The following is a 57543-nucleotide window of genomic DNA, read 5'->3' as shown; positions in this document are numbered from 1 at the left end:
ATTTTCATTTCCTTTTATTTTTTTAAAACTCTTGCGAGTAATTGTCCTTAATATAACTTTCTACTTTGTCCTTGGCGTAGTGATAATTCGTTTTACAGGTTCCGACTGACATATCCAGAATCTTCGAAATCTCCTCATAAGGCAAATCATCATAATACCTCATATTGAACACCAATTTCTGTTTCTCTGGCAATGTCTGAATCGCCTTTTGCAAAAAAACCTGAATCTCCTCAGCATCTTGTCCCGCATTATCCGCTACAAGATTCTGCATATGATATTCCGCATCTTCATCTGTCTTTTTCATTCGGTTCATTTTGTTGAGCGCTTGCAAAGCCTCATTGGTAGCAATTCTGTACAACCAAGTGTACAATTTGCTATCACTTTTGAACTGATGAATATTCTGATACGCCTTGATAAATGCATCCTGCAAAACATCCTGAGCACCGTCGTGGTCGACAATCAACCTACGGATATGCCAATAGAGACGACTCTGATAAGCATCCATCATCGCACGCAAACCTTTCTCTACCGTTTGAGGTGCAGTTAGCAGGTTTACAATTTCCTCATCTTTGAGCTTCATTCAGATGTTTCGTAGTTTTGATTAAAAAATAAGACCAAAGTTAAATTATTTTTTCAATTTCTTTGGATATAGCTAAATCTAAAATCGAGCCTCAAATATTATTGATCAAATCCAAATCTTCAAATCCTTATCTTTGTTCTTATGAAGACAGTAATCATCGGCTCGGGAAATGTGGCCTATCATTTGGCAAAAGCTTTCACTCAGAATAATATTAAGGTTCATCAAATCTATGGACGAAACGAAATTGAACTTTCGAAAATTTCAAATGAGTTTAATATTCCTTATTCGAATGAAAATCTTGAGGATGCGGAACTTTACATCATCGCTGTTTCGGATTCCGCGGTTGAAAATATTTCTGAATTAATTGAAAATGAAAATGCGCTCGTTGCTCATACTTCGGGTTCTCTGCCTAAAGAAATTTTGAAAGGCCATTACCGAAAGGCAAGTTTCTATCCTTTGCAGACTTTCTCAAAAACCAAAGATCTGGATTATTCCAAAATCCCGTTTTTCATTGAAGCTGATAATCAAATTGATGAAAAATCTCTGTTTGAATTGGCTTCCATCATTTCTGATAATGTGGAAGTTTCAACTTACGAAAAGCGAAAATACATTCATCTGACCGCCGTTTTCGCTTGCAACTTTGTGAATCATCTGTTTGCAAGAGCTAAGGAAATTTCGGATTCTCAGGATTTAGATTTTAATTATTTCATTCCTTTAATTAATGAAACCGTTGAAAAGATTCATCATCTCGACCCAAAATTTGCGCAAACCGGACCGGCTGTGAGAGGCGACGAAAGAGTTTTGAAACTCCACGAAGAATTGATTAAAAACGACGAGCAACTCCATATTTATAAAACGCTGAATGAATCGATTAAAAAAATGTATCAATAGTTCTGTAACATTTTAAAAAATCCTGCACTAATTATTCAGAAACAAAAAATATAAAATATGAAATCTCTCAAAAAATTGTTCATCATTCCAATACTTTTATTTGGATTTATAGCTTCGGCACAGCAAACTGCGAATCGCTTTTTTTATGAATTAAGTTTCAAACCAAAAAAAGATTCTGCGAAAATTGATAAAGTGATGACGACGCTTGATATCGTTAAAGATAAATCGATCTACCAAGACTTTACTTTTCCAGCCCAGGATTCTATCATAAAAGTAGCCGTGGAAGAAATGGAAAAAACGAAAACTTGGAAAGACATTTCCAAAATGATCAAAATGCCAAAATTCTCGTACAAGATCACCAAAGCTTATCCTTCCATGCTTGAGACTTACAGCGATAGAATCAGCAGAAATCTTTTTGGATATGAAGAAAACATTAAGTTTGATTGGAAAATCACAACAGACAAAGAAAAAATCGGAGAATACAATACTCAGAAAGCAACTACGGAATTTGGAGGCAGAAAATGGACCGCTTGGTTCGCAACGGAAATTCCTTTCCAAGATGGACCATATAAATTCTACGGATTGCCAGGACTTATCGTAAAAGTGGAGGACGAAGGTAAAAATTACTCTTGGTTGCTATCTGGAAACAAATCGATAAAAGACTGGAAAGAATTGACCTATGCCGAAGAACTGAATGCAAAATTCGGAATGAGCAATGAATTGAAGATCATTCCAAAAGATAAATTCGAGAAGTCCTATGCAGCTTTCAAACAAGATCCGATGGCAGAAGCAAGAACTCAGGTTCCACAAAATATGCTTAGTATGAAAATGCCGGGCAGCGATGTCACCATTGGTGAAGCTTTGAAAACACAGGAAAAGATGTTGAAAGATTTCTTCAACAGCAACGACAATCCAATAGAGGTTCAAACCACGACAGACAAAAAGAAAAAATAAAATCACAAACCGGGAAATTAACTTCCCGGTTTTTTTATGATTAATATCCTTATTTAGATTTATTTAAAACAAGCTATATTTGCAGTTCTAAAATCGATAAGTTTTGCAAAACAAACATCCTGATAAATTGTGCTGCTTCCCCAAAAACAAATTGGGAAAGATCACAGGCTACGACAATGATGACCTGCAGATGCCTACAAAAATAATGGAAATGGGACTTCTGCCGGAAACCTCATTTCAAATTCTCTATCAAGCGCCATTCAACGGTCCGCTTTATATCGAATATGGCTCTGAGAAAACAAGAGTTGCACTGAGAGAACAGGAAGCAAAATTCATCAAAGTAGAAGTGTTGGGATAATGCAGAATCAGAAAAACAAGAAACAAATTCTATTGGTCGGAAACCCGAATGTGGGGAAATCCACACTTTTCAATAGTCTTTGCAACAGAAAACAAAAAACCGGAAACTACGCTGGCGTTACCGTTGCGAGCCTTTCCGGAAACTACACTTACAAAAATGAGGAAGTAGAAATCACCGACCTTCCCGGCTCTTACAGCATCTACCCGACTTCCGAGGATGAAGCGATATTTTCCAGATATTTGATTCAGGAGCAGGAGAATTATGCTGGCGTTTTGTACATCGCAGATGCCATCAATATGAAGCGAAGTTTGCTTTTGTTTCAGCAGATTCAGGATTTGGGAATTCCAATCTTGATGGTCGTGAATCAAATTGATGAAGCGGAAAAACGTGGTATTAAAATCAACACTGGTGCGCTTTCCAAGAAACTGAATGTCGATATTCTAAGAACGAATGCGAAAGAACATTTGGGGATTGAAGAAGTGCGTGAGGCTATTTTTAATAATCAATTCAAAAAATCTTCCCAAAGCACTTTTGAAATTCCGATTGAACAAAGAGGCTTGGTGCACAAGATTGCTGAAAATACAAAAGACCACAATCTTTACAAAATCTGGACACTTCTCGCGGCCGACACTTATCTCGGAAAGATTGAAAGAATCAACGAAATCATCAGCCAAGAAGATGCAAAATGTAATGTTCCAAAACGTCTTCAAATTCAGGAAACGGTTCGACGTTATCAGAATATCGACAAAATAATCTCTGAAACTACAGAAAAAACACCTCAGAAAAAACAATTGCTGACGGAGAAACTCGACCGGATTTTGGTTCATCCAATTTGGGGTTATTTGGTTTTTCTTTTGATTTTATTAATCATATTTCAAAGTGTTTTCTTTTTGGCAGAATATCCGATGAATTGGATAGAAGGCGCGTTCAGTTGGCTTTCCGATTTCTCTGGAGAGAATCTTCCCGAAGGTCCAATCAATTCATTGATTTCAAATGGAATTGTGCCAGGAATCGGAGGCATCGTGATTTTTGCGCCACAGATTGGGATTTTGCTTTATTTCCTTTATCTCCTCGAAGATTCCGGCTATATGGCGAGAGTTATCTTTCTAATGGACAGATTCTTAAGACCTTTTGGACTTAATGGAAAAAGTATTGTTCCATTGGTTTCCGGAACAGCTTGTGCCATTCCGGCAATTATGTCCACGAGAAACATCGAAAATATCAAGGAAAGATTGATTACCATTCTCGTAACGCCTTTTATGACTTGCTCTGCGCGGTTGCCTGTTTACAGCATCATTATTGGATTGATTATTCCTGACGAGAATTTTTATGGGATAAAATACAGAGCTTTGGCACTTTTGGCAATGTATCTTCTAGGTTTCGGAATGTCATTATTTTCTTCATTGATTCTTAAAAATTTAATCAAAACCAAAGTCAAAAGTTTCCTGGTAATGGATTTACCGACTTACAAAATGCCTTTGTTTGGCTATGATTTCAAATTGGTTTTAGGTAAAGTTTGGGAATTCATCACAGGTGCGGGAAAAGTGATTTTTGCAGTCAGCATTATTTTGTGGACTTTGAGTTATTTTGGACCATCAGAAAAGACAAATCAAACGATTGCTTCTGATGTGAAGTTGGAACAATCTTATCTGGGAAAAATCGGTCGCTCTATGGAACCAGCGATTGCACCTTTGGGCTACGATTGGAAAATGGGCATCTCAATTTTGACAAGCTTCGCGGCGCGGGAAGTTTTCGTAGGAACTTTGTCAACGCTCTACAGTTTGGACGAGGAAGCGCCGGAAGGCCGATTGATTGAGAAAATGCGATTGGACGTTCATCCAAATGGTGAGAAGGTTTTCAGCTTTGCGACAGGCGTTTCGATTTTGCTTTTCTATGCTTTTGCAATGCAATGTATTTCCACAATAGCGGTAGTTTACAAAGAAACCAGAAGTTTGAAATGGACAATGTTGCAGACTTTTGCAATGACAATTTTGGCATACTTTTCGGCACTTGTTGCCTATCAGATTCTGAAATAATTTTCAAGAAAAATCATTAAGGAAAATTTAAAAAATGGAAAACTCAATCATCATACAGTACGCAATCATCGGATTATTGGTTTTGGGAGCATTGTATTTCATTTTTAAGAAATTTGCCAAGACATTTTCCAAGAAAGACAGCAAAAACTGTGGTCCTGATTGTGGGTGTTCTTAATTGAAAAAAGCTTAATTTTAGCTTCAAGAATTAAGGCTGTTGAAACAATCTTTCACTTTTATCCTGCTCACTTTCTGCATTTTCACATCTGCACAAAACGACAGCATCAATAGTCAAGTGATTTCCTATGACGACAAGATTATGCTTCGATTGAATATCGATACGAATACGAACGAACTCGTCATTTCCTCCCGAGACCTTCTCGTAGAACCAAGATTGGCGCTCAACAATCAGATTAATACGACCTTTGGGATTGATTATAAATTTATCAGTGCGAGTATCTCTTTTGCCCCAAAATTTATTCCCGGTAACAACAACGATTTAAAGGGAAAAAGCAGTTTTACGAGTTACAATTTTAGATTTTTCCCGAAAAATTTCATTCAGACGCTTTCCTATAAAAACAGCAAAGGTTACTATCTAAAAAACACCCACGACTACGTTGCCGATTGGAGAAAAAACAAAGACCCGTATTTGACTTTTCCGAATTTGAGGTTTCAAAGTTTCGGTGGTTCCACGTCTTATATCATTAATAAAGATTTTTCGCTCCAGGGAATTTACTATCAAAAAGAATGGCAAACGACGAGTAGTGGCAGTTTTGTTCCGGCTTTCAATTATGAGTACGTGATATTTTCCGACATTCAGGATGGAACAAAATCCCGTGAGAGACGCTTGGATTTGAGTCTCGACCTTGGTTATCATTACAATTATCTTCTTACCAAAAATATTAACGTTGCCCCTTTTATCTACGGCGGATTGGGGAAAAGATGGAGCAATTATAAAAATGATGTGAGTTTAAATGAAAGAGACAAGGACAATTATTTCACTCAAAACTTTGGTGCGGGATTGCATTTGGGTTACAATTCTGAGAAGTTTTTTTTCGGTTCTAAGTTCAATTATTCCGGAAATCATTACAAAGACAACGACTCAAATGTGACCGAAAATGATTTTTACGTTCTCTTTTTCATTGGTTATCGACTAAATGCGCCGGCAAAAGTGAAGAAGATTTATGATAAAATTCAAGACAAAATTCCTGCGTTGTAATCTTTGGTTAAATTTAAAATCACTTCTTTTTAATACATTTGCACTCAAAATACAAAAACCTTAAAATCAAAAAATGTCATTAATAAAATCAATCTCCGGAATCCGGGGAACCATCGGCGGAAAAGTAAACGATAACCTGACGCCTCTTGACGTGGTGAAATTTGCTTCTGCCTTCGGAACTTGGCTTCAGAACAATAAAAATAAAAAAGATTTAACGCTTGTCATCGGTCGCGACGCGAGAATTTCCGGTCAAATGGTTTCTTCGCTTGTTGCATCGACTTTGCAAGGTTTGGGAATCAATGTGGTGGATTTGGGACTTTCCACAACGCCAACCGTGGAAATTATGGTTCCTGAATTGAAAGCTGACGGCGGAATCATCCTGACCGCTTCTCACAATCCAAAACAATGGAACGCTCTGAAATTGCTTAATGAGAAAGGCGAATTCATCAGTGGTGAAAATGGTGCAGAAGTTTTGGCTTTGGCGGAAAACGAAGATTTCAATTATGCGGAAGTGGATGATTTGGGAAAATATGAAACCAGAGACGACGCTTTCGATATTCACATCAAACAAATTTTAGATTTACCAACAGTTGATGTTGAGGCGATAAAAGCTAAGAAATTCAAAGTTGTGCTTGACGCTGTTAATTCTACCGGAGGAATTTCTATTCCACCACTTTTAGAGAAATTGGGCGTTGAAGTTATCAAGCTTTATTGTGAACCAAACGGACAATTTCCCCACAATCCAGAACCTTTGAAAGAGCATCTTGGCGACATCTGCGAATTGGTCATCAAGGAAAAAGCGGATATGGGAATCGTGGTTGACCCAGACGTTGACAGACTGGCTTTGGTGGACGAAAAAGGAGAAATGTTCGGCGAAGAATACACGTTGGTTGCCGTGGCAGATTACCTTTTGAAAGATAAAAAAGGCGTGGCAATTTCCAACCTTTCTTCCAGCCGAGCATTGAGAGATGTGGCGAAAGGACTTGATTCAGAATATTTTGCGAGTGCTGTTGGCGAGGTGAATGTGGTGACCTTAATGAAAGAAAAAAATGCTATCATCGGTGGTGAAGGAAACGGTGGAATCATCTATCCAGAGCTTCATTACGGAAGAGATTCTTTGGTTGGTGTTGCTTTATTTTTGACTCATTTAGCGAAAGAAAACAAAACGGTTTCTGAATTGAGAGCAACTTACCCAAGTTATTTTATGGGTAAAAAGAAAATCGAATTGACGCCGGATATCGACGTTGATGCTTTATTAATCAAAGTTCAGGAAGAATATAAAAACGAAGAAATCTCAACCGTTGACGGTGTAAAAATCGATTTCCCTGAAAACTGGGTTCACCTCAGAAAGTCAAATACAGAACCGATTATCAGAATTTACACTGAGGCGTTTTCTCAGGAAGAAGCGGATAAATTGGGCGATGATATGATTGCGAAAATTAGAAGTTTGATATAAAATTAAAGGAAGCAAAATTTGCTTCCTTTTTTATTTCAATTAAATCGCTTCTTTATAATAAGCCACAAACTCCCGAAAAATGGAGTAGAAATCCCTCAACTCAAAATAATCCGGGCTTGCACTTTCAATATTCTCAAATCCTTTCTTTCTGAATAATTTCTTGGTTCTGGTCTGATGAAAATATTGCGAAACAGAAATCGCACTTTTGAAATTCAAACTATCCATCATTCTAATCGAATTCTCAACCGTCTTCTCCGTATCATTTCCGAAATTATCAACTAAAATTTTCTCGGTCGGAATTTTATTTTCAATCAAATATTCTTTCATCTTTTTTCCTTCCCAAAAGCCTTCTTTTCCCAAACCACCGCTAACGATAATTATTTTAATTCTATTTTGATTGTAAAGTTCCAAGCTTTTATCAAGCCGGGCTTTTAATCTTTCGGACAAAGTTCCATCCTTATTCACTTTATTTCCAAGAACGATGGCAACATCTGCGTTTGTCTTTTTATCATTCAATCCATCAATCGTAATATAAATTGAGTGAGCCAAAAACCAAACAATCAGAATGACAAAAATCGATTTAATAACAATGAAAAATCTCTTCATTAGAAATCCAATTTAAAGCATTTAGAGCCAAAAGCAATCAGCCATTTGCCAAAAGCAATCTAATACTGCATCTTCCTCAACTTCTTAGAAGTCGCGCCAATAAACAATGCCGTCAAAACCGTCATCGTTCCGCCGAAAACCACAGAACGCACAACGCCCATCAGTTTTGCCGTCAAGCCACTTTCAAATTGCCCAAGTTCATTACTCGACATTATGAAAATCGAATTCACACTCAAAACCCGACCACGGATTTCCTCAGGCGTTTTCAACTGAACAATCGTTCCACGGATGACAACACTTATTCCGTCCAACATTCCGCTTAAAACAAGAAACGCAAACGACAACCAATACATTTTCGACAATCCAAATCCAATGATACAAAGGCCAAAACCAGTCGCCACAAAAAGCAATATTTTCCCTTGATTTTTACGAAGCGGAACCAAAGAAAGCGTAATGATAATAATCATCGAGCCAATATCCGACGCCGCGTTCAGCAATCCAAACCCTTCGGAGCCAACTTTTAGAATATCACTCGCAAAAACCGGAATCATCGCCACCGCACCACCAAAAAGCACTGCAAACATATCCAACATTTGCGCGCCCAAGATTTCCTTCGTCTTATAAATGTACGCCAAACCTTCCTTCATACTTTCAAAAACCTTCACGTCCTTTTTCGTATTCTCAGAAAATTGTTTATTTATCGTCCAGAAAAACAGCGACGACAAAACCATACAACTCACAATCACCACCAGAGTCCATTTTATCGTAATCAACGCAATCAAAAATCCTCCCAAAGCGTGACCAGAGACCGATGCAATCAAAAATGTCGCTTGATTTAGCGTCACCGCATAAGGCAGATTTTCCTGCTTCACAATTCTCGGAATCATACTCGGAACCAGCGGTCCCAAAAACGAACGACAAATCCCAGTAAAGAAAATAACGGCATAAATAAAATGAGTGATTTCGTGTCCGGTAAAATGTAATTTATGACCAAGAAAAGCCGGAATCAAGAGCAAACTGATGAGGACCACATACGCATAATTGCAAATCAAAAGCAGTCGTTTTTTCTCATTCATATCGATGACGTGACCAGCGTAAAGCGCACAAGAAACAGCAGGAATCACCTCCGAAAGTCCAATCAGGCCAATTGAAAACGGGTCTTTCGTCAATTGATAAACCCACCAGCCGAGCAAAGTCGCCAGCATCCGGAATGCGATGATTAGGAAAAATCTACCTGTGAGAAGATGACGAAATTCTATATTTTTTAAAACCCGAAGCGGTGTGAATGAAACCATTATGCAAAAATAGTTGATAGCTCGCAACTGGCATTCGATTTTCGGGAAATAATTTGGAAAGATGGATTTTTAGGAGCTTGATCCCGCTATCCACTATATCTTTTTTGCCATTGCGAACGACATTAATACAGCATTGAACGTTTCAACAATCGCAATGACAAAAAAGGATGCCGTTCCTATCGGGGCTATGGTATTGGTCGGTCTATTGAAGATTCGGTAACATCTACTGACATTTCCAAATTCTAATATTCAGATTCTTAGTAATAGTAATATTCGGGAGAACTGTTGTTAACGAGCGAAACAAGCAAAGCAACAAACGCTGTCATTCCAGCCACTGAACCTACAACAATCGCCGTTGTGCCACCAGGATTATTCTTTTTAATCACACGAATATCATTCTTCGCAATCGTCACTTCCTGACTGTTTGCCACTGCGACAATCTTGTTCTCATCCATAGATGAAACTCTGGCTTTGTATTTAGGTTTACCGTTTTCGTAAAAAGTGTATTTCTTTCCCGTCTGTACTGCGGAAAAATTGTCTTTGTTCAAAGTACTTCTGTAGATGGTTGTGGTACAAGATTGCAAAAGGATGAGCAAAGCAATCAGAAAAGAAAAAGTTCTCATTGTAAATTTAGTTTTTCCAAATATAAAGCAATTTTTCTATCATTTGCAAGCCTTGGAATCTTGTTTTGTCCGCCCAATTTCCCTTCAGATTTGGCATAATCCTGGAAGGCATTTTTCTTCAATTTTGTGATGACCAAAGGTTGCAGAATACTTCCGGAAATCAAATCATCATAATACGTATTTCGTTTTCTGAGTTGCAAATCCAATTCAGATTTGAACGCTTCAAAACTTTCCGGCTCTTTTTCAAACTCGATAAACCATTCGTGGTAAGGCAAACCTTGCGCAGGATTTACTTGTGGTGCAAGATGGAATTCGGTGATTTGTGCCGGAAATTTCTCAACCGTTACTTTCAATGCCTCCTCGACTTCAAATGCAATCACGTGTTCACCAAAAGCGGAAGTGAAATGTTTCGTCCTACCAGAAACCAAAATTCTGTGCGGATTTTTATCAATGAATCTCACCACATCGCCAATGGAATATGCCCAAAGCCCGGAATTGGTTGTCAAAATCAAGGCGTAATCTTTATTGAGTTCCACATCTTTCAGCGTCAATCTTTTGGCATTTGCTTTCCCGAATTCTTCTAAAGGAACAAACTCATAAAAAATCCCGTGATTCGTCAATAGCAACAAGCCTTCTTTCGTATAATCATCCTGAAACGCAAAAAATCCCTCCGACGCTGGAAAAGTCTGAACGATATCGACAGGTTTTCCCAGCAATTCGTTCATCTTATCTCGGTAAGGTTCGTAATTCACGCCACCAGTTATGATTAATTGAAGGTTAGGAAAAATCTCTGTGATTTTCTTTCCGTGACGGTCAATCAGTTTTTCAAAGTACATTATCAACCAAGGCGGAATCCCGGAAATCAAGGTCATATTTTCTTTCTCGGTTTCCTCTACGATTTTATCGATTTTGGTTTCCCAATCTTCGATGCAGTTGGTTTCCCAGCTTGGCAATCTGTTTTTCTGAAGGTAATTTGGAATGTGATGCGCCACGATTCCAGACAATCGTCCGTTTTTGATGCCATTGATTTCTTGCAATTCTGGTGAACCTTGCAGGAAAATCATTTTTCCACCAACGAAATCTGCGTTGTTTTTCTTGGCAATATAATGGAAAAGTGCACTTTGCGCCCCACCAATTTGGTAAGGCATTGCTTCTTTGGAAATCGGAATGTATTTGGCACCGGAAGTTGTTCCTGAGGTTTTCGCGAAATATTCTGGCAAATCTGGCCAAAGGATTTTGGATTGTCCTTTTTTGACTTTCTCGATGTAAGGTTTCAAATCTTCGTAATCTGCAATCGGAACGTTATTTCGGAAATCATCAATAGTCTTTATCCCTTCGAATTGATGTTCTCTTCCGAACAAGGTTTTTTCCGCCGTTTTGACAAGTGAAAGCAAGAGCTCTTCCTGATTCTTTACCGCATTGGTTTTGAAATCTTTTGTTTTGGCGATATGTTTTTTGGCCCAGATGAGCGCGATATTTTTCTTGATAAAATCCAACATCATTAAGAATTTTCGGTTGTCAAATTTATGAACAATTCTTTATGTATAATTATATATATACAATCTTTGTCATTCCGTAGGAATCTCAGCAGTCTAGATTCCTACGGAATGACAAACTTCTTATTCAGTACTAAACCTGTTTGTATGTTGAATCCGCAGCCCGACTTGAGTGGAAATCCTTTTTTGTGGCTGGAAAAGCGATGGCAAAAAGATTGGGAACGGAAGGCGGATAAAGCTGCCATAATAATTATTATTGAAAAGTTGTGATAAGTATTTGTGTTTTAGAAAGAAATAGTGTACTTTTGCACCTCGAATAATATAAAATTTATAAACAATGTTTGCAATTGTAGAAATAGCAGGGCTTCAATACAAAGTTGAGCAAAACCAAAAGTTGTTTGTGAACCGTTTGAAAGGAGACAAAGGGACGAAAGTTTCTTTTGATAAAGTTCTTCTTACTGTAAACGGCGCAATCACAATTGGTGCCCCGGCTGTAAGCGGTATTACCGTAGATGTAGAAATTCTTGACCACGTTCAAGCTGACAAAGTAATCATCTTCAAAAAGAAGAGAAGAAAAGGTTATGCTAAGAAAAATGGTCACAGACAATCTCTTACTCAAATCATCGTAACTGGTATCACTGGTTTTGATTCTGAGAAAAAAGAAGCTAAAAAAGCGGCACCTAAGAAAGCGGCTAAAGCTGAAGTAACAGAAACCAGCGAATCTGCTGAATAATTTTTAACCACAAAGTTTAAATAAAATGGCACATAAGAAAGGAGTTGGTAGTTCCAAAAACGGTAGAGAATCTCATTCTAAAAGATTGGGCGTGAAGATTTTCGGAGGACAAGACGCTATTGCTGGTAACATCATCATCAGACAAAGAGGTACTCAGCATCACCCAGGTGAAAATGTTGGGATGGGTAAAGATCACACTTTGCACGCTCTTGTTGACGGTAAAGTTGTTTTCAGAAAGAAAGCTAACAACAGATCATTTGTATCTATTGAACCAAACGCATAATTAAAGGCGTTTTATAAAAATAAAAAATCCTGAGACTTATGTATCAGGATTTTTTATTTGCTATCTGTTTGCTAAAGCGTTTCTAATTGCGCTTCTGTGAATTCCATATTATGGAAAACGTTCTGAACGTCATCGTCTTCTTCGAAACGTTCTAGCATCTTCATATTGGCTTTAAACTGGTCATCCGTCATTTCTTTTGTGTTATTCGGAATTCTTTGTAGTTCTGCACTTTTTACTTCGATCTTTAAGTCATCCAGTTTGTGAGACATTGCGCCGAAATCTTCGAATGCGGTTGTAATCAAAACTTCTGTTTCGTCTTGGTCAATTTCTTCCGCACCACCGTCGATCATTTCCATTTCGAAATCATCCCATTCAGTTTTGATTTGCGCCTTCTCGATAGTGAAAATTCCTTTTCTATCGAAGATGAAAGCTAATTCTCCATTCTTCCCGAGATTGCCGTCAAACTTGTTGAAAATTGCTCTTACGTTCGCAACGGTTCTTGTTGTGTTGTTCGTCGTACATTCTACAAAGAACGCCACGCCGCCTTGTCCGTAACCTTCATAAGTTACTTCTTCGTAGTTCTCGGCATCTGCGCCACTTGCTTTTTTGATTGCTCTCTCGACATTGTCCTTTGGCATATTAGCACCTTTTGCATTCTGGATGCATCGTCTAAGTGCTGGATTGGCTTCTGGATCTGTTCCACCGGCTTTAACCGCCAAGGCTATATCTTTTCCTATCTTGGAAAACGTTTTGGCCATCTTGTCCCATCTGGCCATTTTTGAGGCTTTTCTATATTCGAATGCTCTTCCCATTACAAGTTTTATTTTATATTACAAAAGTACTGAAATATAGAAACAAAAAAAATACCTCCAATTAAAATTGGAGGTATTTATATTTAGAAATTAATTACTAATTATTTTCTTTTTTTAGTAGCTTTTTTCTTAACTACTTTTTTCTCTACTACTGGAAGATCTGATTTTTGAAGAGCATCCCAAGCAGCGCCGTTTACAGCCTCTACTACAACTTTTCTATCAGCTTGTCTTTCAGCATCAGAAGCTTTTTCAGAAACTTTAGCGTCTCTTTCACCAACTCCTACTGATTTCAATTGTGTTTTACTTACACCTTTAGCTTCTAAAGCAGCAACTACAGCAGCAGCTCTTTGTCTAGAAAGTTTCAAGTTATAAGCTTCAGCACCTTTAGCATCTGTGTGACCAGTTACCAAGAAAGTAGCATCTTTCGCTCCGTTAAGGATAGTAGCAGCTTGTTCGATTTTACCTGCAGATTCTGCTCTTACAGTTGCTTTGTTGAAGTCAAACAAGATGTTTGTAAGTGCTCCTGTAGCCTCGTCAGCGTAAGCTGAAGCTGGTTTAGGACAACCTTGATATTGAGCAAGACCGAATACAGTAGGACAAGCATCATCTTTGTCTAGTACACCGTCTCCGTCTGTATCTGGCCAAGGACAACCTTTGTTTTCAGCTGGACCAGGAACGTCAACACAAGCATCATCTTTGTCTAATACTCCGTCTCCGTCTGTATCTGGCCAAGGACAACCGTTGTTTTCTTTAGGACCTGCTACATCTGGACATTGATCGTCTTTATCTGGAATACCATCTCCATCTGTGTCAGGACATCCTTGGAATTCTGGTAAACCTGGAACATCTGGACAAGCATCTTCTTTGTCTGGAATTCCGTCTTTATCTCTGTCAGTGTTTCCGAATCTAAATAAGATAGATGCAGAAGCTTGCCAGAAGTTAGCAACGTTTGATTTATCAACTGGAGTAGTAACATAATCTCCTTGAACACCTAAACCGAAGTTTTTAGTTACCCAGAAATTAATACCAGCACCTGTACTTACAGTGAAGTGATTAGCTTTACCGTTGATGTCTCCATCCTCGTTGTAAGCAGCATATACATCACCTGACTTAGTATCCGTTTGAGGGAAAGTCATACCTGTATAGTCATGTCTTAAATAGTTAGCACCAACTCTCAAGTACGGGTCAAACCAAGACTCTTCGTCCCAAATTAGACCTGCAGCTTTGAATTGAACACCAAGACCTGTCATCAAGAAAAACTCTTTCTCCATTCCAAATCTCTTGTTGTCAACGTTACCAACAGTAGTTTGCCAGTCTAAAACCAAACCTTTTCCAAGGCTTCTTGCAACTGTCAATTTGGAAAGCGGTGGTGTAATTGAATACTTAGATACACCGAATAAGTTTTCTTTAAAATTGTTGAATGAGAACGTATTGCTGAAATTGTTTCTTTGAGCAACGTGATTCACTCCATGAGCACCTACACCTATAACCCAAGGGTTAGTAGTAGTTTGCGCAAAAACAGAAGAGGCAACAGTAAGTGCCAAAGCTGTAATTCCTAATTTTAGATTTTTCATAGAATTAAATGATTAAATAATTGATAATGCAAAATAAATATAATTTTTCTTTATAAACAAAGTTTTTTTAACTTTTCTTTAATAACCGCTGAATGTTAACCTTATTCTCTCTATCCTTGATAGCCTCCCTTTTGTCAAACAACTTTTTCCCTCTGGCTAATGATATAAGCAATTTCGCTTTCCCTTTATCATTAATATATAGCTTGAGTGGGATTATCGTATTGCCAACATCCTTTAACTTTTTTTTAAGTTTTTGCAATTCGTAACTATGCAGTAACAATTTCCGTTCCCTTTTTGTTTTATGATTGTAAAAAGTTCCCAACTTATATTCATCAATCATCATATTAATGACATAAAGTTCATCATCAATAAACTGGCAAAAGCTTTCTGTTATTGATGCTTTGGAAGATCGGAGAGATTTTATTTCGGTTCCTGTCAAAACCAGACCTGCCTCATACTCGTCCAGGATTTCGTATTCGAAGCGCGCTCTTTTGTTGAAGATATTAACAGTTTTTTCTATTTTCATAGTGTTAAATTATTATAACTATAGGGCTTTCCTCATCCCAACTAATTTTCGTAATTTTGCACAAACTTACAAAACAATATGTTAACAGTATCTAATTTATCATTACAGTTCGGGAAAAGAGTTCTTTTTGATGAAGTCAATATAAAATTTACAAAAGGGAATTGCTACGGTATCATTGGTGCCAACGGTGCAGGAAAATCGACTTTCCTTAAAATATTAAGCGGAAAACAAGACCCAACATCTGGCCACGTATCTTTGGAAAACGGAAAAAGAATGTCCGTATTGGAGCAGGACCACTTTGCTTACGACAACTTCACGGTATTGGAAACCATCCTTAGAGGTAACAAAATGCTTTTCGACATCAAAGAAGAAATGGACGCTTTGTATGCAAAAGAAGACTTCTCAGACGATGATGGAATCAAAGCTGGAGAACTTGGCGTAGTGTACGACGAAATGGGCGGATGGAACTCCGAAGCTGATGCGCAGACCTTGCTTTCAAATGTTGGTATTTCAGAAGATATGCATTACCAATTGATGGGCGAACTTGAGAACAAAGACAAAGTAAGAGTTTTGCTTGCTCAGGCATTGTTCGGTAATCCAGACGTACTGATTCTGGATGAGCCTACCAATGACCTGGATATCGCTACAATCGCTTGGTTAGAGGATTTCTTGGCAGATTATGAGAACACCGTGATCGTTGTTTCTCACGACCGTCACTTCTTGGACACCGTTTGTACGCACATCGGCGATTTGGATTATGCGAAGTTGAATCTTTACACTGGTAACTACTCTTTCTGGTATCAAGCTTCACAGTTGGCAACGAGACAAAGAGCTCAGGCCAACAAAAAAGCTGAGGACAAGAAAAAAGAATTACAGGATTTCATCGCGCGATTCAGTTCCAACGTAGCGAAAGCAAAACAGGCTACTGCTCGTAAAAAGATGATTGACAAATTGAACATCGACGATATCAAACCTTCCTCCAGAAGATATCCAGCCATCATTTTCGACACCGAAAGAGAAGTTGGAGACCAGATTCTAGACGTGAAAGGTCTTCAAAAAACCAAAGATGGCGAATTACTCTTCACAAACATCGACCTTAATCTTAAAAAAGGTGATAAAGTGGCTGTAATCTCCAGAAACTCTTTGGCAATCACAGAATTTTTCGAAATCCTTGCCGGAAATCTTCCTGCAGACAAAGGAAATGTGGCTTGGGGTGTTACGACGAACCAATCGCATATGCCTTTGGACAACACCAACTTCTTCCAAGATGACATCAACTTGGTAGACTGGCTGAGACAATTCACGAAGAATGACGAGGAGCGTCACGAGGAATTTATGAGAGGTTTCTTGGGAAGAATGCTTTTCTCTGGCGACGAGGCTCTAAAATCTTGTAAAGTCCTTTCTGGAGGTGAAAAAATGAGATGTATGTTCAGTAGAATGATGCTTCAGAAAGCGAACGTTCTTCTTTTGGATGAGCCTATCAATCACCTGGATTTGGAAAGTATCACAACCTTGAACAACTCATTGAACAACTTCAAAGGAAACATCCTGTTGTCTTCCCACGATCACGAGTTGCTTGGAACGGTTTGTAACAGAATCATCGAGTTGACGCCGAAAGGAATCATCGACAGAGATATGACTTACGACGAATATCTATCTGACAAGAAAATCAAAGAATTACAGGAGCAAATGTATTCTTAAAAATTATTTGGGCGCCTATATCCGCCTGTAGTTTATCCTGAGCTTGTCGAAGGGCTCCCAATCTTTTTGCCAAAGCTTTACCAGCTACAAAAAAGGATTTCCGCTCAAGTCGGGGCGCGGGTTTCTACATAAAATCAACGTTTGTCATTAACGACAACGATTCAAATAAAAACCCTTTCAGAGTTTCAATACTTTGAAAGGGTTTTTCATTTTGTAGAAGTTTCAAATCACAATTATAGTTTTTCAGTCAGAATATTTTTTCAATTAAAATTAATGAAAATCAAAAACTCTTATTAATTTAGAGAAATATATAAACCTTATGAATTCATTAAAATACTTACTCCTCATTCTGATGATTCCATTTTTGGGATTTGCTCAGACCAAAGACCCACGCTATCAGCCAAAACCTTACGTAGAACTCAAACATCCAGAATGGAGCAAAAATGCGACTATCTACGAGGTCAACATCCGACAATACACAAAAGAAGGCACTTTCAAAGCGTTCGAAAAGCATTTGCCAAGACTTAAAAAAATGGGCATTGATATCCTTTGGTTGATGCCAATCCATCCCATCGGAGAAGAGCATCGGAAAGGAAAATTGGGAAGTTATTATTCCGTAAAAGATTTCAAAGGCGTGAATCCTGACTTTGGAACTTTGAAGGATTTCAAGAGCTTGGTTGACAAAATCCATGCAATGGGAATGTACGTTATAATCGATTGGGTCGGCAATCATTCCGCTTGGGACAATCCATTGACCAAAGAACATCCGGACTGGTACACCAAATCCAGAGAAGGCAACTTCCAGCCAACACCTTGGTACGATTGGGACGACGTTATCGACTTTGATTACAACAATCCCGACTTCCGAGAATATATGACCGGCGCACTTAAATATTGGGTAAAAGAAGCCAATATCGATGGTTACAGATGCGATGTTGCAGGCTTCATTCCAGTCGATTTCTGGGATAATGCGAGAGAAGAAATGGATGCGATAAAACCAGTTTTTATGCTGGCTGAATGGGAATCCAGAGATTTGTACAAAAAGTCATTTGATGCGACCTATTCCTGGACGCTTTGGGATAAATTGAAACTTGCTACAACCGGCGGAAAAGGCGCCAACGCACTTTACGAATATATGGCGCACGATGTCGGCAGTTTCCCATTGGATTCATATCGAATGCTGTTCACAGACAATCACGACAAGAATTCTTGGGAAGGCAATCAGTTTTCAAACTTCGGAAAAGGATTGGAAACCGCGATGGTACTTTGCGGAACGGCCAACGGAATGCCTTTGGTCTACAGCGGACAGGAAGCTGGATTGGACAGAAGCCTTGAGTTCTTCGAGAAAGATGAAATCATCTGGAAAGACCACAAATTCTATGGATTATATCAAAAATTGTTTGAACTTAAACATAAAAATCAAGCACTTTGGAATGGAAAATGTGGCGGAGAAATGATAAGAGTGACGAACAATCAAATGAATGACGTCCTATCCATCTACCGAGAAAAAAATAACGATGCGGTTTTATCCATCTATAATTTCTCCGACAAAAGTTTGCCAACTTCCGTTGATACTAAATATTACAATGGACAATACCGAGAATTGTTTACTGGCAAAATCTACAACATCAATTCTGAAAAGACCAATCTTAATTTGAAACCTTGGGAATATTTGGTTTTGGTAAAGAACTAAAAAAAAGCAGCCAATTGGCTGCTTTCGTTTTTCTATTTCGTAAGTTTTGTAGTTGGTAAAGAAACCGTTCCTGGGTCTTTCCAAAGACCATCTTTCTCAGCTCTTTTTTTGATTGCTTCTGCCCTCTTGTTGCTATCAGGATGCGAGTTGAACATCTTCTGGAAACCAGATTGCGCTGTTCCTCCTTCCGATAACAAAGCTAACTTTTTGAATGCTGTATAAGCCCCAACAACGTTGTAACCATTCGCTTTCATAAAGTCGTAAGAATAAGTATCAGCTTGTGATTCTTGTTTTTTGCTGTGTGTAGCATCTAACATTGCGTTCGCCATTTCTCCAATTTGACTGTTGTTTAGTGTTGCCACTGTATTTGACGAAGCAGATGCTGCGTCCAATGCTGCAGCTTTGAGATAAGCAGACTTGATGGCATCTTTGGTATCTTCATTCTTTACGTGACCAATTTCGTGACCGATTACGGCCAGAAGCTCATCATCTGTCATGATATCCATCAATGAAGAAAAGACACGAACACTGCCATCTGCGCAAGCAAATGCGTTGATATCCTTTACTTTGTAAACTTTGTAATTGAGACTAAGACCGTCTTGGGATTTGTGTTTTGCAAAAAGCTTGTTCAATCTTACTGTGTATGGATCTTTGGGACCAGCCACTTGATTGTTATTATCCATCCAATCTACAGATTCTTTGGCTAATTTGGCAGCGTCAGCATTGGTAAAAGTCATAGCTTTCAAACCTTTTCCAGCAATGTCCGTCGCTTTTCCAAGACTTATTTTTTGCGCATTTGTCGTGCAGAAACCACCTAAGATGATTGCACAGAAGATAATTTTTTTCATAAGTTTTATTTATTTGTTTAGAATTCCGCAACAATTAACATACCATCGAGAAATTAAAACAAATTATACTAAACTATTCTTATCAGCATAATTAAGTTTAAAGAAAATAAATGTCATTATTGAAAAAGCCAGTAGCGAACTTCCTCCATAACTGAAAAACGGCAGTGGAATCCCAACCGTAGGGAAAAGTCCCATGACCATCCCAAGGTTGATGGCAAAGTGAATTAATAAAACGGAGGCAAAACTATATCCAAAAACCCTATTGAAAGTAGATTTCTGATTTTCAGCGAGATAATAGATCCTGCCAATAAATATAGAATAGCAAATGATTAGAAGCGTGCTTCCCAGAAAACCCCACTCTTCGCCTACGGTACAGAAAATATAATCGGTCTCTTGCTCGGGAACGAATTTACCTTGCGTCACAGAACCTTGCTTGTAGCCTTTCCCAGTGAATCCACCCGAACCAATTGCAGTCTTGGAATAGAGCAAGTTATATCCAGATGTATCTCGGAATGCTTTTTCACCTTTGTATAAAACTTCAATTCTTTCTCTCTGGTGTTTTGGAAGCTTGGTAAGAATGTAACTGGAAGAATATGACAACCCACTTAGAACGCCAACTGTCAAAACAATTGCAACGATATACATCACGTTTCCTTGGATCTTATAAAAATTGAAAAAGACAAAAATGGCAGCAATAATGAGGATTGCAATCACCACATATAATGGATTGACTGCAATTGAGATCAAAAATGTAGCCGCGAAGATAAAGATAACACCGAACAACCAGCCGGAAAGTCCTTCTCTGTAAAGTGCCATTACAAAAGCAAAAAACACCAGCAATGAACCGACATCGGGAATCATTAGAACAACAATTCCGGGAATGGCAACGATTGCAATGGATGTATATAATGAGCGCTTTTTCTTGATATCAAAATCCTGATTTGATGCGTAATTTGCCAACATCAGTGTAGTTCCAATTTTGGCAAACTCAACGGGTTGCATTGTAAATCCACCGAACTTGTACCAGTTTTTCTGACCAAGGATCTCCGTCCCGAAAGGAAACAAACCGATCAGAAGCAGCACACCGCCAACATAGATGATTGGAGACATGTTCTCGAAAAACTTGGTTCTCATAAAGAATATCATCATCCCGACAAACAAAGAAATCCCGAAGAAGATCAGTTGTTTTTGTCCGAGATCTGCTTTCACACTATAAATATTAAAAATAGCGAAAATGCAAAGCATCAAGTAAAGTGTAATTCCTAATTTATCTATCCCTTCTGCCCACTTCATTTTGAATTGTTTTTTAGAGTTTTAACTTTGGAACTATCCTTCTTTTTTTTATTTTCAATAGCTTGGAGGCTGTCTTTGATCTTTTTGAGTTTCACGGTATCTTTAGGTGGTTCTTTGTACCAGCCTTTTCGTTTCATCTCAGAAATATACTGTCTTTTATATTCTGGCATAAAGCTGGACGTGATCATCTTCTTGTAGAGATTTTCCCGTTTCAGTTCTCCAGTGATGTATTTCTCTGCAATCACAGTACAAGCTGGTCCAGCCCAGGTGGCACCAAATCCTGCGTGCTCCATTACGGCTACAACCACAATTTTCGGTTTGTCTGCAGGCGCGATCAATACAAAAATAGAATTATCTTTTCCTTGAGGCACTTGCGCAGTACCCGTTTTTGCGAGTTGCGTAAAATCTTTTGACCTAAGACTTCTTCCTGTTCCTTTGATCATAACAGCCTCCATTCCTTGAAGAACGACATTATAATATTGAGGATTCTGAATCATCGTCATATGTTTCTTCTTGAACCTTGGATCTGGATTTGGTTTTCCGTCGATGCTTTTCACAATGTGAGGTGTGTAGTACCAACCTTTGTTAGCAATCGCGCCTACGAAGTTTGCCATTTGAAGTGGTGTTAAGAGAACATCACCCTGTCCCATTCCATTGTACAAAGCACCTGTCGGCATCTCGTCCCAGTTTTTGAAATCTGTCCTTTTTGAGCCGCTTGCTTTATAGATCGATTTCATCCTTTTTTCATAGAATTCTCCAGAAGGGATTCTTCCTTTTGCCCCAACGGCCAGATCATTGTTAAGAAATTCTCCAACGCCAAAACTGTTGATGATCTTTTTCCACTCGTCCACGCCTTTGGAAGGATTTCCCGGATACTTTTTGATGATGGCCAAATAAGCATAAGTAAAGTAACAGTTACTGGAAACCTGAATAGAAGGAATCAACGGATCTGCACCACCGTGACCTTTAATACTTTTTCCACGGTAGAAAAATCCTCTTCCACACGGGAAGATCGTTTTGTCTGTCATCACGCCCATTTCCATAGCTGCCAAAGCAGTTAGCAATTTGAATGTCGATCCCGGAGGATAGGCCGCTTGTATCGATCTGTCAAAAGTTGGTTTGTTTTCGAAGATTGTATCGTTGGCTAATTTGTAAAGATTTCTGGATTTTTGCGGTCCTGTGAAAAGATTTGGGTCGATGTCCGGACCAGTCGCCATCGTCAGGATCTCTCCATTATTTGGGTCTAGAGCGACGACTGCGCCGTGTTTGTTCACGAGCATCTCTTCCGCCATTCTTTGTAGGTCGTAATCGATGGTCAAGGTAAGGTCTTTTCCTGTAACCACTTCTTTATCAAGCTCTCCGTTTTTATAAGAACCGATGCTTCTTTGGCGAATGTCTTTTTGGATGTATTTCATTCCCTTCTCACCACGAAGTTCTTTTTCGTAAGATTTTTCCACACCACTTTTGCCGACAAAATCACCCGGTAAATAGTATGTTGAATCTTTTTTGATGTCCGCATCATTTACCTGATTCGTGTATCCCAAAAGGTTTCCGGAAGTGTTAACCTCATATTGCCTTTGTGGACGTGGAACGATGCTGAAAGCTGGATATTTGAAGATCAATTCTTGGATCCTTGCCATTTCCTCTCGACTTAGATTCTTCATAAAAGTCATCGGCGTCAGCTTGGAATAGTATTTCTCCTTCTCAATATTCCTCAATGTTTTGACAAATTCTGGTTCTGTGATTCCCAATAATTTACAAAATCCTATCGTATCGAAATCTGGTTTTAGAAGTGCCGCCGTGTAAGAGATCTCAAAAGAAGGCTGATTTCCTACCAATATTTTTCCGTTTCTATCAAAAATGACACCTCGTGGTGGGATGACATATTCTATTTTGATGGAAGTATTCGCAGCATTCAACGCATAGCGGTCGGTGAATAGTTGCAAATAAGAAAGTCTTGCAATGAAAATCAATGCAATGATAGAAAGGGCGAGTGTGATCTTGAGGTATTGTGATTTCATATGTGCTTTAAAATTATTCCTGAGGACATATGCAACCTCAATGTGAAAGCTTTTGTTTGGTTATGTACATTCTAGTTTCAGACTTTTTGCTTGATCTTAAAAGCTAATGCATAGGCTAATATAAATACAAACGAAATTATACTGGTAACTATTACATTAAATAAAATTTCAAAAAATCTGTCGAACTTAAAGAACTCGATGTACTGCACCAAAAGTTGATGGATGAAAATACTGGTCACAATAAAAAAGATGAATTGTGTCCATTGTATCCCTTGGAAAGAGAAAAAATCTGTGGTCGTGTCTGTAGAAGTTCGGAAGATGATCGTTCTGAAGTACGCCACAACGGTAGTTGCGAACGCATTGATTCCCCAGGTTCCTAAAAATGCATCCACGCATAATCCCAAGATAAAACTTAAAGCTAAAAAATGAAATCTGTTTCTGAAGAACGGATAGAACATCACAAAAACAGGATAAAGTACGGGAATATATTGTCCGAACAAGGCAATTCTGTTCAGAATGAAGATCTGAAAAGCCGTCAACAATGCGATCAAAACCAGATCTGATACAACGTTTCTACTGATCATCTTTCTTAATTTGAACTTTTAATGAATCATCAATTTTTTGAACTTCGGATTTTTTCAGATTTCGGACGACAAAAACTTTGCTTAATTTCCCGATCTTCTCGCTAAGTTCTACAGAGATATCCCAGAATCCCGTTTTGCTGTCAACCTCGTAACCTGCTATGGTTCCAACCAAAATTCCGGCTGGGAAAATTGAGGATTTACCATCAGTTACAACGGTGTCACCCACTTTTAAAGGAACATATTTTGGAATGTCGGAAAGTGTCATTGTTCTCGTGTCATCGCCTTTCCAGGACAGTGTTCCGAAGTAACCAGACTTCTTGAGCGAAGCACTTATCTTGATCTTATTGACACTCAGAATCGATTTGACCAATGAATAATTATCTGTAGTATTGATGACAATCCCGGCAATTCCTTTCGGAGCTATAACGCCCATATTGGAACTCACGCCTTGCAGACGTCCGCGGTTAATCGTGTAATAATTATCTCTTCTATTGATGCTGTTGAAAACCACTTCTCCATCTACAAAAGTGTAGATCTGTCCGCCGCCGATTGTATCGTAAACTTTTCGAAAATTGGGTTTGGCCACTTTATCTTTGCCGTAAAGTTCCAACATCAAAGCTTTGTTCTGGGTCACAAGATCTTCATTGATTTGTTTCAATTTCAGATAAGAAGTTCCCTCATCGATATATCCAGAAACCCAAGAATTGAACGCCGCAGTCCTAGCCGCAATGAAACTTTGCTGCATAGAATTTTTGCTGAAAATAAGTACAATTGCAACCAATTGCAAGAATACAAAGAACGCAAACAAAGCATTCTTAGAAAAAAATCTCAGCAAAGCACCCATCTAAAAACTTGAGAAAATCTTAATTACTTGATAAGGAAATTGAATTTGTTCATATTCTTAAGAGCGATACCGGTTCCTCTAACCACCGCTCTCAAAGGATCTTCTGCCACGAAAACAGGAAGTCCCGTTTTTCTGTGAAGTCTGTCTGCCAAACCTCTTAGAAGCGCTCCACCACCAGCAAGATAAATCCCAGTTTTGTAGATATCAGCCGCCAATTCCGGAGGCGTCAATGACAATGTTTCCATTACCGCATCCTCGATTCTGATGATAGATTTATCAAGTGCTTTTGCAATTTCTTTATAGTTCACCATGATTTCCTTTGGCTTCCCAGTAATCAGATCACGACCTTGTACAGGGATATCATCGATTGGAACATCCAACTCTTCAACCGCAGAACCAACTTCAATTTTGATTCTTTCCGCCGTTCTTTCTCCGATGTATAAATTATGATGTGTTCTTAAATAATAAGCAATATCATTCGTGAAAACGTCACCTGCAATTTTCACAGATTTATCACAAACGATTCCTCCTAATGCAACCACGGCAATTTCCGTAGTTCCACCACCTATGTCGATGATCATATTACCTTCTGGTTTCTGAACATCGATTCCAACTCCTATTGCAGCCGCCATTGGCTCATAGATCAAGCGAACTTCTTTGGCGTTTACTTTTTGTGCTGAATCTCTTACCGCTCTTTTCTCAACCTCTGTAATTCCTGAAGGGATACAGATCACAATCCTAAGCGCTGGCTGAAAAAACTTTCCTTTGATGCCCGGAATTTGTTTGATGAATTCCTTGATCATATGTTCTGACGCGTGGAAATCGGCAATCACACCATCTTTCAATGGACGGATGGTTTTGATATCCTCATGGGTCTTTCCTTGCATATGTTTTGCTTGCTCACCTACGGCAATCGGCTTGCCAGAAGAGCGCTCTATCGCTACGATAGATGGCTGATCCACAACTATTTTGTTGTTGTGTATGATAAGTGTGTTCGCAGTTCCCAAGTCGATCGCAATCTCTTGCGTAAACATATCCATTATACCCATTTTCGTTCAGTAATTATTAAGTTTACAAAGATATAAATTTCGAAGCATTCTCTATCTTGAATTAAAAATAATTTGGTTAAAATTTCCTTAAAATTTCAATAATTTATCTTGTCTAAGAAATCTGAATATCAATTGCAAAATCAAAAATTATTACTCTCTCATCAAATCCACACATACTTTATTATTCTTTATATCATATGATTGAAATGATATAGATTTTATCAATTCCCGAAAATGATATTCGGAAAGAGTCTTTGTATTAAATATTGTAAATTTGCAAGCTGAAAATGAGCACAAAAAATAAATTTCACCAGACATCAGATTTCGCCGTTCTTAGCATCAGTTATGAAAAAGCCGATGCAGAAACACGGGGAAGATTTGCGTTTTTTGATGACCATATCAAAGCTTTTGTGAATCAAATCCACGAGCAGGATTACGGTGACGCGTTCGTTGTTTCCACTTGCAACAGGACCGAAATCTACTCTACTACAAAGAATTATCTTCACATCGCAGAACTCTATTGCAACACAGTTGGAGTCTCTCTTTCCGAGTTTTTGAACTATGTGAATGTCCTTCAAAGAGAAGATGCATTGTTCCATCTTTTCCGCGTCGCAGCTGGATTGGAAAGCCAAATTATTGGTGATTTCGAGATTGTTTCTCAAATCAAGAATGCTTATCATCGATTCAAAAAATATAAAGATTTTTCTAATCCCTATTTGGAACGCGCCATCAATTCCTCGATTCAAATTTCGAAGAGAATCAAGAATGAAACGGGAATCAGCACAGGTTCAGCTTCGGTTTCTTACGCGGCGGTTCATTATATTTTAAATAATACAAAACACATTCACGAGAAGAATATTTTGCTTCTCGGTGTTGGAGAAATTGGCCAGAACACGATTGAAAATCTTGTAAAGCACATTTATCAGCCCAAAATAAAAATCGCCAACCGCTCTTTCGAAAAAGCGGAGAAAATTGCCGACAAATACAATATTCCTCAAATCGATTTTGAAACGTTCCCAGAAGAATTGAAACAAACCGATGTTCTAATCGTTGCAACTGGCGCTCAGAAATATATTATTGATGAAACTAATTTCCCTAAAAACAAGGAAATGGTTGTCATCGACCTTTCTATGCCGAACAACGTTCAGAAAGAAATCGGGAAATTGGAAAACGTGACGTTGATAGACGTGGACCAACTTTCGCAAACCATCCAGGAAACGATGGAACAACGCAAGAAGGAAATCCCGAAAGCGGAAGGCATCATCAAGGAAATGGCGAAGGAGTTTGCAGATTGGGAAAAGAAAAGAAAACTTGCACCACAAATCAACCATTTCAAAAATTCTTTGAAGAAAATCGAGGAAAACGAAATGCACAATATTCATAAGAAATTCCATTACGCCAAAATCGAGGATATGGAACTGTCCAACAATCTGGTTCAGAAAATCACGAATCGATTTGCGAAATATATTATGGAAAACCCTTCCCGCGCCGACGAAATCACAAAATTGATGGAGGAAATCCTCGACATCCACAAACAGTAAGACAATGAAAATCATAAGAATAGGAACCAGAAATAGTCCGCTTGCACTTTGGCAGGCTCACGAAGTTGAAGCTAAACTTCAGAATCTTGGATTACAAACTGAAATCGTTCCAATCATCAGTTCTGGCGACAAAAACCTGAACCAACCGCTTTACGCATTGGGAATCACAGGAATTTTCACGAAAGATTTGGACATTGCTTTGCTTAATGATGAGATTGATATTGCCGTTCATTCTTTGAAAGATGTTCCGACGCTTTTGCCTGAAAATGTTCAGATTTCTGCGGTTTTGGAAAGAGATTTTCCGGAAGATGTTTTGGTGAGAAATAAAGATGCGGAAGCTTTGGATTTGAATACTTTGAAAATTGCAACCAGTAGTTTAAGAAGACGCGCTTTTTGGTTGAAGGAATTTCCGGAAACTGAATTCACAGACATCAGAGGAAATGTTCAGACACGATTGAAAAAACTGGATGACGGCGTTGCAGATGCGACGATTTTTTCATTAGCCGGAATCAAAAGAATGAATCTGGATGTAGAATATGAACAAATCCCATTTTTGTTGCAAGCGCCATCGCAAGGTGTGGTTGCAATCGCCAACAAAATTGATAATCCTGAATTGAGTGCTATTTTAAAATCGATTTCTCATAAGGAAACTGAGATTTGCATTACGATAGAAAGAGAATTCCTGAAAACTTTGGAAGGTGGCTGTACAGCGCCGATTGGTGCAAAAGCCGAATTGATTGGAAATCAAATCCGCTTTGTTGGAAGACTTTGTTCGCTTGATGGAAAAGATTGCATCGAAACAGACGAGATTTTTGACTGGAATGATTCTGAGAATTTTGGAGCGAAATTGGCTTTGAAGGTTTTGGAAAACGGCGGGAAGGAATTGATGGACGAAATTCGAAAAAGTTTGTAAAATATTCAACCACAATAGGCACAAAGGATTTCACAAAGTGCACAAATTAAATAAGCCTTGTGGTCCTCGTGAAAAAACTTAGTGAACCTTGTGGTAAAAATTTCACAAAGAATACAGAGATTAGAAATCAAGTGCTGTCGAGATTCCTACGGAATGGCAAAATAATGTTTTAGCAATGTCAGTCTGAGGTTCTCGAAGACTTTTTAAATATGAAAATCCTTTTTACAAAATCATTGGACAAAAAAGAAGTTGCTGACAAATTGGGAACGGAAGTGTTGGTTGATTTTGTGGAGGTCATCAAAACGGAATTCATTAAAACGAAAACTTTCGGTTTGAAGAATTATTCCTTGATTTTCACAAGTGTGAATGGCGTGAAAGCTTTCTTTGAAAATGGTTTTGATGCAAATGAAAATTTAGCTGAGAAGAATTATAATAAAATCTACGCCGTTGGTTCGCAGACTAAAAAGGAATTGAGGAAACATAATTTTGGGACTTTCAAGCTTTGTAAGAATGCGAGCGAACTGTCACAATTCATAACAGAAAATTCTGTGAATGAAAAGTTCTTGCATTTTTGTGGCGATTTGGCTTTGGATGTTTTGGATGAGAAATTGCCGTTGCAAAATATTTCTTACAAGAAAATCCCTGTTTATAAGACCGAATTGCTATTTCCGAAAATCAATGAGAAATATCAGGTTGTGGTTTTCTTCAGTCCGAGTGGAGTTCGTAGTTTTGCGAAGTTCAACGGTTTTGAGGATTTGAAGATTTTTTCGATTGGAAAAACGACGACTTCAGAATTGAAAAAACTCACTGAAAATAAAATAATTACAAGTCATAAAAACACCTTGTCGGATTTGTTGAATTTGATTTCGCTAAATCTAACAATCTAAGCTTGTAATAATTATTTTAAAAAAAATCAATAGGAATGGGCTTTAGCCCGTTTTTTAAAAGGTTAGAATAAAAAATGGCTTTAGCCCAAACCTATTTTAAATTTGGCTAAAGCCCAATAGCTGTCAATTTTCGACATCGGGCTGAAGCCCGACGCAATTGATAATTGATAGTGCATTATAAGAGCCTGTTTAAATTTCATCAAAATTATTTTCCCTGACCCTAAAGGGAGTAATTTTGATGAAATTTTCAAGGCGTTTTTCCACCCTTTAGGGTTGGGGAAAAGAAAAATGCTTTGAAAATTTTATTTTTTAATCATTTTTAAACAGGCTCTAAGTTGTTGCATATTTTGCAATAACTTGAATTGAAGAAGTTTTGAAGTGTTGCATATTTTACAACAGTTCAAAAAAAATAAATAATTTAAAACTGATTTCTAAGGAAAGTTCAACTTTTGGGAAAGCTGATTTGGAAGACTAAACGCTAAACTTTGCGAAGCGCGCCCCGACTTGAGTGGAAATCCTTTTTTGTGGCTGGAAAAGCCCGGGCAAAAAGATTGGGAACGGAAGGCGGAAAAAGGCGCCCAAAAATAATTTAAGAAAATGATAAAGAACGACCTATACCTGAAGGCCTTGCGAGGCGAAACCGTGGAAAGACCGCCTGTGTGGATGATGAGACAAGCCGGAAGATACTTGCCGGAATTCATTGCGTTGCGCGACAAATACGACTTTTTCACCAGATGCCAGACGCCGGAATTGGCCTCGGAAATTACGGTTCAGCCGATTAGAAGATTTCCTTTGGACGCGGCGATTTTGTTCTCGGACATCTTGGTGGTTCCGCAAGCGATGGGCATTGATTTCAAAATGAAGGAATCCGTAGGACCTTGGTTGGACGAACCTATCAGAACCGCTCAACAAGTTGACGATGTGATAGTTCCGGACGTGAATGAAACTTTGGGTTATGTTTTCGATGCGATAGAAATGACGTTGGAAAAGCTGGACAATGAGATTCCGTTGATTGGTTTTGCCGGAAGTCCTTGGACGATTTTCTGCTATTGTATTGAAGGAAGAGGTTCTAAGGATTTCAATATTGCGAAGTCTTTTTGCTTCCTGCAAACGGAAGCGGCACACAAATTATTGCAGAAAATTACGGACACGACGATTGCTTATTTGAAACGAAAAGTGGAGAAAGGTGTTTCTGCAGTTCAGGTTTTTGACAGTTGGGGCGGAATGCTTTCGCCGGCTGATTATCAGGAGTTTTCTTGGCAATATATCAATCAAATCGTGGAAGCTCTCGCGCCGTTGACGCACGTTGTGGTTTTCGGGAAAGGCTGTTGGTTTGCGTTGGAAGATATGACGAAATCTAAAGCGTCTGCTTTGGGCGTTGACTGGACGATTACTCCAGAATTGGCGAGACAATTCACGAATAATTCGGTGACGCTTCAGGGGAATTTTGACCCATCGAGATTGCACTCGACGCCGGCGACGATTCGGAAAATGGTTCACGAGATGATTGACCGTTTTGGAAAAGATAAATACATTGTGAATCTCGGACACGGGATTTTACCCAATATTCCAGTTGAAAATGCAGAAGCTTTTATAAAGGCTGTTGTAGATTGGAAAGCATAAACAAAAACCAGAGCGATTTGCTCTGGTTTTTTTATTCCGTTTGTCCTGGTCGTGGATGTATTTGTGAAGGTTTTGTAGCTTCGTCTGTCAAGCCATCTCCGTGTGGTCCATCAGGACTGATTATTTTTCCATCTGCCTCTTTTTGTCTTTGTTCAATATTAACAGTATCAACCATTTTTGGCGTATTGTTTTGCTGAGCTGTTGATTTCGCTCTCATTTCTGTTCTTGTTGTGGTCGATTTTGTTTCTTTCTTCTTTGTAGTTTGCGCCATCGTCAACATCGTTCCAAAAACGAGAAATGTTGCGGTTGTTATTATCTTTTTCATAATGATTTATTTTAATGATTTGATTAGTCAAGCCAAATATCAAACCAACTTATATGAAGTAAGATTTGAACAATTAAAAATGACAAAACCTGAAATCACCAAATAAAAAAACCAGAGCGAATTGCACTGGTTTTATTTTTGAACTTAAACCTAAGATTATCTACTTGGAGTCATCGGGTTTGTTGGACTCAATGGCTGTTGTGGATTGGTAGAATTGTTAGGAGTCGTTGTGCCTGGATTTTGCAAAGTTCCGTTATTCGGTAAGGTTGTATTAGGATTTTGTAGAGTCCCATTATTTGGTAACGTTGTATTTGGATTTTGTAAAGTCCCATTGTTTGGCAACGTTGTACTTGGATTTTGTAAAGTTCCGTTGTTTGGCGTTGTTTGATTTTGTTGCAGTCTGTTTGGATTGGTCTGCATTTTCGACCTGTTGTTCATAGTCGCTGTGTCCACCGTTCTGTTCATTCCATTGGGTTGAACTTGGGTTTCCAATTTCATTTCTGTACTGCTGGCTGGTTTTTCTGCCATTCTTACTTTCTTATCGCTTTTCTGAGTGGTTTGAGCGGTGATAAACATTGTCCCAAACATTATAAAAGCTGTTGCTGTGATTAACTTTTTCATAATACTTTATTTTTAATGATTTGATAATCAATGCCAAATATCAAACCACAAATTATGAAAATGAAAAAAATATCAAACTTTAACTTATTTAAGAAATTTTAATTCTTCTCCAAGACCTTCTTTAGTTTCTCCACAAAGACGTATGTCGCAGGGCAAATCAAAGTGTTTTGAATCGTGAGATTATTGATTTGGTAAATCTTTTTTCGGTCTGTGTGCGGATATTCTCGACAGGCTTTTGGGCGAACGTCGTAGATGGAACAAGTGTTGTCATCATTCAGGAAAAAACAAGGCAAATTTTGCAAAACTTTGTCTTGGTCTTCATCCACTCTCAGAAATTTGGCTTCGAAATCTGCGGGCTTCATTCGCAGATGTTTGGAAATCCGTTCGATGTCTTTTTCTACGTAAAGCGGACCTGTGGTTTTGCAACAATTGGCGCAACCAAGGCAATCGATTTCGCGAAAAGTTTCCTCGTGCTTTTCTACCACCAAATAATCCAAATTTTTTGGCGGTTTCTTTTTGAGTCCGTCCAGAAATTTTCTGTGGTCTTTTTGTTTTAGTTGGGCTTGCTTTTTATAGAAATCAACATCCATTTTGCAAAACTAATGGTTTTATTAAGAAAAAACCAAGTAATATAATCCGCCCCAGATTGCTGAAAAAAATAAAGCAAATAGAAAAGATGACTTCAAGTCTTGCCTATCCTTCTTTACAAAATGTTTATAAAGGACTACAATAATAAAAGTTATGATTACCAAAGTTGGTAAAACAGTGAAAGTGAACATTATTAATTTTTTTCAAATATAAAAAAAACTGACATTAATCCTATTTTTCGTCTTTTCAAAACCCATAACTTTGTGATAATGAAATTGCTAATCACAAATCAGACGGCGATTTCATTAATAATAAAAAGTCAAAATGAAAGATATTACTACACGTGAAGACATAGAAATTTTGGTCAATAAGTTCTACGACAAAGTGATAAAAGACGATTTGATTGGATTTTTCTTTACAGACATCGCGAAAATCGACCTGAGTAAACATCTGCCGAAAATGTACAATTTCTGGGAAAGCATTCTCTTGGGAAATCCAGTTTATGAAGGCAATCCAATGCGGGTTCATTTTCCAATCAACGAAGTTTCTGCGTTGGAAGAAAGACATTTTAACCGTTGGTTGCAGATTTGGGAAGAAACGATTCACGAAAATTTTGAAGGCGAAAATACTGAAACAGCAATTGCGAGAGCTTTGAACATTGCCAGAATTATGAATCACAAAATGGCGAACGCGAGAGGAAATTAATTATCACATTATCAACTGAAAATCAATCCAATCCGTCAACATATGAAATAGTAATCCGACGCCAATAATTCTTGGAACACCTTTGAAAAACAAAAGCAAAACATAAATTCCCATCGCCCAATACGTGTGGAATAGATGGAAATTTATACTGAGTCGTTCTGGTGCAAAAATCGGCGTACTGAGAAGATGGTCTGCATCCACAAGCATCGTTCCCAACATAATCAGATAAGCTTTTCGCCAATCTTTCCTGAAAAAAACATAGGCAATCACGACGGGGAAAATGAAGTGTAAAAAGTAATGAACCGCCGTCCGTAAAGGGAAAAACTCTAAATAATCCATCTAATCTCTATCATTTTACCATCTCAAAATAAGTGGTAATTTTTCTTTTTTAAAGTTAATTTTCAAGTAATAATAATCGCCTTTGTTGCCATAAAAACTGTAATCGATATTCGAAATGGCTTTCTTTTCCGAAGCAGAAAGCGATTTTACTGAATTGATTAATAACGGATTATTTTTGATAAAAACATAATTGCCGGAAAAACGCTGTCCAAAATCTATTGCTTTTTTTGTAGAACTAATTGAAATGTCGCTTCCGTTTTTCTTAATGACATTTGGCTGAAACGGAATTGGCGTGAACTGAATTTGAGCATTAATCCAATTCTTCTGCTGGAAATACAACCACAGATTTTCCGATTCCCAACTTTGCAAATTGATGGAAAAATTAGGTTGAAGAATCTGCTGATAACTCACCTTTTCCACTTCATTGAAATCATCGTCGTAGCTATAACTGATGATTTTATCTTTCACCATTTCCAGTTCTGCAACGGCAGAAAGCGAATTGATTTTAATGGAATCGCTCAGTTTTTTATTGAATAATGCGGATGCAAATTTTACGTTGGTTGAATCCAACTCTAACTTCAAAAATGACGTTTGTTTGTCCAAATCTGAAATCATCGATGTGAGATGGTCGTCTAAACTTTTCGTTTTGATTTCGATATTTTCATCATTCAAATAAACTGCAAACTTTTGAATCTTGGATTTGGCAAAGTAGGAAACGCTAGCAATCGAGTTATTAATCAATTCATCAGCGTACAAATTTTTGAATTTTGAATTGAAAATCTCCGCTGTCGTCTTATCAAAGTTTGAATTTGAAAATCCTACAACACACTTCGAAGCTTCGATTTTTACAGAAAATTGGTCCTTTTTGTAAAGGTTGTTTTTAATTAATTTAAAACCTTTCTCGTTCAAAAATTTGACAAGTTTTTCTTTATCAGAAACTTCAAAAATGCTGTACCATTCAGAGAAACTCGTGCCTTTTAAATGAAAAATCTGAACATAATCCGGAACTTCTACGCCACTATTTTTAAAAGAACCTTTTGAAGTTTCAAACCATTTGGAAGGATTTTTTAGTAAAGTCAAAATGTATTCTTCTGACAATTTTTTAGAATCGACCAAAACCAAAACATCTGCATTTCTTGGAACCGCCTTCAAATCCTTATCCTTCAGAGACCAGAAAAAATAGCCGACAACCGCGACAAAAAAAAGGACTGCAAGAAGGATGATTGCTCTTTTCATTTACAAAGCGGTTGACGTTTCTTTCTCAGAAATCTTAATCAAATCGTTACAAAAATCGAAGAAATACATCAAACTATTTTCGGAAGAATTTGGCGTGGTGTAGTTGAATTCTGTTTCAATACTTTCTTTTTTCACCTCACTTTTAAAATAGACATCACCGATATTTTTTCGGAAAAGGTTAAATCCTTCTTTCTGAGAAATCGTTGTGAATTCCTTCTCCAAACCTTGCAACAATCGCTGCATATTGATTGTTCCCGAGGAAGGATGTTTTGCCGCATCTTTCGCCCATTTTTGCGAAACTGAAGATTGCTTTTTAGGAACCAGATTCTCCAGAGATGTTGTCAAATAAACAATGTTATCTTTTACCGTGAAATAAACTTGGTCAATATAATTGCTGTTTTTTTGGTCTTTTTTCAGATAATAGATATCGCCATTCTTAGAAAACTTCTGTGACAATTCTTTGTTCGTTGTCAACACTTCGAAAACACGTTTCCAGTAATTTTCGTTCTCAGTCGCAAAAGCAAAGGTGAAATCTGGAACAACAACATCCTTAGTTTTCTTAATTTCTTTGTCGTTGAAGCTATCATCATATTCATAATCTGTGTATTCTACCTTTTTGGTATTCAGCGCATTCAACACAAAAACGCCGTTTCCGGGAGCGATTTTTGAGATGGCTTCTTCGTCCAGAACTATCTTAATCGTTTCCATCATCAGTTCCAGTTCTTTTTGATATTTTCCCGTATCATTTTTGCTTTCGAACAAGCTGTACATCAAATCAAAATACTTGTGTCCGTCAACGTTTATTGCATAATAACCAACACTTTTGTCGGAAATCAGGGACATTAGTTTTTTATTCTTCTTACCATTGTAAAGCGCTGAAAAACGCTTCTGAATTTCGCTGTCTTTGTGTTGATAATTACTGATTACTTTTACTTTATTTTTATCAAAATACAAATTGTAAGACGAATTGGAATTGTACAGATTATCAATTAAATCCCCAAAATTGTAAAGCTTCGCCAAATCTTTATAAGCACCATTTTTGACTATCTCTCCATAATTGGAATAAACGAAAACATCCGAATTCCCGTCCTGGAATTTAACAAATTCTTTTGGAACCTCCACTTCCATATTGGAATCAAAATATCTGTCAAAATCCAATTCTGCAAAGGCTTTCACGATTTTAAAATCTTCCGCTTTGATAGAATCCATTTCTTTTTGATAAGCCAAATCTTCTGCTTCCTCATCATATTCCTCAGTCGGTTTGGCAGACGCTACTTCATCCAATTCCGTCGTTGATTTTTTCTCTTCCGGATATTTCTGGTGTTTCTCCAGATATTTGATATCTTTTTGCATCCGTGCAATATCGTCCTGATGACTTTTGATATCCTCTTTTGTATATTTGATTTCGTCTTTCAAATACTTGATTTCATCTTTGTAATTGAAAGGTTTTTCTGGTTCATAGTAAGTGGAATCTGCTTCTGCATAGGCACTATCAATCATCGGCGGCTCTTCCACACTTACAACAACTGTACTGTCAGCAGCATAATCATAATCGAATTTTGGCAGCTTTTTCGTGTAACTAATTCCAGAAATCACGGCTCTTTTTCCGTCCCAAGCTACAAAAGTGTCGTCATTCAAATTGGTGTAAGAATATTTGTTTTTCTTCGTGATTTCCAATTCTTTCTTTGATGAAACCTTGATGAATTCTACAAACTTCGTTGCATCTTCCAAAATCAAATGCGCCGTGTAACTCTTAATAGAATCATTGAAATTGATATAATGATACTGTTTCGCATCATTTTTAATTCCTGTGTCCGAGAAGTCCTTCCAGGTTGGTTTCTCTTGGTCATTCTTATTCAGATTTTGTAAAATTGGATTGAGTTTTTGCCAGTTGGTTTTGCTGTTCAGCAGTTTTCCATTGACTTCCATATAGAAAACGGCGTTTGCTGGAACCTGAATTTTGGTTTGAGAAAACGCAAAAGCGCAACAAAATATCAAGAAAAACACCAGTTGTTTTTTGAGTAAAATTGATTTCATAGTTTTAATATTTTTCTTGGATTAATTTAATGAGATGGTATTTTGAATTTGTTTTTTCTGAAGGATAAAATCCAGAATATTCCCATTCAGTTTTATCGCTTTTTTGTTGGGCGAAACTGTGTAAGAATTGTTGCTTTGAGATTTTATCACGTTTTCGAATTGTAAAATTGAAGTGTAAGTTGCATCACTGAAAACTTCTTTGTCAGCTTTGCTCAGCTTGTCGTAATCGTTTTTATAACTTGCGATTTTGTTTCTGATGAAGGTTTTCTCAGCAACATTTTGCTTGTACAATTGTGTCGGAACCGTTTTTCCGATGATGTTTTTGGCTTTCAATTGTTCCAAACCAGAATTGATATTTTCGATTTTCTTGAAGTTACAACTCAGTTTAATAATGAAATTATCAAAGTCCAAACTCGTTTTCACATTGCTGATTCCAGGAACGCTTTTGAAAACGTTGGAAGCCTGATTCACTTTACTTTCAATCTCTGACTTTTTAGGAACTTTCTTACCGTTGATGGTTTCCATTTTTGAGATGGATTGCAAGCGCGTTTTGCTTTTGCTGGCATTCAGAATCACAGCATATTCTCCACTTCCATCGGCTTTCATATTTATTTTATCAATAACATCGAAGCAACTTGTCAGGCTAAGGAAAATGCAGAAAAGAAATAAATATTTGATAATCTTCACAGAATTAGGAATTGAGTTTTAACAAAGGTAAATTTTTCAAAGTAGAAAAGAGATTTTTACCGTTTTAATTCAGCATAATCTTCGATTCGATTTTTCGAATCCATTTCTACGCCAAGAATACTGGTGATTGTAAATTTCCCCGATATTTAATCAAATCCTTCCTTTCAAATAATCCTGACGCAAACTTTCATCCAGTTTTTCAATCGCGTATCGCAGGCAAGTTCTTGGCATTTCTTTGTAATGCAGGTTGAGGAAATCCAACAATCCTTGTTCATTTTTATTTCCCATTTCGCGGAGAAGCCAGCCATTGGCTTTGTGCATCAAATCGTGTGGATGATGTAGATTTCGCTCAACAAATTCTTTCGTGAGTTCGAAATTTCCTTTCTTGATGTAATGCATCGTCCCAACAATCGCGATTCGTTTTTCCCACATTTTATCAGAATTCGACAAATCGATTAACAGCTTTTCTTCTTGATTTTCAAAACAATACCGACCCAAAATCTTATAACAAGATGTATCCACCAAATCCCAATTATTAATAAAATCGAGATGATTCAGATAAAAATCGATGATTTCTTTTTGCTGAGATTTTTCTTTTGACTTTTCAAATTTCAGAATTAACATCAGCAAGGCTGTCAAACGATGTTCGTGATATTTGGATGACAAAAGTTCGCTTAATTCTTCAAGAGAAATTTTGTTATAGAATTCCTTTGCGACTTTTCGTTGGTCAGGAACTCGCACACCGATGAACAAATCACCTTCAGCATATTCTCCTTTTCCCGTTTTGAAGAATTTTTGCAAAATTTCTACATTTTCAGGAATCGATAAATCTGATAAAGCTTGTTTAACTTCTTTTAACAATGACATTTATCCTAAATTTAATTCCTTCTGAAACGCTTCCAGATACTTCGCAAGATGAAAACCATCCATCAAACCGTGATGTGCTTCGATAGAAATCGGCAACATTTTCCGGCCATTTTTCTCAGAGAATTTTCCGAACACAATTTTAGGAATCGATTCTTTTGGGTCGAAATCTGTCGGATGAAGTAAACCTGTAAAATTCGTCCAAGGCATCGTGGAATGTCGGATATGATTGGGCGGAAGCGATTCGTTTTTAATCCTTAAACCCGTTGAATTTTGAACCTCATCAATTTCCTTTTGCAAATTCTGGTTAAAGATTTCAAAATCATCAGAATATTCAAAATAAGAAAAGCCAAACGTTCCGTCATTTCGTCCAATCGTGGAACCAACGTGTACAACATCGAAGGCTATAACTTCATCATCTACAATTCGATAACCAAATTCTTCAATTGAGTTGACGGCTTTCATTGATTTGTGAAGATAATGTGCAAAAAAGGATTCTTTGTTATCTTTAGCCAACTGAAACGTTTCAGTACAATCAACTTCGGTTACGATTCCAAAATAGGGAATTTTCATTCCGGAAAAGAATTGAAAGTGCTCTTTTCTCTTCCAGTTTTCGATGTCTATAACTTTCATTTTTTAAATAATTACTTGACGTCTTCTAAAATTTTTTCCTCTACTGCAATCTTATTCGGATTGGCTACTTTACCAATCGTAAGCCCTTGAACTACAATTGAAAACACAACGACACAATAAGTTATACTAATGATGATTTTATTGTATTCATTCTGAGGAATCGACAAAGCCAAAGCAATGGAAACACCACCACGAATTCCGCCCCAAACGAGAACTTTGACAGTTTGCGGACTGAAACGATATCTCAATGACATAAACTTCGTGGGAACAAAAATTGCAACCCAACGCGCCAATAAAACGATTAAAATACAAATTCCACCAGCAACCAAATACTCATTTAAGTCCTTGATTAACAATAATTCAAAACCAATAAACAGGAACAGAACAGCGTTCATAATTTCATCAATCAATTCCCAGAATTTAATCAAATAATCCTGCGTTTCGGATTTCATTTTGAAACTCTCGCTGAAATTTCCCATAAATAATCCGGCTGCAACCATTGCTAAAGGTGCAGAAATATGCATCTCGTGAGCAATCAAGTAACCGCCCATAACCACTGATAATGTGATTAATACGGAAATAATATAATCATCCACCATTCGCATCGCTCTGGAAGCGGATAATCCAAGAAGAACACCTAAAAGCAATCCTCCACCAGCTTCACGAAGAAGTAGCAAGCCGATGCTTTCGACATTCAAATCGATTTCTTTTCCGATGGCCAATTGTAGAACGACCGTGAAAACCACGACCGCCATACCATCATTAAATAGCGATTCTCCGGCCACTTTGGTCTCCAAAGATTTCGAAACATTGGCCTGCTTCAAAATACTTAGAACTGCCACTGGGTCGGTCGGGGAAATCAATGCACCGAAAACCAAACAGTAAATAAACGGAATCTGAACGCCCGCGAAAGGCAACAGATAATAAGCGCCAAAAGCGACAGCAAACGTGGAAATAATCACGCCGACCGTCGAAAATATCACGACTGGACCGAATTGTTCTTTTAAATCTTTGATGTTAATGTGGATTCCGCCAGCGAAAAGCAGGAAGTTAAGCATTGCGCCCATCAGAACTTCGGTGAAATCAAAATTGTTGATTAGTTCGGTCAAATGGCTGGTGGTCTTTGGTAAAAAATTATCGCCAGACGCAACCAAAGTGACAGAAACGACAATAGCGATGACCATAATTCCAATTGCGCTTGGCAATTTTAGAATTCTGTGATTGATGTAAGCAAATAAAGATGCTAAAACGATTAGGACTGAGAATGAGTAATATAACTCCATTAATATTTTTGTTTTATCTAAATTTAGACTCCGTTAGAAGTCGTTATAAATGACTTTGATGTAGGTTTTTGTATTGTTGTTTTCCCAAATGTCAAACATTCCGCCAGTTGCAGGTTTGGACGACCTGGAGGCTTGTCTGGGAATCTGGATGACATTGATTAAAATATATTCGTCGCCAACTGAATTGACAACAAAGGCAGAATCTTCCGACTTTCCATCGCCAGAATCTAAGATGGCGCTCGTCAGCAATTTGAACTGACTGAGATAGTAACTGAAGTTTTTCACATCCTGCAGTTTATCATAACATTGCAGCATTATCATCAGCAAATCCAGATTGGTCGGGTCTTTTGCTAGCAAATCTCTGGTCTTTGCGATGGCTTCCGGATAATTCTTTTTGTTGAAATCCTTCAATAATTTTTTGAATTCGTCATCGCTTGTTGAAACTGTTTTTTCTAAGAAAGTCCTGCCGTAGTACAAATGCTGAGCTTCCACGCTGTCTATGGATTTTGGTAAACCTTTGTATTTGAAAAGCATTTTTTGATAGTAAAACTCCGATTCGTTGTCCGCAATTTCTTTCTTGATATTATCCAAATTGATTTTTGACTTCTGAGAAAACCCAAAAGTCGCCATCATCAAAAAGAAAAATAAAAAGATTCTATTCATTGACTTCTTCTTCGTCCTCAAAATATTCGAACAGCAAATCGTTGTAAGGAAAACGGGAAATATGAATCCTGTGAACCTCATCGTAAATCATTTTTTTCATCTCAGGGAAATTTTCCTTCGTCAAAGCTGAAATGAAAACGGTTGGGAATTTGGATTTTGCCATCCAGGTTTTTTTCCATTCTTCCAACGAGATATTTTTGTGAGAACCAGGCATCAAATCATCTTCGTCCTTTTTCTCATAACTGAAATCATCGATTTTGTTGAAAACCATAATCATCGGTTTCTGATGCGCATCGATTTCCTGAAGAATTTCGTTCACAGAATTGATATGGTCTTCGAAACTTTCGTGAGAAATATCAACAACGTGAATCAGCAAATCCGCTTCACGAACCTCATCCAAGGTCGATTTAAAACTTTCTACCAACTGTGTCGGCAACTTTCTGATGAATCCAACCGTGTCCGTCAAAAGGAAAGGAAGATTTCCAATTACGACTTTTCGAACCGTTGTGTCAAGCGTTGCAAACAATTTATTCTCCGCGAAAACATCAGATTTTGACAAGGCGTTCATCAAAGTCGATTTTCCAACATTCGTGTAACCAACGAGCGCTGTACGAACCATTTTTCCACGGTTGTTTCGTTGCGTTCCCATTTGCTTGTCAATGACCTTCAATTTGTCTTTCAACAATGTGATTCGGTCACGGATAATCCTTCTATCGGTTTCGATTTCCGTTTCTCCAGGTCCACGCATTCCGATTCCCCCTTTTTGCTTATCTAAGTGAGACCACATCCTGCTCAATCTTGGCAAAAGATATTGATATTGAGCCAATTCCACCTGCGTTCTTGCGTATGAAGTCTGAGCTCTTTGGGCAAAAATATCGAGAATCAGATTGGTTCTGTCCAGAACTTTGACTTCCATCTCACGCTCCAGATTCTTCAATTGGGAAGGCGACAATTCGTCATCAAAAATGACCGTTCCAATTTTTTGCTCTTTTATATAATCACGGATTTCCTCCATTTTCCCTTTACCAACGAAGGTTTTAGAATCTGGCTGAGTCAGTCTTTGGGTAAAACGTTTATCAACAGTAGCGCCAGCTGTAAAAGCCAGAAACTCCAGTTCGTCCATATATTCTATCAGTTTATCTTCGCTTTGATTTTGGGTTATTAGACCAACCAAAACCGCTTTTTCATACTGATGTTCTTTATTTTCTATCATTTATAAAATTAAATTTCTGATTCTGACAAGATACTATTTTTCGACAAAAAAACCAAAGATGAACTTTGGTTTTTTATTTTCTATTTCAAATTTGAAAGTTGATTTTTCAAATTAAGCTAAAGTTGCAGTCAATGTTTTTTCGAAACTGAATGCGACGCTGATAGGGCAAGTTTCTTTCGCTTCCGCTGCAATTTTTTGGAAATCTTCTTCAGAAATTCCAGGGATTTTTGCGTTGAGTGTTAATTCAGACAAAGTCACTTTTCCATCCACCAAACTGATTTTGCAATCGGTTTCCAATGTTTCCGGATTGTAACCAGCTTCTGACAACAATGCTGAAGTTTTCATCGTGAAACAACCTGCGTGAGCTGCTGCCAATAATTCTTCCGGATTGGTTCCAACGCCGTCTTCAAATCTGCTTTTGAATGAATACTGAGTTTCATTAAGTGTTGTACTTTGAGTGGTTAAAACTCCGCTACCTTCTTTAACTGTGCCTTTCCAGACTGCTTTTGCACTTCTTTTCATATGTAAATTTTTTAATTGTTTTTAATGGTCATATGGAATCTAAGATTTCATAATTTTTTATTTTGGTTTGATTGTATTAATATATTAACGCAAAGGCGTTACTTTTTTTAAGATTCAATGTTTTAAGTCGCAAATGAAATCATTCATCAATTATCATTCATCAATTATTGCTTAATCCCAATCCTGCTCAACAAATTTCATTGTATCACCGTTTGCATTGGATAAAGTTAAGAAATGTCCTTCGATTTTGTACTCTGTCATATTTGGTAAGGCTTTTCCAAATGCTTCTTCCAATTTCATTCGCCCGTCACAATACATCATTGTAGAACCAACGCCTGAGAATTTCGCTTTTCCGTTGTTGAAATCTGCCGTGAAAAACAATCCGTTGCAACCCATTTTTGCGGTGTAACGATTCGGCGATTCTTCATTTTTGGTCAAATCAATATTGGCTTCCAGTTTTACCAATTCCTCCTTAGTAAAATCTTTATACTCAACGAGCATCCATTTTTTGTGAAGATTTTGCATTCCTGACATCGAATTTTTTGATGATTTACAAGAAACTGTAAGAAGTAATATTAAAGATAAAATACCGATTGACTGTAGAAATTTCATACTTTGAACTTTGCCTAATCTCTTATCCAAATTCATACCATTAGATTTAAAATAATGAGTAAATTAGCCCCATTAAAATAAATTTCTATTATGAAAAAAATATTTTTGGCGCTGACTTTTTTATTGAGCTTTGCGCAAATGAGAGCAGATGAAGGAATGTGGCTTCTGATGCTTGTGAAACGTCTGAACGGCGTGGATATGCAGAAAGAAGGTCTGCACCTGACTCCGGAAGAAATCTATTCTGTGAATAACTCCAGTCTTAAAGATGCCATCGTCAGTTTCGGCGGTTTCTGTACAGGCGAGATGGTTTCCAGCCAAGGTTTGATTTTTACCAATCACCACTGTGGTTACGATGCTGTTGCTGCAGCTTCTACGCCTGAAAAAGATTATTTGAAAAATGGATTCTGGGCAATGAAACCGAATGAAGAATTCAATGCGAAAGGTCTTTACGTGAGATTTCTTGTGAGAATGGATGACGTTTCTGCAAGAATCAATGCAAAACTGAACAACAATATGTCTGCTGCTGACAGAAAAGCAGTAATCGATGCAGAATCAAAAGCTATCCAGACAGAAAACTCTGAGAACGGAAAATACACCGTTGTCGTAAGAGATTTCTTCAACGGGAATGAATTTTATTATTTCGTGTATCAAGATTATAAAGATATCAGATTAGTTGGTGCACCACCGTCCTCTCTTGGGAAATTTGGTGGCGATACCGACAACTGGGAATGGCCAAGACACACAGCTGATTTCACAGTTTTCCGTGCTTACGGTGATGCCAATGGAAATCCAGCAGAATATTCTGAAGCTAACGTTCCATTGAAACCAAAACACTTCTTGCCAGTTTCTCTTAAAGGTTATAAACCTGGAGATTTCACAATGATTCTTGGATATCCTGGAAGAACAAACCGTTACTTGACCTCTTTCGGAATCGAGCAAATGGTGAATAAAGATTATCCAGCTTGGGTAGAAGCCTCCAAAGTGGCGATGGATGTGATGAAGAAGTATATGGACAAGGATAAAACGACTCAGTTGGATTATGCTTCCCAGTACGCCAGTGTTGCCAATTATTGGAAAAATAGACAGGGAACGATTGACGCTGTCATCAAAAACGGAACAATCTCTGAAAAACAAAAGACAGAACAAATCTACACGCAATGGGCCGCTCAATCTCCGAACGAGCAAACTTATTATGCCGTTTTACCAGAAATCAAGGCTTATTATCAGCAGATTTCAGGGAGAAATGTAGAGCGTAACTACGCTTCTATTTTACAGAGAAACGCACACTACATCGCAACGACTTATCAGTTGGGTAGTCTTTTCAAAACTTATGCTGACCAGGACGAAGCTGGGAAAACAGCAATGAAGGCAAAAGTTCTTGAGGCAGTAGAAAAAGCTTACGATGGTTTCCACGACAATGTGGAAGGTGATATGTTGGTGAAACTGACTTCTCTTTACAAAGCGAAAGTGTCTAAGGAATTTGCTTCTCCAACTATTTTGGCTGCGGATGTGAACAACCTTTCAACTTTGGCTTACGAATCTGTTTTTGCTAATAAAAAATCAGCTTTGGCTTTCATTGCGAATCCAGACAGACTGAAAATTGACGCAGATAAATTAAGACAATTCGTAAACGGCGTGGTTGAAGACCAAAAATTAGGCACTGAAAAATATGCTAAAATCGATGAGAACTTTGCTAAAAACAGCAGACTTTTCTTAGACGGACTTAGAAAAGCACAGCCGGAAAAAGTATTCTATCCAGACGCCAACTCTACAATGAGACTGACTTACGGAACTGTACAAACGCTTCCTACAAGGTCTGACAGAAACTACAAAGGCATCAAAGAAAACTACTACACCGACATCAACGGAATGGTTGCCAAATATAAAAAAGGCGATGAGGAATTTGACCTTCCGAAAAAAGTCCTTGACCTTGCTAAGAAAAAAGACTACGGTCAGTATGCAGACAAACAAGGATTTATGCCAATCAATTTCTTGTCAAACAATGATATTACAGGTGGAAACTCTGGTTCTCCAATCATCGACGGAAACGGGAATTTGCTAGGTCTTGCCTTCGATGGAAACAGTGAAGCTTTGAGTGGCGACATCGTTTTCGAACCAAATTTACAAAGAACAATCAACGTGGATGTTCGTTACGTACTTTGGGTAATCGACAAATATGCTGGCGCAACTCGATTGATTAGCGAGCTGACTTTGGTAAAATAATTTTACATCAAATATTCACAAGCCACCAATTTTGGTGGCTTTTTTGTTGGGTAAAATGAATAATCACTAAATTATTTTTTTGTAAATTAGAGAAATCATTTTTTATGAGTTTAAAGACTTTACTTCACTGGTCCTTCATTTTCCCCTTATTATCCCTCGCCTACTATTTTTTTGGTATTGTTGATGACAATGCGTGGCTCGCAACTTTAGGAAGCTTGCTTCTGATAAGTTCCGTTCTGGCCGCCGTACATCACGCCGAAGTTGTAGCGCATAAAGTGGGCGAACCTTTCGGAACGATTATCCTGGCAATTGCTATTACAGTTCTGGAAGTTGGATTGATAGTTTCATTAATGGTTGCTGGCGGGAAAGAAACCAGCACATTGGCCAGAGACACCGTTTTCGCAGCCGTAATGTTAATTCTGAACGGGATTCTCGGCGCTTGTCTCTTAGTTGGCGGACTCAAATTCAAAGAACAATTTTTCGCCAGAACATCCGGAAATATGGCCTTGATAAGTTTGGTAGCCATTGTCGTAATGACTTTGATTTTACCAAATTACACCACAACAGAACTATCAGCAACCTTCAGCCAAGCGCAATTGATTTTCTTTTCTGTGGCCTCGTTGGTGATTTACAGTACATTTTTAATGGTACAAACCGTGCGACACAGGAATTACTTCCTTCCCGAAAACGACGACGAGCCACACGCCGAACCACCAACCAATACAGAAAGCACGATGAGTTTGGTCTTCCTACTTATTTGTCTAGGTGTCGTTGTGGTAATGGCAAAAGCCTTGTCTCCTACCATTGAAAGCGTAGTTCACAATCTAGGCGCGCCACAAGCCTTAGTTGGTGTCATCATCGCAGCAGTCGTGCTTTTACCAGAAGGAATGGCCGCAATAAAAGCCGCAAGAAGAAACCAATTCCAGACAAGTTTGAATTTAGCTCTAGGTTCCGCAATTGCGAGTATCGGATTGACGATTCCTTGTGTTGCCGTAGTTTCAATTATTTATGAAATGCCGTTGCTCTTAGGATTGGATATCAAATCGATGGTTCTTTTGGCCTTGTCACTTTACACTGTGATGCTGTCATTAAGCCGTGGAAAAACGAACATTCTTTACGGCGTTGTGCTATTGGTGAATCTTTTGGCGTACATATTTACTGTTATCGTTCCATAATTTTTTTATTTTTGATTAATGAAATCGCAAAGAATCGAGAAGGTAATTTCGTTTAGAATTCCGCGATTGCATCTGACAAAAACATTGCTACCTCAAATGAAAAATTACGAAACAGAAAGATTAATTCTTAAACCTGCAGATTTAGAAGACGCAGACTTCTTTTTGGAATTATACAATCTACCTTCTTTCATTAAACATATTGGCGACAGAAATCTTCGAACAAAAGAAGATGCAGAAAATTATATCTCAAACAGATTTCTTCCCCAAATCGAAAAATTAGGTTTTGGAAATTACGTCGTCATTCACAAAGAACTGAATGAAAAAATCGGTGCAGTCGGCGTTTTCGTACGAGAAGGAATTGATGTTCCAGACATTGGTTTTTCTTTCTTCCCAGATTTCGAAGGCAAAGGTTACGCTTATGAATCCGCTATCAATCTGATGGAAATTGTCAAGACGGAATTCGGAATAGAAAAACTTTCGGCAATGACTTCTGACGAGAATATTTCTTCCCAAAGATTAATAGAAAGACTCGGACTTCAATTCAAAAAATATGTGATTTTTCCTGATGACAATGAGGAATTGAGATATTATGAAAATTAATTTACTGATTAAATTTTAATTAAATAAGATTTAAACTAATGTCAAAAACTTACGAAACCGAACGCCTCATCATCAAACTTGTTGATATCGACGATGCCGAATTCCTTTTGAAATTACTCAACACGGAAAAATGGCTGAAAAATATCGGCGACCGAAATGTCCACAATCTGGAAGATGCACAGAGATATGTGCGCGAAAAGAATCTTCCTCAAATCGAAAGATTAGGTTTTGGAAATGCAGTGGTGATTCTGAAATCCAACAATGAAAAAATCGGAACCGTTGGTTTGTACGACCGTGAAGGAATCGATGGCGTTGATATTGGTTTTGCCTTTTTGGAAGAATACGAAGGAAAAGGTTACGCTTATGAAGCCGCAAAAAAAATAATGGACATTGGAATCAATGAATTTGACATTAAAAAAGTCAGCGCAATTACTTTGCCGGAGAATTTTTCATCAATCAAATTAATTGAAAAATTAGGTTTAAAATTCAAAGAAGTCGTGAGAATTCCTAATGACACTGAGGATTTGAATCTTTATGAATTGACTATGTAATGAATCGAAATCACAGAATCGAAATCATCGAAGCTAAAAAATTGATTGGTTTCAGCATCATCACTTCTTTTCAGGAAGACAAAACGCCGATGGTCTGGAGACAATTTATGATGCGAAGGAATGAAATTGCCAATCGGATTTCTGACAGATTATTTTCGCTTCAAATCTATCCCGAGAATTTTACGCCGAATCAAACATTCACAAAATACGCACTTGCCGAAGTTTCTGATTTTGATAATATTCCTAATGCTTTCGAAACTTTTGAATTAGAAAAAGGAAAATATCTCGTTTTTAATTACACAGGAAAGTCTGAAAACGGACAGGAAATTTTCAGTTATATTTTCCAGACTTTCATTCCAGAAAATCAATTTGAGGTTGATGACAGACCACATTTTGAGATTTTTGGAGATGATTATAATCCTTCAAGTGAATTCGCCGAAGAGGAAATTTGGATTCCGATAAAATAAATCTTTTATTTCCACTCATAAGCTATTGCATTTACAATTCGCTTTATGGCTTCATTACTAAGTTGAGTATTTGTCTTTAAAAAAAAAGTTGAGTTTTTTATGCCTTCAGATAAATTTGAAAAATTCCACAATTCGAATTCCGAAGCATCTTTATAAATATTCGAAAATTCATCTTTCTCTTTTTCAGAGATTTGGGAATTAGTCATTACAAATTCATAGAAAGTCCAAGGTTTTCCCCAATCATTAAAGCTCTCAATTATTAATGAAACATTATCCATAAAATTAAACTTATTCCAAAATCTGCGCTGCGTGGTCTTTCGTTTTGACTTTATCAATGACTTGGATGCAAATTCCATTTTCATCAAAAACAAAAGTCGTTCGCACGATTCCCATAAATTCCCTACCCATAAACTTCTTCAACTGCCAAACTCCGAATTTGTTGATGACATCGTGGTTTTCATCGGCAATGATGTCAAATGGTAATTCATATTTATCAGAGAAATTTTTCTGACGTTTTTCAGAATCTGCACTTACGCCAATCAACTGAAAACCTTTCTGTTTCAAAACCGAATAATTGTCTCGTAGATTGCAAGCTTCCGAAGTACAACCTGGCGTGCTGGCTTTTGGATAAAAGAAGACCACGAGTTTTTTGCCTTTGAAATTCTGAGAATCGATTTGTTCTCCATTTTGATTTGTTCCGATAAATTCTGGTAAAGAATCGCCAAGCTTCAACATAATTTCTATTTTTACACAAAAATAATTCATTCTTAGATTTTGCATCGTGGATTTGATGTGAAATGTTGAATAAATGTCGAAATCCGCAGCCCGACTTGAACGGAAATCCTTTTTGCGGCTGGAAAAGATTGGGCAAAAAGATTGGGAGTGGAAGGCGGATAAAGCTGCCATAAAAATTACTAAAGAAAAATGACGAAAAAACAAAGGGCGAAGATTGTTCAGGAAGAATTAGAAAAGTTATATCCAGAAGTTCCGATTCCGCTGGACCACAAAGACGCTTACACGCTGATGGTTGCGGTCGCTCTTTCTGCTCAAACGACCGACAAAAAAGTGAATCAGGTCACGCCTCGGCTTTTTGCGGTGGCCGATACGCCGGAGAAAATGGCACAACTGAGTGTCGAAGAAATTAAAGAACTCATCAAGGAAATCGGACTTTCAAATTCCAAAGCGAAGAACCTGAAAAAGATGGCGGAAGTTTTGGTTGAAAAACACAATTCAGTCGTTCCTCAAACTTTCGAAGCGTTGGAAGAATTGGCTGGCGTTGGTCACAAAACGGCTTCTGTGGTGATGAGTCAGGCGTTTGGATTCCCGGCTTTTCCCGTTGATACGCACATTCACCGGTTGATGAAGCAATGGAAACTGACCGAAGGAAAAAATGTGGTCGAAACGGAACGCGACGCGAAAAGCCTTTGGAAGGAAAATGTTTGGAACAAATTGCACCTTCAAATCATCTTCTACGGACGGGAATATTCTCAGGCGAGAGGAAATCAGGAGAAGGATTTTATCACGAAAATGCTGTTTGAGAAATAATTAAATATCCAGTAATCTTCGGTGATAATTGATTTGACCAAGATGATAATTCAAATGCGAAAGCAAATGGATTAAGAAATATTCGGTTGTCATTTTGTAGCCTAATGGTTCCGTTGGATAATCCTTTTTCAAATCATCATCGGAAAATTTTTCCAATGTTGAATTGACGATTTCTATCAGAGTCTCAAGCTTTTTCAGAAGTTCAGTTTTCGGAATGTCCTTCAATGAAAATTCCAAATCACGCTGTCTTACATAACCAGTTTTACAAAGTTCTGCGCCGATGTAAGTATTGAGATTTCCGAGCAAATGAAGGCAAAGGTTTCCGCCGGAATTGGAAATATTCTTATCAATCTTCCAAAGTGATTCTTCGTTTTGATAAGATTCGATTTCGACTTTCAGTTTGTTTAAATCCCGATTGTAGAGCGATTTTAAAATTTCGATTGTCATAAACTTTTAGTTTTTCTTTTTCAGCATTCGTCTCATATGAACATATTTGGATTGCCGAACGTGATGCGGATATTTTCTCCCTTTTGGAATATTATTGAAAATCAAAGCGACAATCAGCAAGATAACAGCGCCACTCAAAACCGGCGACAACGCGTACCAATATCCCAAATCCTGAATCTTCTGTGCTGGAAGCACCGCAATCAAAGCCGTTGCGCCACCTGGTGGATGCATTGTTTTTGTGATTTGCATTACGACGATTGAAAACGCCACTGCGATAGAAGCATTCAGCCAGAGAATTTCTGGTAAAAATTTAAAAACTGTAACGCCGACCAAAGCTGACAAAACGTGTCCGCCAATTAAATTTCTTGGTTGTGCCAATGGACTATTCACCGCACCATAAATCAAAACACTCGATGCGCCGAAAGAACCTATTAGAAAGACATTTTCAATTTCAGAAATCTGTTGTGACTGTAGTAAAGCGATAATTCCAATTCCGAAAAAAGCGCCGAGAAACGACCAAAAGTGGTCTTTGAAATCGACTAAAGTTTCCTGGTAAAAAATATACTTGGTTTGCCTAAATCCTTTTCTGATTTGTTTCTTCATCTAATTCTTACTTTACATCCTTTGCCCAAAGATTCATTTTACGTTCCAAAACCTGCAGCGGAAGGCAACCTTGACTCAACACTTCATCGTGAAAATCTGCGATGTTGAATTTCTTTCCTAATTCTGATTTATATTTTTCTCTCAACTCTCGGATTTTCATTGCGCCGGTTTTGTAGCTCAAAGCTTGTCCAGGCATTGCCATATAACGCTCCACTTCTGCCGTTGCACCAGCTTCGTCGTAAGCGACATTGCTTAGAAAATATTTGATGGCTTCTTCGCGAGACATTTGTCCGGTGTGAATTCCAGTATCGATTACGAGACGAACGGCGCGCAACATTTCGTCACTCAAAGAACCCATTTTTTGATATGGGTCAGTATAAAGCCCGAATTCTGGTCCGAGCGATTCGCAATACAAAGCCCAGCCTTCGCCGTATGCACCAATCCAACCGAATCTCAAAAATTTAGGCAATTTCAGATTTTCCTGTTGAAGGGAAATTTGATAATGATGACCTGGAATGGCTTCGTGAAGAAACAGAGATTCCATCCCGGAAGTGACATTGAATTTTGTCGGATCAGGAATCGGTGTGTAAAAAATCCCCGGACGTTTGCCATCCGGACTTCCTTGGATATATTCTGCGCTGGCACTCGCTTCTCTATATTTTTCTGTTTGACGAATTTCGAAAGGCGTTTTCGGTGTGACATTGAACATCGTTTTCAGCTTCGGTGTGATCTTATCGAGGATGGATTGGAATCCTGCTAGAACCTCTTTCGAAGTTTTGTAAGGCATTGCTTTCGGGTCGGTCTTCACATAATTAAGGAACTCTTCCAAAGAACCTTTGAAGCCAACTTGATTTTTCACTTTTTCCATCTCAGCACGAAGTCTTTCCACTTCTGAAAGTCCTGTTTTGTGGATTTCGTCTGGCGTTTTATTCGTTGTCGTCCAGCTTTTTACATAGTAATTATAAATATTGGCGCCATTTGGCAAAGCGTTGTAACCATCGGTCATTCTTGCTTTTGGCAGATATTCTTTTTCGAGAAATGTCGCCATTTTGAGGTAAGTCGGAATTAGTTTATTTTTAATGGCGTCCTGATAAAGCTTAGCATACTTATTTGAAGTTACAGGTTTGAAATCCTTCGGCATATTTTTGATGGGGCCGTAGAAGATATTTTTCTCGATGTCGAAAGTTGTGATTTCCTCGGCTTTCATTTGAGGAACCATTTTGATGACCAATGATTTTGGTAGGACGATACCACTCTTCATCCCAGCTCGGAAGTTTTCAATAGCAGAATCCATCCAGACTGGAAAAAGTTCGATTCTCTTGAGCCAATTATCATAATCTTTTTCAGTTTTAAAAGGTTGAATCCCACTTCCACTTCCCAACATCGGAAAATCCAAAGGCAATCCGCCAAACTGGGTGAAAGGAATATATTCCGGATGATAAGCGTAGCGCTCCTGTTTATCAATCAGCGTGTATTCCAAAACATCGAAAACCACTTTTTGGTCATTGTCCAAATTGTTGTAATCCACAGACTTCAATTGATTTTGAATCGAGTCGTAAAAAGCAATCTCGTTTTTGATAAATTCCTGACTCAGATTGTTTGGCAAAAGGTCATTGTATCTTTCGTCGCCTTGCGAAGTCGCTTCCAGAGGATAAAGTTTAAGATATTCCTCGTAATAGTTGGCAGCAATCGTATCCAGGTTGGATTCGAATCCTGAATTTTTTACCATCGGCGAGTCTTCCTTTTTGCAGGAAATCACAGAGAAGGCAAGCACAGAAAAAGCTAATATCTTATAAATAAGTCTCATTATAAATTTTTAAGCCTTGTAAAGATAATATTTTATGATCAGAAAATTTCACCCTGTTTATTTTGAGGGTCGAAGATCCATATTAATACAATATCAAAATTTTTATTAATTTCAATGATTATTACTAAAAATAAGTGACAAAAATTTTTCACATTCATTCTATTTTTTATCTTTGTTCAACACTATTAAAAAAAATCATTTCATAATTTATTATCCTTATAATGAAAGGAATACTAAAGATCTACCACCCAGAGGAAACTCTGAAGTATTTTATCAAGAATACTTATTGCAAGTCTGTTTATATTAATGCTCAAAATTTTCTTGAAGTAGAGATCATCACAGATGACGCTTTGGATCACGTTGACGACGACTCTTTGCAGTACAATTTCCCTCAACTGTCATTAGATATCATAGAGTTCCCGATAACAACTTCTGAATTGGAAGGACAAACTTTTATTGTAGAAGACACCGAAGATGAGATCTTTACTGAAGTTGATCTTTTTGATGACGAGGATGCTTTCCTATTCGAGAACGAACTCAAATTTGATAAAAACGAAACGGGTGACCTCCAACTTTGCTGGACTGGAAACATCACCGATTTCTACACAGGCTCCGAAAATCCAATCCCTTTCAAATTGAAATGCCACTTCCGTCCGGACGAGATAGAAGTTGACGACTAATTTTTTCAGGAAATAATATTTATATTTACGAATCGTTATAAAATTAATTTATAACGCAAACAAGCTTTTCCTATGTATCAGGACCTGGATGATATTATTTTCGAAGACCGACATAAGGCTTATGGCGCCTACGAGTACCGCAAGCACTATGAGTTTACGCTTACCAAAGCTTTGGTGGTCGGCGTTTTCATTTTCTCGGTTTTATTTTTTCTTCCGGCTTCTTTCATCAAATCAGATAAAAAAACGGCGGTCAATAGTGAAACCATCATTCCTGTAGACTTGACCGAAATGCGCATTAACTATGGTGACAACAGAAACGGCAAAGGTGTGGAAGAGCCAAAAGAGGAAGAAGGAAGTCCTGCGCCCATCGTAGAAAAGAAAGAGGAAAAAGAAGTGGTAGCGGAAGTTGCAAAAGTTTCTAAAGAAAAAGTCGACAAAGACATTCCAGAAAATACAGTTCCAATTCCGACCAGAACCAAAAATCCACCAGTCGCGAACAAGAAATCAAACGAGAAAACCAATTCTACCGCAGTTGCCAATTCTACAAAAACAACGCCTGGAAAAACCAGCTCCAAAGGTGATATCAAAAAAGAAAATGCAACCGGAGACGGCCGTGGAAACGCAGCCATCGGTAATCTTCTGAAAGGAAGAGGCACAAAATCCGGCTCACAAGGCAACGGAACCGGTCCTGGAAACTATGGCGACCCACTTGGCGGCGATGGCGACGGAACGAGTCTGGTCGGCGTTGATAGAAAATTAGTCGGATTCATCCCAGGAACAATGGGTAGAGGTGGTGCGCAACCAAACCACGATTGCCAGGCCAGCGGAAGCATCAGCATTTCCTATACGGTGGACAAATCTGGGAAAGTCACTTCTGCAAAACGGCTCAGCGGGGTTTCTGACCCTTGTGTTGCGAGCACGGCGGTAAGTTGGGTGAAGCAATATGTGAAAGCAGAAGCTTCATCGGTATCATCCAAAGGAACTTACAAAATTGTTTTCTAAGGACTTTTGGTAATCATCTTTACTTAAAATTTTCAACAATCTATCGGGATTAATCTTTAAGTTATTCATAAATTTGAAACTGTAAAAAACAATATTTGAACTATGGCAAATCAACCTTCTATTTGGGAATTCTTATTTGGCGGAGGCTTACTCAGCGTTACGCTGGTCATTATCCTGATATTATTAGGAATTGCGGCTGTAGTTTTTTTTGGACAGAAGTTTTTTGCACTCAACCGCGAAAATCAGGTTGACCCTTACTTGTTGAAAAATGTGAACGACCTATTGAACGACGGACGCGTTCAATCCGCTGTCGACTTTTGCAGAAGAGATAATTCGCCAGAATCCAGAAGCGTGGAAAAAGGCCTTTCCCGATTGGGAAGACCAGTTGGCGAAATTGCCAGCGCAATGGAAACCCACGCACAAATTGAACTCAATAAGGCAGAAAAAAACATCGGATTTCTCGCTACACTTTCTGGTGCAGCACCGATGCTTGGACTCCTTGGTGGCGTTATGATTTTGGCTTCCACTTTTGGAGGCTTGTCAAAAACTGATACGGTGATTTCTCAAAATCTTTTGGCGGCAGACTTTTACAAGGCTTTAGCTCCGACTGTAGTTGGCCTGATTGTAGGATTTTTATCTTATATTTTTCATAACATCTTGGTGGCGAAGGTTGATTATCTATTAATGAAAATCCAGTTTCACACGAATGAGTTTTTGGATATTATTAATAAGCCGGCTTAGAAAAGTTTGGAAATTAAAATGAATATTTAAACACATAAATCACTCAAGATTTCATCATCACTCAGAGTGAGACGCTCAATTTTGCTTACTTGTTTTCATCAATTAAAAATTTATAAATGGAATTCCGAAGACGAACGAAGAAACTATCAGGTTTGCCAATTGCATTTTATGTGGTTGCGCTGGTTTTTTTTGTGCTTTTGTTTTCATTTAATTCACTTTATTACAAAGCTTCTGAACAACCAAAACCTGTGGTAGCAGAAATTCCAAAGGCGGAAATTGAACCAGACGCAGACTCTATTTCAGAACCGGAAATCTATATTCCAGATGTTGAAATTTTACCTGCAGACACCGTTTCTATTGCTCAAGAAATCACCCCTATAAAAGAGGAAAAAAAGGAAACTCCAAAATCTGAAACCGAGGATAAAAAACTCGCTAAAACAGACGAGAAAAAGGATGATTCTAAAACGGATTCCAAGGAGGAAAAAATCACCAAAATTGGTAAAGACAGAATCTTGACCGCTTTCATTCCCGGAACGATGGGAAAAGCCGGGAAATTACCTTCTCATAATTGCAAAGCCAAAGGTCAGTTGGTAATGTTCATCACGGTTGACAAAGCAGGGAATGTAACTTCTGCCGGACGAAGCAGTGGCATCAAAGACGTTTGCAATGTGACTGCGGCTGTGATTTGGACAAAAAAATATGTGAAGGCGAAGAAATCTCAGAATGTTTCTCAGGGGACTTACACGATTGTTTTTTAGATATAATTCTTTCTTAATTATTTATCATTTTACATTGGTAATATTTATAAATTAGTAGTAATAATTTTCTACTTGATTTATAAAAGCAATATGTTCAAAAATTTAAATAATACAAACAAACACAACTTTTTTCTTTTTGTGCTTTTTCTAGGCACGTTTTGTTTCAGTCAAGTGAAAAATGATAATTCAAATGATGTCAAAAACTTTGTAAACAAGGCCTATTTTTACAAGATCGTTGCCGACAGCATCATTTCAAAAGATAAAATTTTAATGTTGAAATACTATGATTTTGAATCATTCAATCCTGGGCAATCAACTATTGCTTACGACTACTGTAATTCTGTTGAAAAATGTGAAGAAATCATTATAAAGAATAAATCCGCAAATAATTTTACACATTACGAAATGACCGGAGTTATTATTAAAAATGATAAGTTTTGGATGCATCCGCCGCGAAGTGATAATTTTAGAATATTGGAAATGAATGCTTTTCCATATATTGAATTCACATCAAATACTTGGGATTACGAGCTTAATTTCGGAAATCATTGGGGAGATAAAAAATGGATTGAATGGGAAGGACGGCGAACTTCCAAAAGCAACTATAAAGTGATTGACACAAAAAAACTTTATAAACTTGGAAGTAATTATATTGAATGCATTGAAATCCATATTGATACAATAATTCCAGATTTAGGAAACACCAAATCTATCTTTTATTATAATAGCGATTATGGCTTTGTAAGAATGCTTTTTACTACTATTGACAATAGAAAAATAGAATTTAATTTGACAATAGTAGGACTTGACTCTAACTTGTAATCTCCTAAAATTTGAGCATCGGAAATGTAGATTTTAAGCTTTCACTCATTTTCATTTTATTCATTGTCAAAATTTTTCAGATTTAATTCCCTTACATTCTTCTTATTTTTAAATTTGTAATTCATTTTGAAATATGAATTCACACGAATATCAGGAAGCCGTTGATTGGCTTTTTGCCCAGGCTCCAAATTATCAAAGAGATGGTTCTTCAGCCTACAAACCTGGACTTGAAAACATCAAAAAACTCTGTGACTTTTTTGGAAATCCTCAGGATAAAATCAAAACGATTCATATCGGCGGGACCAACGGTAAAGGTTCTACGAGCAATATGTTGGCTTCCGTGCTTCAGGAATCAGGTTATAAAATCGGGCTTTATAATTCGCCACATTTGGTAGATTTTACGGAACGAATCAAAGTGAATGGTAAGAATTGCAATAAGGAATTTGTTTACGATTTCATCCAGAAATTAAAAGAATTACCGAGCGAAATCCAGCCTTCTTTTTTTGAATTCACAACCATAATGGCTTTCGAATATTTTCATCAGCAAAAAGTTGATTATGCAATCATCGAAGTTGGCTTGGGCGGAAGATTGGATTCTACGAACATCATTAAGCCGTTGGTTTCTGCAATTACGAATGTTCAATTGGACCATCAAGACCTTTTGGGTGAGACGATTGAAGAAATTGCTTTTGAAAAAGCAGGCATCATCAAAGAAAACATTCCTATTATTTCTGGAGATGAGAAGATTCCTGTTCGCGACATTATCATTAATAAAGCAAAAGAAATGAATGCTGAGTTCATTGATGCAACAACGATTGAAACTTCGTTAGAATCTGACCTTAAAGGCAAGTATCAAAAAAAGAACATCAGAGTCGTTTTAGCTTTGATTGATGAGTTGAGAAGACAGAATTTGACAATTACTGAGGAAAATATAAATTATGGCCTTTCGAATGTATCTAAAAACACCAACTTCATCGGACGCTGGTTTGAGTTCTCACAAAATCCTTTGACGATTTGTGATACTGGTCATAACAAAGCTGGACTGGAAGAAGTTTTCAATCAATTGAATGAATATTCTCAGCACAAACATATAGTTCTTGGTTTTGTAAATGATAAAAAAATTGATGAAGTTTTGGAAATTTTGCCCAAAAATGAAAACTACTATTTTGTAAAACCAAACGTCAACCGAGGCCGAAATCCCGAAACTTATGAAGACCTGCTGAAAAAAAGTGAAATTAATTACAAAATTTTTCAAAACGTTCAGGATGGTTATCTTTCTGCAACACAGAATTGTAAAGCTGGAGAAATGATTTTTATTGGCGGAAGCAACTTTGTAGTGGGAGATTTTTTAGAAAAAA

General features: G+C 37.7%; 62 protein-coding genes (2 of these 62 running past the window's edge). 28 read left to right on the top strand and 34 right to left on the bottom strand.

The window, feature by feature from the left end; all coding sequences use genetic code 11:
- Positions 1-8, bottom strand: the start of a protein-coding gene (locus tag BMW39_RS09280) for a hypothetical protein (protein WP_034974032.1). It extends 571 nt beyond the left edge of the window; only the first 8 of its 579 coding nucleotides appear in the window; the start codon lies at positions 6-8; its stop codon lies beyond the left edge, outside the window.
- A gap of 14 nt (positions 9-22) precedes the next feature.
- A complete protein-coding gene (locus BMW39_RS09275) occupies positions 23-580 on the bottom strand; it encodes an RNA polymerase sigma factor (protein ID WP_034974030.1) in 558 nt (185 codons plus the stop codon).
- A gap of 141 nt (positions 581-721) precedes the next feature.
- Here BMW39_RS09275 and BMW39_RS09270 point away from each other — a divergent pair, with 141 nt between their 5' ends.
- The 7 genes from BMW39_RS09270 (at position 722) to glmM (ending at position 7491) form a co-directional block, all read left to right on the top strand.
- Complete coding sequence (locus BMW39_RS09270; protein WP_034974028.1) at positions 722-1471, top strand: Rossmann-like and DUF2520 domain-containing protein; 750 nt, start codon at positions 722-724, stop codon at positions 1469-1471.
- A gap of 57 nt (positions 1472-1528) precedes the next feature.
- Complete coding sequence (locus BMW39_RS09265) at positions 1529-2425, top strand: GLPGLI family protein (RefSeq protein ID WP_051879850.1); 897 nt, start codon at positions 1529-1531, stop codon at positions 2423-2425.
- Between the two features lie 103 nt (positions 2426-2528).
- Positions 2529-2783: a FeoA family protein gene (locus BMW39_RS09260; RefSeq protein WP_034974026.1), complete on the top strand. Its 255-nt coding sequence runs from the start codon at positions 2529-2531 to the stop codon at positions 2781-2783.
- On the top strand, positions 2783-4819 hold the full coding sequence (gene feoB, locus BMW39_RS09255) for a ferrous iron transport protein B (RefSeq protein ID WP_034974024.1): 2037 nt from the start codon (positions 2783-2785) through the stop codon (positions 4817-4819). The genes BMW39_RS09260 and feoB overlap by 1 nt, the downstream gene beginning before the upstream one ends.
- A 34-nt stretch (positions 4820-4853) precedes the next feature.
- The gene (locus BMW39_RS19155; protein WP_117596574.1) at positions 4854-4994 is read left to right on the top strand and encodes a FeoB-associated Cys-rich membrane protein; all 141 of its coding nucleotides are present in this window, start codon (positions 4854-4856) and stop codon (positions 4992-4994) included.
- A gap of 39 nt (positions 4995-5033) precedes the next feature.
- Positions 5034-6035 carry a DUF4421 family protein gene (locus BMW39_RS09245; protein WP_034974023.1) on the top strand — a complete coding sequence of 334 codons (1002 nt, stop codon included), beginning with the start codon at positions 5034-5036 and terminating at the stop codon, positions 6033-6035.
- 73 nt (positions 6036-6108) lie between these two features.
- Positions 6109-7491, top strand: coding sequence for a phosphoglucosamine mutase (glmM, locus tag BMW39_RS09240; protein WP_034974021.1), 1383 nt, complete (start codon positions 6109-6111; stop codon positions 7489-7491).
- Between the two features lie 39 nt (positions 7492-7530).
- On the opposite strand, the gene BMW39_RS09235 is transcribed toward glmM, so the two are convergent.
- The 4 genes from BMW39_RS09235 to BMW39_RS09220 all read right to left on the bottom strand — a co-directional run bounded on the left by BMW39_RS09235 (position 7531) and on the right by BMW39_RS09220 (position 11514).
- Positions 7531-8097: a YdcF family protein gene (locus BMW39_RS09235; protein ID WP_034974019.1), complete on the bottom strand. Its 567-nt coding sequence runs from the start codon at positions 8095-8097 to the stop codon at positions 7531-7533.
- Between the two features lie 59 nt (positions 8098-8156).
- Complete coding sequence (locus BMW39_RS09230; RefSeq protein WP_034974017.1) at positions 8157-9392, bottom strand: MFS transporter; 1236 nt, start codon at positions 9390-9392, stop codon at positions 8157-8159.
- 257 nt (positions 9393-9649) lie between these two features.
- A complete protein-coding gene (locus BMW39_RS09225) occupies positions 9650-10015 on the bottom strand; it encodes a hypothetical protein (RefSeq protein WP_034974015.1) in 366 nt (121 codons plus the stop codon).
- The gene (locus tag BMW39_RS09220) at positions 10012-11514 is read right to left on the bottom strand and encodes a GH3 auxin-responsive promoter family protein (RefSeq protein WP_034974013.1); all 1503 of its coding nucleotides are present in this window, start codon (positions 11512-11514) and stop codon (positions 10012-10014) included. The genes BMW39_RS09225 and BMW39_RS09220 overlap by 4 nt, the downstream gene beginning before the upstream one ends.
- A 334-nt stretch (positions 11515-11848) precedes the next feature.
- On the opposite strand from BMW39_RS09220, the gene rplU reads away from it, so the two are divergent.
- Entirely contained in the window at positions 11849-12244 is a 396-nt protein-coding gene (gene rplU, locus BMW39_RS09210; protein ID WP_034964031.1) for a 50S ribosomal protein L21, read from the top strand.
- A gap of 25 nt (positions 12245-12269) precedes the next feature.
- Positions 12270-12527 carry a 50S ribosomal protein L27 gene (gene rpmA / locus BMW39_RS09205; RefSeq protein WP_028121647.1) on the top strand — a complete coding sequence of 86 codons (258 nt, stop codon included), beginning with the start codon at positions 12270-12272 and terminating at the stop codon, positions 12525-12527.
- 71 nt (positions 12528-12598) lie between these two features.
- Here the strand turns inward: rpmA and BMW39_RS09200 are convergent, their stop codons facing one another.
- The 3 genes from BMW39_RS09200 to smpB all read right to left on the bottom strand — a co-directional run bounded on the left by BMW39_RS09200 (position 12599) and on the right by smpB (position 15439).
- On the bottom strand, positions 12599-13339 hold the full coding sequence (locus tag BMW39_RS09200) for a YebC/PmpR family DNA-binding transcriptional regulator (protein WP_034974011.1): 741 nt from the start codon (positions 13337-13339) through the stop codon (positions 12599-12601).
- 101 nt (positions 13340-13440) lie between these two features.
- A complete protein-coding gene (locus BMW39_RS09195; protein WP_034974009.1) occupies positions 13441-14913 on the bottom strand; it encodes an OmpA family protein in 1473 nt (490 codons plus the stop codon).
- Positions 14914-14980: 67 nt separating this feature from the next.
- Positions 14981-15439 (bottom strand): SsrA-binding protein SmpB, encoded by a 459-nt coding sequence (gene smpB / locus BMW39_RS09190; protein WP_034964024.1) that lies wholly within the window; start codon positions 15437-15439, stop codon positions 14981-14983.
- A gap of 78 nt (positions 15440-15517) precedes the next feature.
- Here smpB and BMW39_RS09185 point away from each other — a divergent pair, with 78 nt between their 5' ends.
- Together BMW39_RS09185 and BMW39_RS09180 are read left to right on the top strand one after the other, a co-directional pair.
- Positions 15518-17140 (top strand): ABC-F family ATP-binding cassette domain-containing protein, encoded by a 1623-nt coding sequence (locus tag BMW39_RS09185; protein WP_034974008.1) that lies wholly within the window; start codon positions 15518-15520, stop codon positions 17138-17140.
- A 319-nt stretch (positions 17141-17459) separates the two neighbouring features.
- Entirely contained in the window at positions 17460-18833 is a 1374-nt protein-coding gene (locus BMW39_RS09180) for an alpha-amylase family glycosyl hydrolase (protein ID WP_083391910.1), read from the top strand.
- A gap of 32 nt (positions 18834-18865) precedes the next feature.
- Here the strand turns inward: BMW39_RS09180 and BMW39_RS09175 are convergent, their stop codons facing one another.
- From BMW39_RS09175 to BMW39_RS09150, 6 genes are all read right to left on the bottom strand, one after another.
- On the bottom strand, positions 18866-19681 hold the full coding sequence (locus BMW39_RS09175) for a M48 family metallopeptidase (protein ID WP_034974006.1): 816 nt from the start codon (positions 19679-19681) through the stop codon (positions 18866-18868).
- Between the two features lie 63 nt (positions 19682-19744).
- A complete protein-coding gene (gene rodA / locus BMW39_RS09170; protein ID WP_034974004.1) occupies positions 19745-20974 on the bottom strand; it encodes a rod shape-determining protein RodA in 1230 nt (409 codons plus the stop codon).
- On the bottom strand, positions 20971-22995 hold the full coding sequence (locus tag BMW39_RS09165) for a peptidoglycan D,D-transpeptidase FtsI family protein (RefSeq protein ID WP_034974002.1): 2025 nt from the start codon (positions 22993-22995) through the stop codon (positions 20971-20973). The genes rodA and BMW39_RS09165 overlap by 4 nt, the downstream gene beginning before the upstream one ends.
- Positions 22996-23072: 77 nt before the next feature.
- A complete protein-coding gene (locus BMW39_RS09160; protein WP_034974000.1) occupies positions 23073-23579 on the bottom strand; it encodes a hypothetical protein in 507 nt (168 codons plus the stop codon).
- A complete protein-coding gene (gene mreC, locus BMW39_RS09155) occupies positions 23569-24423 on the bottom strand; it encodes a rod shape-determining protein MreC (RefSeq protein ID WP_034973999.1) in 855 nt (284 codons plus the stop codon). Before mreC ends, BMW39_RS09160 begins: the two co-directional genes overlap by 11 nt.
- 23 nt (positions 24424-24446) lie before the next feature.
- Positions 24447-25472: a rod shape-determining protein gene (locus BMW39_RS09150; RefSeq protein ID WP_034964011.1), complete on the bottom strand. Its 1026-nt coding sequence runs from the start codon at positions 25470-25472 to the stop codon at positions 24447-24449.
- A gap of 287 nt (positions 25473-25759) precedes the next feature.
- Between BMW39_RS09150 and hemA the strand changes: the two genes are divergently transcribed.
- The 4 genes from hemA to hemE all read left to right on the top strand — a co-directional run bounded on the left by hemA (position 25760) and on the right by hemE (position 30436).
- Positions 25760-27013, top strand: a complete 1254-nt coding sequence (gene hemA / locus BMW39_RS09145) for a glutamyl-tRNA reductase (protein WP_034973997.1) — start codon at positions 25760-25762, stop codon at positions 27011-27013.
- A gap of 4 nt (positions 27014-27017) precedes the next feature.
- Positions 27018-27926, top strand: a complete 909-nt coding sequence (gene hemC / locus BMW39_RS09140) for a hydroxymethylbilane synthase (protein WP_034973995.1) — start codon at positions 27018-27020, stop codon at positions 27924-27926.
- A gap of 209 nt (positions 27927-28135) precedes the next feature.
- A complete protein-coding gene (locus BMW39_RS09135; protein ID WP_034973993.1) occupies positions 28136-28813 on the top strand; it encodes a uroporphyrinogen-III synthase in 678 nt (225 codons plus the stop codon).
- 597 nt (positions 28814-29410) lie between these two features.
- Positions 29411-30436: a uroporphyrinogen decarboxylase gene (gene hemE, locus BMW39_RS09130; RefSeq protein WP_034973992.1), complete on the top strand. Its 1026-nt coding sequence runs from the start codon at positions 29411-29413 to the stop codon at positions 30434-30436.
- Positions 30437-30467: 31 nt separating this feature from the next.
- Here the strand turns inward: hemE and BMW39_RS09125 are convergent, their stop codons facing one another.
- From BMW39_RS09125 to BMW39_RS09115, 3 genes are all read right to left on the bottom strand, one after another.
- Positions 30468-30761 carry a hypothetical protein gene (locus BMW39_RS09125; protein WP_034973991.1) on the bottom strand — a complete coding sequence of 98 codons (294 nt, stop codon included), beginning with the start codon at positions 30759-30761 and terminating at the stop codon, positions 30468-30470.
- Between the two features lie 156 nt (positions 30762-30917).
- Complete coding sequence (locus tag BMW39_RS09120; protein ID WP_034973989.1) at positions 30918-31382, bottom strand: hypothetical protein; 465 nt, start codon at positions 31380-31382, stop codon at positions 30918-30920.
- Between the two features lie 98 nt (positions 31383-31480).
- Complete coding sequence (locus BMW39_RS09115) at positions 31481-31972, bottom strand: YkgJ family cysteine cluster protein (RefSeq protein WP_034964003.1); 492 nt, start codon at positions 31970-31972, stop codon at positions 31481-31483.
- 322 nt (positions 31973-32294) lie between these two features.
- On the opposite strand from BMW39_RS09115, the gene BMW39_RS09110 reads away from it, so the two are divergent.
- Positions 32295-32675, top strand: coding sequence for a group III truncated hemoglobin (locus tag BMW39_RS09110; protein ID WP_034973988.1), 381 nt, complete (start codon positions 32295-32297; stop codon positions 32673-32675).
- Positions 32676-32678: 3 nt separating this feature from the next.
- Here BMW39_RS09110 and BMW39_RS09105 read toward each other — a convergent pair whose 3' ends face one another.
- The 11 genes from BMW39_RS09105 to BMW39_RS09055 form a co-directional block, all read right to left on the bottom strand.
- Complete coding sequence (locus tag BMW39_RS09105) at positions 32679-33014, bottom strand: DUF6122 family protein (protein ID WP_034973986.1); 336 nt, start codon at positions 33012-33014, stop codon at positions 32679-32681.
- A gap of 15 nt (positions 33015-33029) precedes the next feature.
- On the bottom strand, positions 33030-34250 hold the full coding sequence (locus tag BMW39_RS09100) for a hypothetical protein (RefSeq protein WP_034973985.1): 1221 nt from the start codon (positions 34248-34250) through the stop codon (positions 33030-33032).
- Complete coding sequence (locus BMW39_RS09095) at positions 34251-36287, bottom strand: hypothetical protein (protein WP_034973984.1); 2037 nt, start codon at positions 36285-36287, stop codon at positions 34251-34253.
- 21 nt (positions 36288-36308) lie between these two features.
- Entirely contained in the window at positions 36309-36974 is a 666-nt protein-coding gene (locus BMW39_RS09090; protein ID WP_034973982.1) for a hypothetical protein, read from the bottom strand.
- A gap of 150 nt (positions 36975-37124) precedes the next feature.
- The gene (locus tag BMW39_RS09085) at positions 37125-37841 is read right to left on the bottom strand and encodes a DNA alkylation repair protein (RefSeq protein ID WP_034973981.1); all 717 of its coding nucleotides are present in this window, start codon (positions 37839-37841) and stop codon (positions 37125-37127) included.
- Positions 37842-38471 carry a chloramphenicol acetyltransferase gene (locus BMW39_RS09080; RefSeq protein WP_034973980.1) on the bottom strand — a complete coding sequence of 210 codons (630 nt, stop codon included), beginning with the start codon at positions 38469-38471 and terminating at the stop codon, positions 37842-37844.
- Positions 38472-38482: 11 nt separating this feature from the next.
- Positions 38483-39754: a cation:proton antiporter gene (locus BMW39_RS09075; RefSeq protein WP_034973978.1), complete on the bottom strand. Its 1272-nt coding sequence runs from the start codon at positions 39752-39754 to the stop codon at positions 38483-38485.
- A gap of 33 nt (positions 39755-39787) precedes the next feature.
- Positions 39788-40417 carry a DUF4919 domain-containing protein gene (locus tag BMW39_RS09070; RefSeq protein WP_034973977.1) on the bottom strand — a complete coding sequence of 210 codons (630 nt, stop codon included), beginning with the start codon at positions 40415-40417 and terminating at the stop codon, positions 39788-39790.
- Positions 40410-41630: a GTPase HflX gene (hflX, locus tag BMW39_RS09065; protein WP_034973975.1), complete on the bottom strand. Its 1221-nt coding sequence runs from the start codon at positions 41628-41630 to the stop codon at positions 40410-40412. Before hflX ends, BMW39_RS09070 begins: the two co-directional genes overlap by 8 nt.
- Before the next feature lie 111 nt (positions 41631-41741).
- Positions 41742-42152 (bottom strand): OsmC family peroxiredoxin, encoded by a 411-nt coding sequence (locus BMW39_RS09060; protein WP_034973974.1) that lies wholly within the window; start codon positions 42150-42152, stop codon positions 41742-41744.
- A gap of 171 nt (positions 42153-42323) precedes the next feature.
- On the bottom strand, positions 42324-42764 hold the full coding sequence (locus BMW39_RS09055) for an META domain-containing protein (RefSeq protein WP_034974326.1): 441 nt from the start codon (positions 42762-42764) through the stop codon (positions 42324-42326).
- A gap of 90 nt (positions 42765-42854) precedes the next feature.
- Between BMW39_RS09055 and BMW39_RS09050 the strand changes: the two genes are divergently transcribed.
- From BMW39_RS09050 to BMW39_RS09030, 5 genes are all read left to right on the top strand, one after another.
- The gene (locus BMW39_RS09050; RefSeq protein ID WP_034973972.1) at positions 42855-44987 is read left to right on the top strand and encodes a S46 family peptidase; all 2133 of its coding nucleotides are present in this window, start codon (positions 42855-42857) and stop codon (positions 44985-44987) included.
- Between the two features lie 104 nt (positions 44988-45091).
- Positions 45092-46162 (top strand): calcium:proton antiporter, encoded by a 1071-nt coding sequence (locus tag BMW39_RS09045; protein WP_034973971.1) that lies wholly within the window; start codon positions 45092-45094, stop codon positions 46160-46162.
- Positions 46163-46258: 96 nt separating this feature from the next.
- Complete coding sequence (locus tag BMW39_RS09040; protein ID WP_034974324.1) at positions 46259-46762, top strand: GNAT family N-acetyltransferase; 504 nt, start codon at positions 46259-46261, stop codon at positions 46760-46762.
- A 38-nt stretch (positions 46763-46800) separates the two neighbouring features.
- Complete coding sequence (locus BMW39_RS09035; protein ID WP_034973970.1) at positions 46801-47313, top strand: GNAT family N-acetyltransferase; 513 nt, start codon at positions 46801-46803, stop codon at positions 47311-47313.
- On the top strand, positions 47313-47780 hold the full coding sequence (locus BMW39_RS09030) for a GyrI-like domain-containing protein (RefSeq protein ID WP_034973968.1): 468 nt from the start codon (positions 47313-47315) through the stop codon (positions 47778-47780). The genes BMW39_RS09035 and BMW39_RS09030 overlap by 1 nt, the downstream gene beginning before the upstream one ends.
- Positions 47781-47785: 5 nt before the next feature.
- On the opposite strand, the gene BMW39_RS09025 is transcribed toward BMW39_RS09030, so the two are convergent.
- Both BMW39_RS09025 and bcp read right to left on the bottom strand, forming a co-directional pair.
- Entirely contained in the window at positions 47786-48058 is a 273-nt protein-coding gene (locus tag BMW39_RS09025) for a hypothetical protein (protein ID WP_034973967.1), read from the bottom strand.
- Positions 48059-48068: 10 nt separating this feature from the next.
- The gene (gene bcp / locus BMW39_RS09020; RefSeq protein ID WP_034973966.1) at positions 48069-48515 is read right to left on the bottom strand and encodes a thioredoxin-dependent thiol peroxidase; all 447 of its coding nucleotides are present in this window, start codon (positions 48513-48515) and stop codon (positions 48069-48071) included.
- A gap of 189 nt (positions 48516-48704) precedes the next feature.
- Between bcp and nth the strand changes: the two genes are divergently transcribed.
- The gene (gene nth / locus BMW39_RS09015) at positions 48705-49325 is read left to right on the top strand and encodes an endonuclease III (protein ID WP_034973965.1); all 621 of its coding nucleotides are present in this window, start codon (positions 48705-48707) and stop codon (positions 49323-49325) included.
- On the opposite strand, the gene BMW39_RS09010 is transcribed toward nth, so the two are convergent.
- Genes BMW39_RS09010 through BMW39_RS09000 form a run of 3 tightly spaced genes read right to left on the bottom strand, consistent with a single transcriptional unit; the run spans position 49326 to position 52182 of the window.
- On the bottom strand, positions 49326-49772 hold the full coding sequence (locus BMW39_RS09010; RefSeq protein ID WP_034973963.1) for a DinB family protein: 447 nt from the start codon (positions 49770-49772) through the stop codon (positions 49326-49328).
- A gap of 6 nt (positions 49773-49778) precedes the next feature.
- Complete coding sequence (locus BMW39_RS09005) at positions 49779-50375, bottom strand: HPP family protein (RefSeq protein ID WP_034973961.1); 597 nt, start codon at positions 50373-50375, stop codon at positions 49779-49781.
- Between the two features lie 7 nt (positions 50376-50382).
- Positions 50383-52182, bottom strand: coding sequence for a DUF885 domain-containing protein (locus BMW39_RS09000; protein ID WP_034973960.1), 1800 nt, complete (start codon positions 52180-52182; stop codon positions 50383-50385).
- A gap of 221 nt (positions 52183-52403) precedes the next feature.
- On the opposite strand from BMW39_RS09000, the gene BMW39_RS08995 reads away from it, so the two are divergent.
- The 6 genes from BMW39_RS08995 to BMW39_RS08970 form a co-directional block, all read left to right on the top strand.
- Positions 52404-52862, top strand: coding sequence for a hypothetical protein (locus BMW39_RS08995; protein WP_034973958.1), 459 nt, complete (start codon positions 52404-52406; stop codon positions 52860-52862).
- 72 nt (positions 52863-52934) lie between these two features.
- The gene (locus BMW39_RS08990) at positions 52935-53864 is read left to right on the top strand and encodes a ferric siderophore ABC transporter substrate-binding protein (RefSeq protein ID WP_245750470.1); all 930 of its coding nucleotides are present in this window, start codon (positions 52935-52937) and stop codon (positions 53862-53864) included.
- A 102-nt stretch (positions 53865-53966) separates the two neighbouring features.
- Positions 53967-54605 (top strand): MotA/TolQ/ExbB proton channel family protein, encoded by a 639-nt coding sequence (locus BMW39_RS08985; protein WP_034973956.1) that lies wholly within the window; start codon positions 53967-53969, stop codon positions 54603-54605.
- Between the two features lie 116 nt (positions 54606-54721).
- A complete protein-coding gene (locus tag BMW39_RS08980) occupies positions 54722-55363 on the top strand; it encodes a hypothetical protein (protein ID WP_051879848.1) in 642 nt (213 codons plus the stop codon).
- 171 nt (positions 55364-55534) lie between these two features.
- On the top strand, positions 55535-56185 hold the full coding sequence (locus BMW39_RS08975) for a hypothetical protein (protein ID WP_131474282.1): 651 nt from the start codon (positions 55535-55537) through the stop codon (positions 56183-56185).
- 133 nt (positions 56186-56318) lie between these two features.
- A protein-coding gene (locus BMW39_RS08970; RefSeq protein ID WP_034973954.1) for a bifunctional folylpolyglutamate synthase/dihydrofolate synthase crosses the window boundary here: on the top strand, positions 56319-57543 show its 5' portion. It continues 17 nt past the right edge of the window; only the first 1225 of its 1242 coding nucleotides appear in the window; the start codon lies at positions 56319-56321; its stop codon lies beyond the right edge, outside the window.

This window comes from Epilithonimonas lactis, from assembly GCF_900110605.1.
Classification (GTDB): Bacteria; Bacteroidota; Bacteroidia; order Flavobacteriales; family Weeksellaceae; genus Epilithonimonas; species Epilithonimonas lactis.
Note: the sequence above shows the minus strand (reverse complement) of the source record. Positions and strands in the feature narration are given on the sequence as shown.

Bases quoted from the DNA above. Each gene is read 5' to 3' on its own strand.
- BMW39_RS08985 (WP_034973956.1), top strand. From the start codon at position 53,967: ATGGCAAATCAACCTTCTATTTGGGAATTCTTATTTGGCGGAGGCTTA.
- mreC (WP_034973999.1), bottom strand. From the start codon at position 24,423: ATGGGTGCTTTGCTGAGATTTTTTTCTAAGAATGCTTTGTTTGCGTTC.
- BMW39_RS09100 (WP_034973985.1), bottom strand. From the start codon at position 34,250: ATGAAAAGAGCAATCATCCTTCTTGCAGTCCTTTTTTTTGTCGCGGTT.
- BMW39_RS09200 (WP_034974011.1), bottom strand. From the start codon at position 13,339: ATGGGAAGAGCATTCGAATATAGAAAAGCCTCAAAAATGGCCAGATGG.
- BMW39_RS09230 (WP_034974017.1), bottom strand. From the start codon at position 9,392: ATGGTTTCATTCACACCGCTTCGGGTTTTAAAAAATATAGAATTTCGT.
- BMW39_RS09000 (WP_034973960.1), bottom strand. From the start codon at position 52,182: ATGAGACTTATTTATAAGATATTAGCTTTTTCTGTGCTTGCCTTCTCT.
- BMW39_RS09275 (WP_034974030.1), bottom strand. From the start codon at position 580: ATGAAGCTCAAAGATGAGGAAATTGTAAACCTGCTAACTGCACCTCAA.
- BMW39_RS09125 (WP_034973991.1), bottom strand. From the start codon at position 30,761: ATGAAAAAGATAATAACAACCGCAACATTTCTCGTTTTTGGAACGATG.
- BMW39_RS08995 (WP_034973958.1), top strand. From the start codon at position 52,404: ATGAAAGGAATACTAAAGATCTACCACCCAGAGGAAACTCTGAAGTAT.
- BMW39_RS09050 (WP_034973972.1), top strand. From the start codon at position 42,855: ATGAAAAAAATATTTTTGGCGCTGACTTTTTTATTGAGCTTTGCGCAA.
- BMW39_RS09035 (WP_034973970.1), top strand. From the start codon at position 46,801: ATGTCAAAAACTTACGAAACCGAACGCCTCATCATCAAACTTGTTGAT.
- BMW39_RS09195 (WP_034974009.1), bottom strand. From the start codon at position 14,913: ATGAAAAATCTAAAATTAGGAATTACAGCTTTGGCACTTACTGTTGCC.
- BMW39_RS09150 (WP_034964011.1), bottom strand. From the start codon at position 25,472: ATGGGTATAATGGATATGTTTACGCAAGAGATTGCGATCGACTTGGGA.
- BMW39_RS09010 (WP_034973963.1), bottom strand. From the start codon at position 49,772: ATGACAATCGAAATTTTAAAATCGCTCTACAATCGGGATTTAAACAAA.
- BMW39_RS09095 (WP_034973984.1), bottom strand. From the start codon at position 36,287: ATGAAATCAATTTTACTCAAAAAACAACTGGTGTTTTTCTTGATATTT.
- BMW39_RS09160 (WP_034974000.1), bottom strand. From the start codon at position 23,579: ATGATCAGTAGAAACGTTGTATCAGATCTGGTTTTGATCGCATTGTTG.
- BMW39_RS09180 (WP_083391910.1), top strand. From the start codon at position 17,460: ATGAATTCATTAAAATACTTACTCCTCATTCTGATGATTCCATTTTTG.
- BMW39_RS09265 (WP_051879850.1), top strand. From the start codon at position 1,529: ATGAAATCTCTCAAAAAATTGTTCATCATTCCAATACTTTTATTTGGA.
- feoB (WP_034974024.1), top strand. From the start codon at position 2,783: ATGCAGAATCAGAAAAACAAGAAACAAATTCTATTGGTCGGAAACCCG.
- BMW39_RS09175 (WP_034974006.1), bottom strand. From the start codon at position 19,681: ATGAAAAAAATTATCTTCTGTGCAATCATCTTAGGTGGTTTCTGCACG.
- BMW39_RS09120 (WP_034973989.1), bottom strand. From the start codon at position 31,382: ATGAAAAAGTTAATCACAGCAACAGCTTTTATAATGTTTGGGACAATG.
- bcp (WP_034973966.1), bottom strand. From the start codon at position 48,515: ATGTTGAAGCTTGGCGATTCTTTACCAGAATTTATCGGAACAAATCAA.
- BMW39_RS09045 (WP_034973971.1), top strand. From the start codon at position 45,092: ATGAGTTTAAAGACTTTACTTCACTGGTCCTTCATTTTCCCCTTATTA.
- BMW39_RS09055 (WP_034974326.1), bottom strand. From the start codon at position 42,764: ATGAAATTTCTACAGTCAATCGGTATTTTATCTTTAATATTACTTCTT.
- nth (WP_034973965.1), top strand. From the start codon at position 48,705: ATGACGAAAAAACAAAGGGCGAAGATTGTTCAGGAAGAATTAGAAAAG.
- BMW39_RS08990 (WP_245750470.1), top strand. From the start codon at position 52,935: ATGTATCAGGACCTGGATGATATTATTTTCGAAGACCGACATAAGGCT.
- BMW39_RS09075 (WP_034973978.1), bottom strand. From the start codon at position 39,754: ATGGAGTTATATTACTCATTCTCAGTCCTAATCGTTTTAGCATCTTTA.
- BMW39_RS09165 (WP_034974002.1), bottom strand. From the start codon at position 22,995: ATGAAATCACAATACCTCAAGATCACACTCGCCCTTTCTATCATTGCA.
- BMW39_RS09040 (WP_034974324.1), top strand. From the start codon at position 46,259: ATGAAAAATTACGAAACAGAAAGATTAATTCTTAAACCTGCAGATTTA.
- BMW39_RS09220 (WP_034974013.1), bottom strand. From the start codon at position 11,514: ATGTTGGATTTTATCAAGAAAAATATCGCGCTCATCTGGGCCAAAAAA.
- BMW39_RS09110 (WP_034973988.1), top strand. From the start codon at position 32,295: ATGAAAGATATTACTACACGTGAAGACATAGAAATTTTGGTCAATAAG.
- BMW39_RS09025 (WP_034973967.1), bottom strand. From the start codon at position 48,058: ATGGATAATGTTTCATTAATAATTGAGAGCTTTAATGATTGGGGAAAA.
- hemC (WP_034973995.1), top strand. From the start codon at position 27,018: ATGAAAATCATAAGAATAGGAACCAGAAATAGTCCGCTTGCACTTTGG.
- hflX (WP_034973975.1), bottom strand. From the start codon at position 41,630: ATGATAGAAAATAAAGAACATCAGTATGAAAAAGCGGTTTTGGTTGGT.
- BMW39_RS09105 (WP_034973986.1), bottom strand. From the start codon at position 33,014: ATGGATTATTTAGAGTTTTTCCCTTTACGGACGGCGGTTCATTACTTT.
- BMW39_RS09270 (WP_034974028.1), top strand. From the start codon at position 722: ATGAAGACAGTAATCATCGGCTCGGGAAATGTGGCCTATCATTTGGCA.
- BMW39_RS09060 (WP_034973974.1), bottom strand. From the start codon at position 42,152: ATGAAAAGAAGTGCAAAAGCAGTCTGGAAAGGCACAGTTAAAGAAGGT.
- BMW39_RS19155 (WP_117596574.1), top strand. From the start codon at position 4,854: ATGGAAAACTCAATCATCATACAGTACGCAATCATCGGATTATTGGTT.
- smpB (WP_034964024.1), bottom strand. From the start codon at position 15,439: ATGAAAATAGAAAAAACTGTTAATATCTTCAACAAAAGAGCGCGCTTC.
- hemA (WP_034973997.1), top strand. From the start codon at position 25,760: ATGAGCACAAAAAATAAATTTCACCAGACATCAGATTTCGCCGTTCTT.
- rodA (WP_034974004.1), bottom strand. From the start codon at position 20,974: ATGAAGTGGGCAGAAGGGATAGATAAATTAGGAATTACACTTTACTTG.
- rplU (WP_034964031.1), top strand. From the start codon at position 11,849: ATGTTTGCAATTGTAGAAATAGCAGGGCTTCAATACAAAGTTGAGCAA.
- BMW39_RS09005 (WP_034973961.1), bottom strand. From the start codon at position 50,375: ATGAAGAAACAAATCAGAAAAGGATTTAGGCAAACCAAGTATATTTTT.
- BMW39_RS09030 (WP_034973968.1), top strand. From the start codon at position 47,313: ATGAATCGAAATCACAGAATCGAAATCATCGAAGCTAAAAAATTGATT.
- BMW39_RS09070 (WP_034973977.1), bottom strand. From the start codon at position 40,417: ATGAATAGAATCTTTTTATTTTTCTTTTTGATGATGGCGACTTTTGGG.
- BMW39_RS09080 (WP_034973980.1), bottom strand. From the start codon at position 38,471: ATGAAAGTTATAGACATCGAAAACTGGAAGAGAAAAGAGCACTTTCAA.
- BMW39_RS09085 (WP_034973981.1), bottom strand. From the start codon at position 37,841: ATGTCATTGTTAAAAGAAGTTAAACAAGCTTTATCAGATTTATCGATT.
- hemE (WP_034973992.1), top strand. From the start codon at position 29,411: ATGATAAAGAACGACCTATACCTGAAGGCCTTGCGAGGCGAAACCGTG.
- BMW39_RS09235 (WP_034974019.1), bottom strand. From the start codon at position 8,097: ATGAAGAGATTTTTCATTGTTATTAAATCGATTTTTGTCATTCTGATT.
- BMW39_RS08980 (WP_051879848.1), top strand. From the start codon at position 54,722: ATGGAATTCCGAAGACGAACGAAGAAACTATCAGGTTTGCCAATTGCA.
- BMW39_RS09185 (WP_034974008.1), top strand. From the start codon at position 15,518: ATGTTAACAGTATCTAATTTATCATTACAGTTCGGGAAAAGAGTTCTT.
- rpmA (WP_028121647.1), top strand. From the start codon at position 12,270: ATGGCACATAAGAAAGGAGTTGGTAGTTCCAAAAACGGTAGAGAATCT.
- glmM (WP_034974021.1), top strand. From the start codon at position 6,109: ATGTCATTAATAAAATCAATCTCCGGAATCCGGGGAACCATCGGCGGA.
- BMW39_RS09135 (WP_034973993.1), top strand. From the start codon at position 28,136: ATGAAAATCCTTTTTACAAAATCATTGGACAAAAAAGAAGTTGCTGAC.
- BMW39_RS09115 (WP_034964003.1), bottom strand. From the start codon at position 31,972: ATGGATGTTGATTTCTATAAAAAGCAAGCCCAACTAAAACAAAAAGAC.
- BMW39_RS09225 (WP_034974015.1), bottom strand. From the start codon at position 10,015: ATGAGAACTTTTTCTTTTCTGATTGCTTTGCTCATCCTTTTGCAATCT.